At 52.9% G+C, this 56,783-nt stretch carries 57 protein-coding genes (2 of these 57 cut by a window edge); 29 read left to right on the forward strand and 28 right to left on the reverse strand.

Annotated elements, in window-relative coordinates:
* The 5 genes from typA to fabY all read left to right on the forward strand — a co-directional run.
* A protein-coding gene (gene typA / locus FA91_RS18895) for a ribosome-dependent GTPase TypA (protein WP_034918304.1) crosses the window boundary here: on the forward strand, positions 1–733 show its end. Its footprint begins 1,091 nt before the window's first position; 733 of the gene's 1,824 nt are visible here — the last part of the coding sequence; its start codon lies off the left edge, out of view; it ends in the stop codon at positions 731–733.
* Positions 734–872: 139 nt separating this feature from the next.
* On the forward strand, positions 873–1,469 hold the full coding sequence (gene yihX, locus FA91_RS18900) for a glucose-1-phosphatase (RefSeq protein WP_034918307.1): 597 nt from the start codon (positions 873–875) through the stop codon (positions 1,467–1,469).
* A 2-nt stretch (positions 1,470–1,471) separates the two neighbouring features.
* Positions 1,472–2,344 (forward strand): virulence factor BrkB family protein, encoded by an 873-nt coding sequence (locus FA91_RS18905; protein WP_034918310.1) that lies wholly within the window; start codon positions 1,472–1,474, stop codon positions 2,342–2,344.
* Complete coding sequence (gene dtd / locus FA91_RS18910) at positions 2,341–2,778, forward strand: D-aminoacyl-tRNA deacylase (RefSeq protein ID WP_034918311.1); 438 nt, start codon at positions 2,341–2,343, stop codon at positions 2,776–2,778. Before FA91_RS18905 ends, dtd begins: the two co-directional genes overlap by 4 nt.
* A 31-nt stretch (positions 2,779–2,809) precedes the next feature.
* Entirely contained in the window at positions 2,810–3,745 is a 936-nt protein-coding gene (gene fabY / locus FA91_RS18915; protein ID WP_034918314.1) for a fatty acid biosynthesis protein FabY, read from the forward strand.
* 19 nt (positions 3,746–3,764) lie between these two features.
* Here the strand turns inward: fabY and rluF are convergent, their stop codons facing one another.
* The 3 genes from rluF to FA91_RS18930 all read right to left on the reverse strand — a co-directional run bounded on the left by rluF (position 3,765) and on the right by FA91_RS18930 (position 7,868).
* Complete coding sequence (rluF, locus tag FA91_RS18920) at positions 3,765–4,619, reverse strand: 23S rRNA pseudouridine(2604) synthase RluF (protein WP_034918316.1); 855 nt, start codon at positions 4,617–4,619, stop codon at positions 3,765–3,767.
* A 57-nt stretch (positions 4,620–4,676) separates the two neighbouring features.
* The gene (locus FA91_RS18925; protein ID WP_034918318.1) at positions 4,677–6,359 is read right to left on the reverse strand and encodes an AsmA family protein; all 1,683 of its coding nucleotides are present in this window, start codon (positions 6,357–6,359) and stop codon (positions 4,677–4,679) included.
* A 129-nt stretch (positions 6,360–6,488) separates the two neighbouring features.
* A complete protein-coding gene (locus FA91_RS18930) occupies positions 6,489–7,868 on the reverse strand; it encodes a uracil-xanthine permease family protein (protein WP_034918320.1) in 1,380 nt (459 codons plus the stop codon).
* Between the two features lie 148 nt (positions 7,869–8,016).
* On the opposite strand from FA91_RS18930, the gene FA91_RS18935 reads away from it, so the two are divergent.
* Complete coding sequence (locus FA91_RS18935; protein WP_034918323.1) at positions 8,017–8,250, forward strand: DUF2526 family protein; 234 nt, start codon at positions 8,017–8,019, stop codon at positions 8,248–8,250.
* Between the two features lie 2 nt (positions 8,251–8,252).
* Here FA91_RS18935 and recG read toward each other — a convergent pair whose 3' ends face one another.
* The 6 genes from recG to FA91_RS21255 all read right to left on the reverse strand — a co-directional run bounded on the left by recG (position 8,253) and on the right by FA91_RS21255 (position 14,391).
* Complete coding sequence (recG, locus tag FA91_RS18940) at positions 8,253–10,331, reverse strand: ATP-dependent DNA helicase RecG (protein ID WP_034919578.1); 2,079 nt, start codon at positions 10,329–10,331, stop codon at positions 8,253–8,255.
* Positions 10,328–11,026 (reverse strand): tRNA (guanosine(18)-2'-O)-methyltransferase TrmH, encoded by a 699-nt coding sequence (gene trmH / locus FA91_RS18945; RefSeq protein WP_034918325.1) that lies wholly within the window; start codon positions 11,024–11,026, stop codon positions 10,328–10,330. Before trmH ends, recG begins: the two co-directional genes overlap by 4 nt.
* Positions 11,027–11,029: 3 nt before the next feature.
* Positions 11,030–13,141, reverse strand: a complete 2,112-nt coding sequence (spoT, locus tag FA91_RS18950; RefSeq protein WP_034918328.1) for a bifunctional GTP diphosphokinase/guanosine-3',5'-bis pyrophosphate 3'-pyrophosphohydrolase — start codon at positions 13,139–13,141, stop codon at positions 11,030–11,032.
* Between the two features lie 22 nt (positions 13,142–13,163).
* Positions 13,164–13,439, reverse strand: a complete 276-nt coding sequence (rpoZ, locus tag FA91_RS18955) for a DNA-directed RNA polymerase subunit omega (protein WP_034918331.1) — start codon at positions 13,437–13,439, stop codon at positions 13,164–13,166.
* A 53-nt stretch (positions 13,440–13,492) separates the two neighbouring features.
* Entirely contained in the window at positions 13,493–14,116 is a 624-nt protein-coding gene (gene gmk, locus FA91_RS18960) for a guanylate kinase (RefSeq protein ID WP_034918334.1), read from the reverse strand.
* A gap of 95 nt (positions 14,117–14,211) precedes the next feature.
* Positions 14,212–14,391, reverse strand: coding sequence for a hypothetical protein (locus tag FA91_RS21255; RefSeq protein ID WP_034918336.1), 180 nt, complete (start codon positions 14,389–14,391; stop codon positions 14,212–14,214).
* Between FA91_RS21255 and ligB the strand changes: the two genes are divergently transcribed.
* Positions 14,378–16,036 carry an NAD-dependent DNA ligase LigB gene (gene ligB, locus FA91_RS18970; protein WP_343205759.1) on the forward strand — a complete coding sequence of 553 codons (1,659 nt, stop codon included), beginning with the start codon at positions 14,378–14,380 and terminating at the stop codon, positions 16,034–16,036. The genes FA91_RS21255 and ligB overlap by 14 nt on opposite strands.
* Here ligB and FA91_RS18975 read toward each other — a convergent pair.
* Complete coding sequence (locus FA91_RS18975) at positions 16,033–16,650, reverse strand: trimeric intracellular cation channel family protein (RefSeq protein ID WP_034918340.1); 618 nt, start codon at positions 16,648–16,650, stop codon at positions 16,033–16,035. The genes ligB and FA91_RS18975 overlap by 4 nt on opposite strands.
* A gap of 96 nt (positions 16,651–16,746) precedes the next feature.
* The gene (locus FA91_RS18980) at positions 16,747–17,085 is read right to left on the reverse strand and encodes a zinc ribbon domain-containing protein YjdM (protein ID WP_034918342.1); all 339 of its coding nucleotides are present in this window, start codon (positions 17,083–17,085) and stop codon (positions 16,747–16,749) included.
* Positions 17,086–17,262: 177 nt separating this feature from the next.
* On the opposite strand from FA91_RS18980, the gene FA91_RS18985 reads away from it, so the two are divergent.
* Positions 17,263–18,036 carry a GntR family transcriptional regulator gene (locus tag FA91_RS18985; protein ID WP_034918345.1) on the forward strand — a complete coding sequence of 258 codons (774 nt, stop codon included), beginning with the start codon at positions 17,263–17,265 and terminating at the stop codon, positions 18,034–18,036.
* A 4-nt stretch (positions 18,037–18,040) separates the two neighbouring features.
* Here the strand turns inward: FA91_RS18985 and FA91_RS18990 are convergent, their stop codons facing one another.
* On the reverse strand, positions 18,041–18,910 hold the full coding sequence (locus FA91_RS18990; RefSeq protein WP_034918347.1) for an ROK family protein: 870 nt from the start codon (positions 18,908–18,910) through the stop codon (positions 18,041–18,043).
* 5 nt (positions 18,911–18,915) lie between these two features.
* Positions 18,916–19,632, reverse strand: a complete 717-nt coding sequence (locus tag FA91_RS18995; protein WP_051937334.1) for an N-acetylmannosamine-6-phosphate 2-epimerase — start codon at positions 19,630–19,632, stop codon at positions 18,916–18,918.
* A gap of 314 nt (positions 19,633–19,946) precedes the next feature.
* On the opposite strand from FA91_RS18995, the gene FA91_RS19000 reads away from it, so the two are divergent.
* From FA91_RS19000 to FA91_RS19025, 6 genes are all read left to right on the forward strand, one after another.
* Positions 19,947–20,960, forward strand: a complete 1,014-nt coding sequence (locus FA91_RS19000) for a Gfo/Idh/MocA family oxidoreductase (RefSeq protein WP_034918352.1) — start codon at positions 19,947–19,949, stop codon at positions 20,958–20,960.
* A 28-nt stretch (positions 20,961–20,988) separates the two neighbouring features.
* Entirely contained in the window at positions 20,989–22,254 is a 1,266-nt protein-coding gene (locus FA91_RS19005) for a sugar ABC transporter substrate-binding protein (protein WP_034918355.1), read from the forward strand.
* Positions 22,255–22,306: 52 nt separating this feature from the next.
* The gene (locus FA91_RS19010) at positions 22,307–23,167 is read left to right on the forward strand and encodes a sugar ABC transporter permease (RefSeq protein ID WP_034918357.1); all 861 of its coding nucleotides are present in this window, start codon (positions 22,307–22,309) and stop codon (positions 23,165–23,167) included.
* Between the two features lies 1 nt (position 23,168).
* Complete coding sequence (locus FA91_RS19015) at positions 23,169–23,975, forward strand: carbohydrate ABC transporter permease (protein ID WP_034918359.1); 807 nt, start codon at positions 23,169–23,171, stop codon at positions 23,973–23,975.
* A 19-nt stretch (positions 23,976–23,994) separates the two neighbouring features.
* Positions 23,995–25,137 (forward strand): sn-glycerol-3-phosphate ABC transporter ATP-binding protein UgpC, encoded by a 1,143-nt coding sequence (gene ugpC / locus FA91_RS19020; RefSeq protein ID WP_034918361.1) that lies wholly within the window; start codon positions 23,995–23,997, stop codon positions 25,135–25,137.
* A gap of 536 nt (positions 25,138–25,673) precedes the next feature.
* Entirely contained in the window at positions 25,674–27,974 is a 2,301-nt protein-coding gene (locus FA91_RS19025) for an SIR2 family protein (RefSeq protein ID WP_034918364.1), read from the forward strand.
* 239 nt (positions 27,975–28,213) lie between these two features.
* Here the strand turns inward: FA91_RS19025 and FA91_RS21130 are convergent, their stop codons facing one another.
* Entirely contained in the window at positions 28,214–28,390 is a 177-nt protein-coding gene (locus FA91_RS21130; protein ID WP_156103106.1) for a hypothetical protein, read from the reverse strand.
* Positions 28,391–29,830: 1,440 nt separating this feature from the next.
* On the opposite strand from FA91_RS21130, the gene FA91_RS19040 reads away from it, so the two are divergent.
* The gene (locus FA91_RS19040; protein ID WP_034918371.1) at positions 29,831–30,706 is read left to right on the forward strand and encodes an integrase domain-containing protein; all 876 of its coding nucleotides are present in this window, start codon (positions 29,831–29,833) and stop codon (positions 30,704–30,706) included.
* A 285-nt stretch (positions 30,707–30,991) separates the two neighbouring features.
* Here FA91_RS19040 and FA91_RS19045 read toward each other — a convergent pair whose 3' ends face one another.
* Entirely contained in the window at positions 30,992–31,255 is a 264-nt protein-coding gene (locus tag FA91_RS19045; RefSeq protein WP_034918373.1) for a helix-turn-helix transcriptional regulator, read from the reverse strand.
* Positions 31,256–31,376: 121 nt separating this feature from the next.
* Here FA91_RS19045 and FA91_RS19050 point away from each other — a divergent pair, with 121 nt between their 5' ends.
* Both FA91_RS19050 and FA91_RS19055 read left to right on the forward strand, forming a co-directional pair.
* The gene (locus tag FA91_RS19050; RefSeq protein WP_034918376.1) at positions 31,377–31,640 is read left to right on the forward strand and encodes a helix-turn-helix transcriptional regulator; all 264 of its coding nucleotides are present in this window, start codon (positions 31,377–31,379) and stop codon (positions 31,638–31,640) included.
* Positions 31,641–31,769: 129 nt separating this feature from the next.
* On the forward strand, positions 31,770–32,021 hold the full coding sequence (locus tag FA91_RS19055) for a helix-turn-helix transcriptional regulator (RefSeq protein WP_034918379.1): 252 nt from the start codon (positions 31,770–31,772) through the stop codon (positions 32,019–32,021).
* On the opposite strand, the gene FA91_RS19060 is transcribed toward FA91_RS19055, so the two are convergent.
* A complete protein-coding gene (locus tag FA91_RS19060; RefSeq protein WP_051937336.1) occupies positions 32,003–33,286 on the reverse strand; it encodes a site-specific integrase in 1,284 nt (427 codons plus the stop codon). The genes FA91_RS19055 and FA91_RS19060 overlap by 19 nt on opposite strands.
* Positions 33,287–33,522: 236 nt before the next feature.
* Complete coding sequence (locus FA91_RS19065; protein ID WP_034918382.1) at positions 33,523–34,386, reverse strand: YicC/YloC family endoribonuclease; 864 nt, start codon at positions 34,384–34,386, stop codon at positions 33,523–33,525.
* 491 nt (positions 34,387–34,877) lie between these two features.
* Between FA91_RS19065 and FA91_RS19070 the strand changes: the two genes are divergently transcribed.
* From FA91_RS19070 to pyrE, 6 genes are all read left to right on the forward strand, one after another.
* Positions 34,878–36,584: a lysophospholipid acyltransferase family protein gene (locus tag FA91_RS19070; RefSeq protein WP_034918384.1), complete on the forward strand. Its 1,707-nt coding sequence runs from the start codon at positions 34,878–34,880 to the stop codon at positions 36,582–36,584.
* Between the two features lie 91 nt (positions 36,585–36,675).
* The gene (locus FA91_RS19075; RefSeq protein ID WP_156103107.1) at positions 36,676–37,641 is read left to right on the forward strand and encodes an HlyD family efflux transporter periplasmic adaptor subunit; all 966 of its coding nucleotides are present in this window, start codon (positions 36,676–36,678) and stop codon (positions 37,639–37,641) included.
* Positions 37,634–38,545 carry an ABC transporter ATP-binding protein gene (locus FA91_RS19080; protein ID WP_034918387.1) on the forward strand — a complete coding sequence of 304 codons (912 nt, stop codon included), beginning with the start codon at positions 37,634–37,636 and terminating at the stop codon, positions 38,543–38,545. Before FA91_RS19075 ends, FA91_RS19080 begins: the two co-directional genes overlap by 8 nt.
* A gap of 4 nt (positions 38,546–38,549) precedes the next feature.
* Positions 38,550–39,677 (forward strand): ABC transporter permease, encoded by a 1,128-nt coding sequence (locus FA91_RS19085; protein ID WP_034919584.1) that lies wholly within the window; start codon positions 38,550–38,552, stop codon positions 39,675–39,677.
* Between the two features lie 118 nt (positions 39,678–39,795).
* Complete coding sequence (rph, locus tag FA91_RS19090) at positions 39,796–40,512, forward strand: ribonuclease PH (RefSeq protein ID WP_034918388.1); 717 nt, start codon at positions 39,796–39,798, stop codon at positions 40,510–40,512.
* Positions 40,513–40,564: 52 nt separating this feature from the next.
* Positions 40,565–41,206, forward strand: a complete 642-nt coding sequence (gene pyrE, locus FA91_RS19095; RefSeq protein WP_034918390.1) for an orotate phosphoribosyltransferase — start codon at positions 40,565–40,567, stop codon at positions 41,204–41,206.
* Positions 41,207–41,243: 37 nt separating this feature from the next.
* On the opposite strand, the gene slmA is transcribed toward pyrE, so the two are convergent.
* The 3 genes from slmA to coaBC all read right to left on the reverse strand — a co-directional run bounded on the left by slmA (position 41,244) and on the right by coaBC (position 43,607).
* Positions 41,244–41,840, reverse strand: a complete 597-nt coding sequence (gene slmA / locus FA91_RS19100; protein WP_034918392.1) for a nucleoid occlusion factor SlmA — start codon at positions 41,838–41,840, stop codon at positions 41,244–41,246.
* Positions 41,841–41,959: 119 nt separating this feature from the next.
* Entirely contained in the window at positions 41,960–42,418 is a 459-nt protein-coding gene (gene dut / locus FA91_RS19105; protein ID WP_034918394.1) for a dUTP diphosphatase, read from the reverse strand.
* A complete protein-coding gene (gene coaBC, locus FA91_RS19110; protein WP_156103127.1) occupies positions 42,396–43,607 on the reverse strand; it encodes a bifunctional phosphopantothenoylcysteine decarboxylase/phosphopantothenate--cysteine ligase CoaBC in 1,212 nt (403 codons plus the stop codon). Before coaBC ends, dut begins: the two co-directional genes overlap by 23 nt.
* A 194-nt stretch (positions 43,608–43,801) precedes the next feature.
* Here coaBC and radC point away from each other — a divergent pair, with 194 nt between their 5' ends.
* The 4 genes from radC (at position 43,802) to mutM (ending at position 46,040) form a co-directional block, all read left to right on the forward strand.
* Entirely contained in the window at positions 43,802–44,476 is a 675-nt protein-coding gene (gene radC / locus FA91_RS19115; protein ID WP_034919586.1) for a DNA repair protein RadC, read from the forward strand.
* A 255-nt stretch (positions 44,477–44,731) separates the two neighbouring features.
* Positions 44,732–44,968 (forward strand): 50S ribosomal protein L28, encoded by a 237-nt coding sequence (gene rpmB / locus FA91_RS19120; RefSeq protein ID WP_034918399.1) that lies wholly within the window; start codon positions 44,732–44,734, stop codon positions 44,966–44,968.
* Between the two features lie 16 nt (positions 44,969–44,984).
* Positions 44,985–45,152, forward strand: coding sequence for a 50S ribosomal protein L33 (rpmG, locus tag FA91_RS19125; RefSeq protein ID WP_001051798.1), 168 nt, complete (start codon positions 44,985–44,987; stop codon positions 45,150–45,152).
* 78 nt (positions 45,153–45,230) lie between these two features.
* On the forward strand, positions 45,231–46,040 hold the full coding sequence (gene mutM, locus FA91_RS19130; RefSeq protein ID WP_034918403.1) for a bifunctional DNA-formamidopyrimidine glycosylase/DNA-(apurinic or apyrimidinic site) lyase: 810 nt from the start codon (positions 45,231–45,233) through the stop codon (positions 46,038–46,040).
* 9 nt (positions 46,041–46,049) lie between these two features.
* Here mutM and coaD read toward each other — a convergent pair whose 3' ends face one another.
* From coaD to FA91_RS19170, 8 genes are all read right to left on the reverse strand, one after another.
* Complete coding sequence (gene coaD, locus FA91_RS19135) at positions 46,050–46,526, reverse strand: pantetheine-phosphate adenylyltransferase (protein WP_034918406.1); 477 nt, start codon at positions 46,524–46,526, stop codon at positions 46,050–46,052.
* On the reverse strand, positions 46,523–47,296 hold the full coding sequence (locus FA91_RS19140; RefSeq protein ID WP_034918407.1) for a glycosyltransferase family 2 protein: 774 nt from the start codon (positions 47,294–47,296) through the stop codon (positions 46,523–46,525). The genes coaD and FA91_RS19140 overlap by 4 nt, the downstream gene beginning before the upstream one ends.
* The gene (waaA, locus tag FA91_RS19145) at positions 47,297–48,571 is read right to left on the reverse strand and encodes a lipid IV(A) 3-deoxy-D-manno-octulosonic acid transferase (RefSeq protein ID WP_034918409.1); all 1,275 of its coding nucleotides are present in this window, start codon (positions 48,569–48,571) and stop codon (positions 47,297–47,299) included.
* An 89-nt stretch (positions 48,572–48,660) separates the two neighbouring features.
* Positions 48,661–49,794 (reverse strand): glycosyltransferase family 4 protein, encoded by a 1,134-nt coding sequence (locus FA91_RS19150; RefSeq protein WP_034918411.1) that lies wholly within the window; start codon positions 49,792–49,794, stop codon positions 48,661–48,663.
* Positions 49,787–50,872: a putative lipopolysaccharide heptosyltransferase III gene (rfaQ, locus tag FA91_RS19155; protein WP_034918414.1), complete on the reverse strand. Its 1,086-nt coding sequence runs from the start codon at positions 50,870–50,872 to the stop codon at positions 49,787–49,789. The genes FA91_RS19150 and rfaQ overlap by 8 nt, the downstream gene beginning before the upstream one ends.
* Positions 50,873–50,942: 70 nt before the next feature.
* Positions 50,943–51,944: a glycosyltransferase gene (locus FA91_RS19160; RefSeq protein ID WP_034918416.1), complete on the reverse strand. Its 1,002-nt coding sequence runs from the start codon at positions 51,942–51,944 to the stop codon at positions 50,943–50,945.
* Between the two features lie 2 nt (positions 51,945–51,946).
* A complete protein-coding gene (locus FA91_RS19165; RefSeq protein WP_034918418.1) occupies positions 51,947–53,050 on the reverse strand; it encodes a glycosyltransferase family 9 protein in 1,104 nt (367 codons plus the stop codon).
* Between the two features lie 239 nt (positions 53,051–53,289).
* Positions 53,290–54,396: a glycosyltransferase gene (locus tag FA91_RS19170; protein ID WP_197060505.1), complete on the reverse strand. Its 1,107-nt coding sequence runs from the start codon at positions 54,394–54,396 to the stop codon at positions 53,290–53,292.
* 275 nt (positions 54,397–54,671) lie between these two features.
* Between FA91_RS19170 and FA91_RS19175 the strand changes: the two genes are divergently transcribed.
* Together FA91_RS19175 and FA91_RS19180 are read left to right on the forward strand one after the other, a co-directional pair.
* Positions 54,672–55,637: a deacetylase gene (locus FA91_RS19175; RefSeq protein ID WP_034919588.1), complete on the forward strand. Its 966-nt coding sequence runs from the start codon at positions 54,672–54,674 to the stop codon at positions 55,635–55,637.
* 29 nt (positions 55,638–55,666) lie between these two features.
* On the forward strand, positions 55,667–56,783 hold the 5' portion of the coding sequence (locus FA91_RS19180) for an O-antigen ligase family protein (RefSeq protein WP_034918420.1). It continues 131 nt past the right edge of the window; only the first 1,117 of its 1,248 coding nucleotides appear in the window; the start codon lies at positions 55,667–55,669; its stop codon lies beyond the right edge, outside the window.

The following is a 56,783-nucleotide window of genomic DNA, read 5'->3' on the forward strand; positions in this document are numbered from 1 at the left end:
GCACCTGTCGGTACTGATCGAAAACATGCGCCGTGAAGGTTTCGAACTGGCCGTATCGCGTCCGAAAGTTATCTTCCGTGAATTCGAAGGCCGCAAGCAGGAGCCATTCGAAAACGTTACGCTGGATATCGAAGAGCAGCATCAGGGTTCCGTGATGCAGGCGATGGGCGAGCGTAAAGCCGACATGAAAAACATGGATCCGGATGGTAAAGGTCGCGTACGTCTCGACTACGTTATCCCGAGCCGTGGTCTGATTGGCTTCCGTAACGAGTTCATGACCATGACCTCCGGTACGGGCCTGCTGTACTCTACCTTCAGCCATTATGACGACGTTCGTCAGGGCGAAGTGGGCCAGCGTCAGAACGGCGTGCTGATCTCCAACGGCCAGGGTAAAGCAGTCGCCTTCGCCCTGTACAGCCTTCAGGATCGCGGCAAACTGTTCCTGGGACACGGCGCGGAAGTGTATGAAGGCCAGATCATCGGTATTCACTCACGCTCCAACGATCTGACCGTGAACTGTCTGACCGGTAAGAAACTGACCAACATGCGTGCTTCCGGTACAGACGAAGCCACCACGCTGGTTCCGGCCATCAAAATGACGCTTGAGCAGGCTATCGAGTTCATCGATGATGACGAACTGGTCGAAGTAACGCCGCAGTCCGTGCGTATTCGTAAACGTCACCTGACGGAAAACGATCGTAAACGCGCAAGCCGCGGGCCAAAAGAGAGCTAATCCTCTTTTTGCTCAGCTCTTTTCCAGGCCGGTGTTCATCCGGCCTGGAAGCTTCCTCGCAGTTTTCAAATCCCTCACCTGTTCAGTCTCCTCTTTTAACGCTAGAGTGAATAGCTCACCGGCACAAAAGGAGATGACCATGCTGTATATCTTTGATTTAGGTAACGTCATTGTTGATATTGATTTCAACCGGGTTCTCGGCGTCTGGAGCGATCTGGGTCGTGTGCCGCTCGCCACGCTTACCGCGCGTTTTACCATGGATGAAAACTTTCATCGCCATGAGCGCGGCGAAATCAGCGACGAAGCGTTTGCAGCCAATATGTGTGAATCGCTCGATCTGGCGCTGAGCTTTGAACAGTTTTCCGCAGGCTGGCAGGCGGTTTTTGTCGGCGTGCGTCCCGATGTGATTACGCTGATGAACGATCTGCGCAACCGCGGCGAGCGTGTGGTGATCCTCTCTAATACTAACCGTTTACACTGCGGTTTCTGGCCTTCACAATATCCGGAAGTGCAGCGCGCGGCGGATAAAGTGTATCTTTCACAGGAGATGGGCATGCGCAAGCCGGAAACGCGTATTTACCAGCAGGTTTTAAATGAAGAGGGCGTGGCGGCGAATCAGGCCATTTTCTTTGATGACAACCTTGAGAATATTGAAGGCGCTCGCGCGGTCGGTATTCACAGCGTCCATGTAACCAGTGCCGACACGGTTCCCGCGTTTTTTGCCGCTCGTTCCTGATTATGCGGGCCATCAACCATTATCGGCATCGCTGCCGCGCCATTTGGGGGTGGATAAAACTCCTCTGGCAACGCATTGACGAAGACGGCATGACCATGCTCGCAGGTAATCTCGCCTATGTCTCTCTGCTGTCGCTGGTGCCGCTGGTAGCGGTAGTCTTTGCGCTGTTTGCGGCTTTCCCGGTGTTTTCAGACGTCAGCGTTCAGCTTAAGCGTTTCGTCTTCAACAACTTTGTGCCGTCGTCCGGGACGATTATTCAGAGCTACCTGGAGCAGTTCGTCGCGAACGTTAACAAAATGACGGCGGTGGGCGCCTGTGGGCTGGTGATCACCGCGCTGCTGCTGATGTACGCCATTGACTCTGCGCTGAACACCATCCTGCGCAGCCAGCGTAAACGCCCGCTGGTCTACTCCTTTGCCGTTTACTGGATGATCCTCACGCTGGGGCCGCTGCTGGCAGGGGCCAGCCTGGCGATAAGCTCTTATCTGCTTTCGTTACGCTGGGCGTCGGTAACCGGCGTCAGCTGGCTGATTGAATACGGGTTGCGCGTCTTTCCGCTATTGCTCTCGTGGCTCTCTTTCTGGCTGCTTTACAGCATCGTGCCGACAAGGCAGGTGCCAATGAAAGATGCGCTGATCGGTGCACTGGTGGCCGGGTTGCTGTTTGAGTTAGGAAAAAAGGGGTTTGCACTCTATGTTACGATGTTTCCGTCGTATCAGTTAATTTACGGTGTGCTGGCGGTGATCCCGATTCTGTTTCTCTGGGTCTACTGGACCTGGTGTATCGTGCTGTTGGGCGCAGAAATTGCGGCGACGCTGGGTGATTATCGCCTGTTAAAGCAACAAGAGCAGGAAAAGGAAGACGCGGAACGATGATTGCCTTAATTCAACGCGCGCTGAACGCAAGCGTAACGATTGCCGGAGAAACAACAGGGGAAATCGGCCCCGGTTTGCTCATTTTGTTAGGCGTGGAAAAAGGCGACGATGCGCAAAAAGCACAGCGTTTGTGCGATCGGGTACTGGGCTACCGTATTTTCAGCGACGAAAATGGCAAAATGAATCTTAACGTTCAACAGATCGGAGGCAGCGTGCTGGTGGTATCGCAGTTCACCCTTGCCGCCGACACACAAAAAGGGATGCGGCCTGGCTTTTCCGGCGGCGCCGAGCCCGGCGAAGCGGCGCGTTTATATGACTATTTTGTTGGCTGCTGTCGTGAAAAAGGGATAACCACAGAAACCGGACGCTTCGCTGCCGATATGCAGGTTGCGCTGGTTAACGACGGGCCGGTAACCTTCTGGCTTCAGCTTTAGAGCTGCGGCTTCAGTAAGAGAGAACGCGTTTATGTATCATCTTCGAGTGCCTGAAACAGCGGAAGAGCTGGATACCTACTATCAGTTTCGCTGGGAAATGCTGCGAAAGCCGCTTCATCAGCCGATGGGCTCTGAACGAGACGCCTGGGATGCGCTGGCGCATCACCAAATGGTCGTGGACGAGCGCGGCGATCCTGTCGCGGCCGGGCGTTTATATATCAATGCGGACAATGAAGCGGCCATTCGCTTTCTGGCGGTGCATCCTTCGGTGCAGGGCAAGGGGCTTGGCACGCTGGTAGCGATGACGCTGGAATCCGTCGCGCGGCAGGAAGGCGCCAAGCGCGTGGTGTGCAGCGCGCGCGAGGACGCCGTCAATTTTTTTGGCAAGCTCGGTTACATCAACGAGGGTGAAATTACCGCGCCGCAGACCACGCCGGTGCGGCATTTCCTGATGATTAAACCAGTAATGACGCTGGATGATATCCTGCATCGCGCCGACTGGTGCGGACAGCTTCAGCAGGCGTGGTACAACCATATTCCGCTCAGCGAGAAGATGGGCGTGCGTATCCTGCAATACACCGGGAAAAAGTTCATCACCACCATGCCGGAGACGGGCAATCAGAATCCTAATCACACGCTGTTTGCCGGCAGCCTTTTCTCGCTGGCCACGCTAACCGGCTGGGGGCTGATCTGGCTGCTGCTTCGCGAACAGCACCTTGGCGGCACTATTATTCTTGCGGATGCGCACATTCGCTACAGTCATCCCATTTCAGGCAAGCCGGGCGCGGTTGCTGACCTGGGCTCATTGAGCGGCGATCTGGCTCGGCTGGCGCGTGGGCGCAAAGCACGGGTGCAGCTTGAGGTGGAGCTTTTTGGCAATGAAGTATGCGGCGCGGTGTTTGAGGGCGTCTATATAGTGCTGCCCGCCGACCCGGACGGCCCGCTGGAGCTGGGCGGATCGGGCTGACGAGCCGTGTGGCCAGCGCTTAGCGCCCTTTTTTACGGCGTCCGGGCTGGTTAAAGCGCTGGCGGGCGCCGCCTGATTTATCCGCTGCTTTAGGCGCAGGCGCGCCCGGTTTCTTCGCTGTTGCAGGCTTTGCTTTGGGCTTTTTCACCGTTTTCTCATCGGAGGAGGAGTTCTCGGTAAGCCTGAATAATTCAATCAACTCGTCGTCGGTTAAATCACGCCATTCACCCGGTGGCAAACCTTTCAGGTTCACGTTCATGATGCGGGTGCGTTCAAGTTTGGTGACTTCATAATCGAAGTGCTTACACATGCGGCGGATCTGACGGTTGAGCCCCTGCACCAGCGTAATGCGGAAAGCGAACGGCGCTTCTTTTCTCACTTTGCATTTTTTTGTCACCGTACCCAGCATTGGCACGCCCGCGCTCAGTCCGTGGATAAATTCATCGGTTACCGGTTTATTCACCGTTACCACGTACTCTTTCTCGTGGTTATTACCGGCGCGCAGGATTTTGTTGACCAAATCGCCGTGGTTGGTCAGGAAGATCAGCCCCTGCGACTCTTTATCCAGACGACCAATGGGGAAAACGCGCTTGCTGTGATTAACAAAATCAACGATGTTGTTCTGTTCGTTTTCTTCGGTGGTACAGATCACGCCAACCGGTTTATTCAGCGCAATGAGCACCAGGTCTTCTTCGTTACGCGGCTCAATCAACTGACCATTAACCTTTACCACGTCGCCGGCAAATACCTGATCGCCCACCGAGGCGCGTTTGCCGTTAATAAAAACATTTCCCTGTTCGACATAGCGATCGGCATCGCGCCGTGAGCAGATACCGCTTTCGCTTATGTATTTATTTAAACGCGTGGACAGCATGAGACCTCCGTAAAAAAACGGACTATACCTCACCGCCACGATGCTTAAAACAGGAGATTACCGCGCGCCGACAACCTGGCCCGCCTGCATGGTTTGCTGGAGCGATTTCTCACCGGCGGTCACTGAAAGCGTGCCGTTTACCGTTGGCCTCAGCGCCGTTCCGGCGGCCAGGCTGGCGTTGATTTTTAGTTGCATATCGCCATTTCCCTCCAGCGGTAACGCCGGCCAGCCCCAGTTTTGCAACAGGTTAACCGGCACCTGGCGGCCGTTGAGCGAGAGGTTCAGCGCCCGCTGCGGCTGCTGAGACAGCGTTGCCACGCCCTCAATCATGCCCTGGCGGGTAAACGCGCTCATTTCCGTGACGTTGATGGCGTTCGCCTCTGCATTGAGCGTAATGGAAGGATGACGGACATCAACGCCATTCCACGTCGCCTGTGCGGCGTTCAGGCTGAGCCTGCCCGCTCCCATTCCCCACTGGTGATTATGTGCCAGCAGCAGGTTGCTGCCGCTGCCTTCCAGCGAGGTCATCTGGAACGGAAAGTCCGGATTAATATCAATAATTAAATTACGGTTCGCTTCGAACCTGGTCACTTCCACGCCGGAAAGCCAGTCCGGCAGTCGCGCCATCCAGCGTTCTCGCCACTGGCGGGGCAGCGTATACTCCAGCCCGGCTATCGCCATTTCGTCCAGCGTCAGCTTTTTATCATTGCGCGTCCACTTTCCGGTGGTGCGCACCAGACCATCCGCGAAGCGTGAACTGAACTGCGTCAGCGCCACGCCGTCGCGCGAAAAGGTCATATTGGCGATGGGATCGTTGAGCTGGAAGTCGCCGTTCACAAAGCCGTTGGCATTCATTGACAGCGAACCGTCGTCGCTCTCCCAGTCGCCATCGCGCAGGGTGATATTTTTGAGCACCATATCAAAATCGGTAATCGCCCAGTCTGCGCCCTCAAGGCGAGCATCGGTGACGTCCACGCGATCGAAATGCACGGCGGGCAGGGTGAAAATCGGCGTCAGAAATGCGGAAAGCGATTTCTCGCTTTGCAGACGAATGCTGTTCAGACGCAGAGTCGAAACCTGCCACTGACCCTGCGCGTCACGGATTGCGCTGCCGGTGACAGAGCCCAGCGCCAGGTCCGCACCCAGATTGCTGATGACTAACTGCTGCTGAGTTTTGCTGCCCTGAATCAGCACGTTCGCGGCCGGAATGCCGCTGATGTCCAGCGAGCCTGCGCTCATCTGAAAACGCGCGCTGTTACCGATAAAATCGCCCCGGGCTGGTTTCCAGTCGAGGATGCCGCCGTCAACGCGCTGCGCGGTGAAGGGCAGTTCGCCGTGCGTATTATTTACCGCCATCTGGTTAAGCTGAAGCCGGTCGGCCTCCAGTGGCAGGCCCGCGCTGTTGTTATCGATATTCAGCGTGCCTTTTTCCAGCAGGATGCTGCCGAAACGCTGCGGCGCGGTAAACTGAGCGGCGCGCACGCCTAAATCAACGCGCCGGGCGGTAACCGTTGCGGCCTGGCCCTCACGGCCAAATGAGACGTTATTGAAGATCAGATGCGCAGGATCGGAAAAGTTATGCTCCAGCTTACTAAAGGTAAGCTGATAGGGCGTGTGCTTGCTGACGGCACGGCTTATCCAGCCCGCGCCCCACTGCGTTTGCAGCAGGAAATAGAAAATCACGATCGCCAGCAGGATTAACAGCAGCAGCGAGAGCAGAATTTTTCCGAGTAATTTCATTGCACCTTTCCCTATGAGCGTTCGTCAGTGTGTTGTTATGCCTGATTTAATGACGAAGCTCAACCGCCAGTCAGTGCGGACGCTTCGAAAAACGCCCGACGCAGACTGACAGGATGACACAGGAAGCGTTTATTTTTCCTGCGGAAAGAGCAGATTCAGAATGATGGCGGTGATGCCGCCAGCCGCAATGCCGGAGGAGAGCAGCGTTTTCAGCCAGTCAGGGGCAAACTGCAAAATCAGCGGCTGTTGAGACACGCCAAGCCCTACCGCCAGCGAAAGGGCGATAATCATAATAGCCCGACGATTGAGCGGCTCGCGCGACACAATACGTACGCCGGAAGCGGCGATGGTGCCGAACATCACAATTGTCGCGCCGCCCAGCACGGGTTCAGGAATATGCTGAACGAATCCGCTGACCGCCGGAAACAGACCCAGCACGATCAGCATCAGCGCCACTACGAAACCAACGTAGCGGCTGGCAACGCCGGTGAGCTGGATCACGCCATTGTTCTGTCCGAAACAGGAGTTGGGGAAGGTGTTAAACAGCGCAGAGACACATGAGTTCAGGCCATTAGCCAGCACGCCGCCCTTCAGCCGCGCCATATAAAGCGGGCCGCTGACCGGTTGTTCAGACACATCGGAGGTGGCGGTAATGTCGCCAATGGTTTCCAGTGAGGTCACCATAAATACCAGCATCAGCGGGATCAGCAGATTCCAGTCAATGCCGAGCCCATAATAGAAGGGTGTCGGAATCGTTATCAGTGACTGATTCATGGCTGTGGTATTTTCCGGCAGCATATCTAGCGCCCAGGCCAGCAGATAGCCTACCGCCATCGCGATCACCAGCGAGGCCACGCGCAGGTAAGGGTTGCGCTGACGGTTAAGCAGAATAATGACCAGCAGCACCGCGCCCGCCAGCAGCAGATTTTTCGGCGCGCCGAAGGTGTGATCGTTCATTGCGGCAAAACCGCCGCCGATGGAGGTCAGCCCGACCTGAATCAGCGACAGGCCAATGATCATCACCACGATGCCTGACACCAGCGGCGTAATGACGCGCCGCGCCAGATGAAGCACGCGTGAGAGCAGCATTTCGGTACAGGAGGCCAGCATCAGCGTGCCGAACAGTGCCGCCATCATGGTCGGTACATCTGCGCCGCCGTTTTTCAACGCCATCCCACCCATGATCAGTGGCGTAACAAAGTTAAAGCTGGTGCCCTGAATCGACAGGAGTCCGGAGCCTATTGGTCCCCACGTCTTGATCTGCAAAATGGACGCCACGCCGGAAGCAAACAGCGACATACTGATAATGTGCTGCGTATCCTGCGCGGGCAGGCCGAGCGCCTGGCAAATCAGCAGCGCTGGCGTAATGACCGCAACAAACATCGCCAGCAGGTGCTGGCAGGCGGCGAAAAGGGTTTGCGGCAGCGGCGGGCGGTCTTCCAGACGATAGATCAATTCGCTTTGAGTGGCGCGGCGTTGCAGCCCGGCGTCGGGGTTATTCACGGACATTTTCACGGTTCCCTGGTGAACAAAGTGGGGATTCTAATCGCGCAGGCGCAAAAAGCAATCGTTTGCTCACCTGAATATTTCTCAGGCTTCGCGCGGCATGTTTAGCGGGCTATAGTATTTAACTGACCAGTACAAAAGGAGTAACAATATGGATCACCTTGCAGAGGTTGTCGCTCGCGTTGATGAATCAATCGTGAAGAACGTTATTCCGCAGATGAACACGCTACTGTGTGAGTTGAGCGAGGACAAAGCGCTGTCGCGCGAAGATCGCTACGCGCAGCAACAGCGCCTGCGCGTTGCCGTATTTAAGCACAGCACGGAAAAGGAAGAGTTGGCCGAGCAGCGCAGGCGGTGGCTGACGCAGGGCGGAATCATCACCTGAGATCAGGCATTGGTATAGCGTTCGGTTTCCGGTAGCCAGCGCTCAATCAGCGCCTGCGCCTGCTCAGGGTAGCGCTGGTGAATATGACGCGCCACGCGCTGCACTTCAGGGATCATCGCCGCATCGCGCAGCAGATCGGCGACGCGAAAAGCGGCGCTACCGGTCTGACGCGTGCCCAACAGCTCGCCGGGGCCGCGGATTTCCAAATCGCATTGCGCGATAACAAATCCGTCGTTACTGTCGCGGAGCACCTGAAGACGTTTTTGCGCGGTTTTGCTCAACGGCGCTTTATACAACAATACGCAATGCGATGCGACGGAACCGCGCCCCACGCGGCCACGTAGCTGATGGAGCTGCGCCAGTCCAAGGCGCTCCGGGTTCTCGATAATCATCAGGCTGGCGTTCGGGACATCCACACCCACTTCAATCACCGTGGTTGCCACCAGCAGATGCGTCTCACCTGCCTTAAAGGCCTGCATAACCGCCTGCTTCTCGGCAGGTTTCATGCGGCCGTGCACTAATCCAACCTGAAGTTCAGGGAGCGCGAGCTTAAGCTCTTCCCGGGTGGCTTCCGCGGCCTGCGCCTCAAGCTGTTCAGACTCTTCAATCAGCGTGCAAACCCAATAGGCCTGACGACCTGCGCCACAGGCGCTTTTCACCCGATCGATAATTTCTCCCCGCCGCGTATCGGGAATGGCCACGGTGGTCACCGGCGTGCGACCCGGCGGCAGTTCGTCAATGGTTGACGTATCCAGATCGGCATAGGCGGTCATTGCCAGCGTGCGGGGGATAGGCGTGGCGGTCATGATCAACTGGTGCGGATGAAAACCCTGCTCTTCACCCTTCTCCCACAGCGCCAGACGTTGATGCACGCCAAAGCGGTGCTGCTCATCAATAATCACCAGCGCCAGGCCGTTAAACTGCACCTGTTCCTGAAAAATGGCATGGGTGCCAACAATCATCGACACCCGGCCTGATGCGATCGCCTCCTGCTGGGCCTGTCGCGCTTTACCTTTCTGCTTACCGGCAAGCCAGCCCACCTCAAGCCCTAACGGCGCAAACCACTGGCGGAAGTTACTGGCGTGCTGTTCCGCCAGGAGTTCGGTGGGCGCCATCAGCGCCACCTGCTTACCCCAGGCAATGACTTTCAGGGCGGCCAGAGCCGCCACCAGCGTTTTACCTGAGCCTACATCGCCCTGAACCAGACGCATCATGGGATAGTCATGGGCTAAATCCTCTTCGATCTCACGGACCACACGGGTCTGCGCGCCGGTGGGCCGGAAGGGAAGGGAAGCCAACAGTTTGTCGCTCAGATCGTTGCGCGCACTCATCGGCAGCGCGTGATAACGCTGCGCGCCAGCGCGAACGGCAAGCATACTGAGGTTATGCGCCAGTAGCTCTTCCATAATCAGACGTCGCTGTGCGGGATGTTTTCCGCCTTCGAGATCGGCCAGCGCGATATCCGGCGGCGGACGATGAAGCGTACGCAGCGCCTCCGGCAGGCTTATCATACCGTGACTCATCTCTGGCGGCAGCAGTTCGGCAATGGCGCAGGTTTCTAACAATACAAGCGCCTGATCGGTAAGATTACGCAGCGTCGCCTGACGAATGCCTTCCGTGGTGGGATAAACGGGCGTCAGCGTCTCCTGTAGTTCAGGCGTGCTGTTGTCATCCTGCACGCGATATTCAGGATGGATAATTTCAGCACCGCGCTGGCCGCGCTTGATTTCACCCCAGGCGATGACGCGGCGGCCCGGAGAGAGGCTGTTTTTCATTCCCGCATTGAAATTGAAAAAGCGTAACGTCAGAATGCCGCTGCCGTCACTTATCTGACAGGTCAGCATGCGGCGGCGACCAAAAGAGATATCGCTGTGCAGCACTTCACCTTCGACGGTGGCGTAAACGTCAGGCAGCAGATCGTTGATGGTGTACAGGCGGGTGCGGTCTTCATAGCGCAGCGGCAGGTGTAATAACAGATCCTGAACGGTGGCCAGCCCCAGCTTCGCCAGCTTTCCTGCCTGGCTTGCGCCAACGCCGGAAAGCGACGTCAGCGGCACGGCATCCAGCAGGCGGCCGTTCATTTTTTTCGCACCGATGACTGCATTGTTGCCCACCAGTCCGCGTCGGCGATGACCTCGCCTGTATCGCTGATTTCTGGTCGTGGCAACCCTTTGTGTTTCGCCACGCGCGCCAGAACCGGATAGCCTCCTTCAAACAGCAGGCGCTGCTGCTCATCGCGCGGCAGCGTGCTGGTCTGGCGTTGATACATGCCCGCATTTTGCCGTTGGCGCTGGGCTTCGTACAAAATCAGCGCGCAGGCCACGGAGACGTTAAGGGACTGCACCATACCCACCATGGGGATCACAATTTCACGATCGGCCAGTTCAAGCGCCCGAGGAGTAATACCAAATTTTTCCTGACCAAGGAGAATGCAGGTAGGGCGGGTATAATCAATTTCGCGGAAATCAACGGCCTTATCAGAGAGATGCGTTGCCAGAATCTGCATGTTTTGGTTTTTAAAAAAACCGGCGGCATCTTCAATGCAGCGGTGCGTTTTGACCTCTACCCAGCTGTTGCTGCCCGCCGCCGAGGAAGCCCGCGTGCGCATTCGGCTGCCGGGCCAGACCGCATGTACCTGATGAACGCCAACGGCATCCGCCGTACGAATAACGGCGGAAACATTGTGAGGCTTGTGCACCTGCTCCATGCAGACGGTGAGGTCATGCTGGCGGGCGGCCAGCATTTCAAGGATGCGCGCAAAGCGTTGGGCGTTCATGCGCTAATTACGATTACGATGAACTTTTATCACATCCGGCATTACGCGAATTTTGCGCATAATATTCGCCAGATGGACGCGATCGCGGGCGGTCAGACGGATGAAGGCGCTGTAAACGCGGCCGTCTTTCTCTTCCGTATTCAGGCTCTGAATATTAGAGCCCGCAGTATTAATTGCCGCCGTCAGGTTAGCCAGCGCGCCCTGATGGTTAAACATGTCCACCTTGATCTCCGCCACGAACTCCTGCTCGGTCACCTTATCCCATTCGACGGCCATAAACTTCTCTGGCTCTTTTTGATAGCCACGAATGTTACGGCAGGATTCGTGATGCACCACCAGCCCCTTACCGGGACTGACATGAGCGACAATCGGGTCGCCGGGAATGGGACGACAGCATTTGGCAAAGGTGATCAGCACGCCGTCGGCGCCTTTTATCGGCAGCTTGCTGCGGGAGGACGACGGTGAAAGCTGCGCCTCAACGTCGCTCTGTTGCAGATTTTTCGCAATAACGACACTCATCGCGTTGCCGAGGCCGATCTCTGCCAGCAGATCGTCCAGCGTCGCCAGCTTCATGCGGGCCAGCTCGTGCTGAATATTTTCCGGTGGAATTTCTGCCAGCTTGCGGCTGCCGCCAAGCGCATGGTTGAGCAGACGGCGCCCCAGACTGACCGAGTCGTCGCGCTTAAGGTTTTTCAACAGCTGGCGAATTTTGGCGCGCGCTTTCGAACTGACCACAAAGTTGAGCCATGCCGCGTTGGGGCGGGCGCCCGGCGCGGTGATCACTTCAATGGTTTGCCCGCTGGTTAACGGCTGCGATAGCGGGTAAGGTTGCCGATCGACGCGTGCGCCGACGCAGGCATGCCCGATATCGGTGTGCACCGCGTAGGCAAAGTCCACCGGCGTGGCGCCGGCAGGCAGCTCGACGATGCGGCCTTCGGGGGTAAAAACGTAAATCTCATCCGGAAACAGATCGGATTTAACGCTCTCAATAAATTCAAAGGAGCTTCCGGCGCTTTGCTGAAGTTCCAGCAGGCTTTGCAGCCAGCGCTGAGCCCGGATCTGCGCGGTAGTGCCGCTCTCGCCCTGCTCTTTGTAAGCCCAGTGCGCCGCCACGCCCATTTCCGCCATCTGATCCATATCTTCCGTGCGGATCTGAACTTCAACCGGTACGCCGTGCGGGCCAATCATTGATGTATGGAGCGACTGATAGCCGTTGGCTTTGGGAATGGCAATATAGTCTTTAACGCGGCCCGGACGCGGCTTGTAAAGGCTGTGCATCTGACCCAGCACGCGATAGCAGGTATCCACATCGCTTACGATGACCCGAAAAGCATAAATATCCATAATCGAATGGAAGCGCTGCTCTTTCAGGTGCATTTTGCAGTAGATAGAGTAGAGATGTTTCTCCCTACCGCTAACGCGACAGGGGATCCCCGCCTCCTGCAAACGACCGTCGATTTCAGAGAGGATTTTTTGGATCATCTCTTTACGGTTGCCGCGCGCGGCTTTCACCACTTCTTTAATAACGCGGTAACGATTGGGATAAAGGGCTTCAAAACCCAGCTCTTCCAGCTCTGTCTTGAGGTGATGAATACCCAGTCGATGGGCCAGCGGGCTGTAAATTTCCAGCGTTTCTAACGCGATACGACGGCGCTTGTCCGGTCGCAACGCGCCAAGCGTACGCATATTGTGCGTCCGGTCTGCCAGCTTGATAAGGATGACGCGGATATCCTGCACCATCGCCATAATCATCTTGCGGAAGTTTTCCGCCTGCGCTTCTTTTTTGTCGCGAAACTTCAGCTTATCGAGCTTGGAAACGCCTTCGACCAGTTCGGCAACGCTTCTGCCAAAAAGCTGTTCCATGTCCTGGTAGGTTGCAGGGGTATCTTCAATCACATCATGCAGAAGCGCGGCCATGAGCGTTTCATAGTCGAGCTTCATTTCCGCAAGGATACTGGCGACGGCAACCGGATGGGTGATATAAGGCTCACCGCTGGAGCGCGTCTGTCCCTCGTGGGCATCACGTGCGACAAGGTAGGCCTGCTTGAGGCGCTTTATCTGCTCCTCAGGCAAGTACTTTTCAATCAGCTGATTAAGGCTTTCAAACAGATACAAGGGCGCGCCTTCGTGCTAATGATTAACGGCGGCCTTCAGCGATAGCGGTAACGGCCTGAATTTCGGCGGCTTCCTGCTCTTGCTGTTCCTGACGATCGCGTACGTCCAGAATCTGGTTAGTGATCAAACCTTCTTCGATTTCGCGCAGCGCGATAACGGTTGATTTGTCGTTTTCTTCGGGAACCAGCGCATCTTTCCCACCCACCTGCATCTGACGCGCACGGCGAGCAGCTACCAGAACGAGGTCAAAACGGTTACCAATTTTTTCTACTGCGTCCTGTACGGTTACGCGTGCCATAATTGTGATACTCCACGGGTGAAGAAATGACTGGGCATCATACTGAGTTGTTTTCAGTCTGCCAATAGTTTGCCGATCAGCGCATCATGCCGGGATTTTTGACGTCCCATACGCAGGCGCTCGGCGCGAATGATGGTTTTTAAATCCGACAGCGCCAGATCAAAATCATCATTCACAATAAGGTAATCATATTCTGCAAAGTGGCTCATCTCCGCCACGGCCTGCGCCATGCGGCGGCGAATAACCTCTTCGCTGTCCTGACCGCGGCCACGCAGGCGACGGTCTAATTCATCCTTTGACGGCGGCAAAACAAAAATACTGCGTGCCTGCGGCATTTTTGAACGGATCTGCTGAGCGCCCTGCCAGTCGATATCAAGAAACACATCCACGCCGGTGGACAGAACCTGCTCAATGGCGCGACGTGAGGTGCCGTAATAGTTGCCAAACACTTCGGCATGTTCAAGAAAGGCTTCTTCCTGAATCATATCGCGGAATTCATCATGAGTGACGAAGTAGTAGTGTTCGCTATGCCGTTCACCGGGCCGCATTTCCCGTGTGGTGTGGGAAATAGAAACCTGTGTGTCATACAGCGGCTGCGTTTTCAGCAGCGCCTGAATCAGGCTGGATTTACCTGCACCGCTCGGTGCAGAAACGATAAAAAGCGTGCCTTGAGCCATTTTTTCTTGATATGCCAATCGAAGTCTGTTTCCTGCACAGTATACACGGCTGGCGCGGCGGGTGCAGCGTTTCAAGCATGCTGATGCTTTTTTTATCAGATGTTGCGAAGTGGCTCGCGGCAGCCATGTTGCTTTTCATGGTATACGCACATTCCTTGCGTAACGCCTTCCGGTTTTTCATTTTTGCTTTCGCCTTCCAGTACGTACTCCGTTTTAATCATCGCAAGTGAATAAAAAGAGGCCGCAGGGATGCGAAGTTTAATGCTGTTTTTCATACTGTTTTGCCCTTATCTGAAAGCACAATGCCCGGTGTGGACGCCCGCGCGTGCAGAAGAGGAGATGGCTGCCTTAGAACAACAGTTACACGCGTGGGATGAGGCTTATTACCAGAGGGGCGAAAGCGAGACTGAAGATGAAAAGTATGACGCGCTTCAGCAGACCTTTCAGGGGTGGCAGCGCTGTTTCCATCCTGAAAATCCTTTGCGCCAGCCTGCACTGCCGGGAGAAGGAAAGGTGCTTCACCCGGTAGCGCACGTCGGCGTACGTAAGCTCGCCGATCGGGCGGCAGTGGCACAGTGGATGGATGGAAAACGCGATCTGTGGATTCAGCCTAAAATCGACGGCGTGGCGGTCACGCTCCATTACCACTCCGGGAAACTGGTAAAGCTCATCAGCCGTGGCGACGGCGCGCATGGCGAAAACTGGACTCATAAGGCCGCATACATTTCTGCTATTCCCCGGCAAATCCCTCTGCGCGATCCCACCCTGATACTACAGGGCGAACTCTTTCTCCGGCAGACCGACCACCGTCAGGCCATACAGGGCGGTATCAATGCACGAGGAGTTGTTGCGGGCGCAATGCGGCGTAGTGAACCTGCCAAAGTGCTGAACGATGTGGGGCTATTTGTCTGGGCCTGGCCGGATGGCCCGGCGAATATGCGTGAGCGAATCAATAAATTGAGTGAAGCAGGCTTTACGCTTGCAGCCGACTGGACGAAATCGGTACAGACGATTGAAGCGGTAGCTGACTGGCGTGAGCGTTGGTTTAACGAGCCGCTGCCTTTTGTTACTGATGGTGTGGTAATACACAGCTCGCCGCCCGCAGGGCGTTACTGGCAGCCAGGCGGCGGTGACTGGGCGGTTGCCTGGAAATACACGCCACGAAGCGCCAGCACGATCGTCCGCTCGGTTGAATTTTCTACAGGCCGCACAGGCAAAATCAGCGTGGTGCTCAACCTGGAGCCAATATTGCTGGATGATAAGCTGGTGGGCCGGGTGAGCGTTGGTTCCGTGCAGCGTTGGAAAACCCGAGACATTGCGCCCGGCGACCAGGTTACGCTCAGTTTGGCAGGGCAGGGAATTCCGCGTCTGGATGACGTGATCTGGCGCGTGACGCACCGCGAGGCCGTTGATGCGCCGGATACCACGCGCTTTCATCCATTAAGTTGTCTGAGATATACGCCGGCATGCCGCGAGCAGTTTCTCGCCAGGCTGGTTTGGTTGAGCAGCCAAAACGTTCTTAATTTGCATGGTATCAATCGCAGCTTCTGGATGCGTCTGATTCAGGCGGGTCAGATTGACCATCTTTTCTCATGGTTGCTGCTGACGCCTGATCGATTGCAAACTGAGACAGGAATAACACCTTCTCGTGCGTTGCAGGTCTATCACCAGTTTTCTCTCAGCAGGCAGATGCCTTTCCAACGGTGGGTGAAGGCGCTGGGCGTACCGATCCCGGAAGTAGCACTTAAGGCCATGGGTGACGACAGCTGGTCGACTTTGCTGAGCCGCAGCGAACAAGCGTGGCAGACCTTTCCGGGCGTCGGGCGTAAAAGATCGCAGCAGATCCGCAGCTTTACAGATAACCCGGAAATACGGCTGCTGATCGAATTTTTGCAGGAGAATCTGATTAACCCTCACTAGTGATCCGCATGAGGATAATTGAAAACTGGCAGACCAAGCCTGAACCGCAGCGCTATAAGTCGCGCGAAAAGGCCAAACAGAAGGGTAATAGTGACGATGACTTCATGAGAAAAAGGCGTTTTCAGCAGCAGAATATAGAGCCACCCGGAGGCAAACGCGATGCCAGCGTAAAGCTCTTTTTGGAATACAAGCGGAATACGATTACAGAACATATCACGCAGCACGCCGCCAAAAACGCCCGTGATGACCGCACTGATGGCGGCAATAAGTGGGGCGTGCCCCATTTCCAGGGCAACATTGGCGCCGATAACAGAAAACACCACCAGCCCGAGCGCGTCCAACACCAGAAATACTTTGCGTAAATGGGGCATCAGTGGCGCAAGCCAGGTCGTAACAACTGCCGCAGCGGCAACGATCATGATGTATTCGGGGTTCTTCACCCAGCCGAGAGGGTAGTGACCAAGGAGAATATCTCTGACTGAACCGCCGCCAATAGCGGTAACGGAAGCGATGATAATCACGCCGAACATATCCATTTTACGACGGCCGGCGGCCAGCGCGCCGGTCATGGCCTCTGCTGTTATACCGATAATATAAAGTACAGTCAGTAACATAGGCCCTTCCTGCTGAAAGTTGTTAGCAAGCCTGATGAGATAAGAAATAAAACGCCGCCTTGCGGCGGCGTTCACTAGCGGCTGACATGCCAGAAATCAGTTTTTCTTCACAAACTCTGATTTAAGCTTCATTGGGCCAAAGCCGTCGATTTTACAGTCAATATTGTGATCGCCTTCAACCAGACGAATGCTTTTAACTTTAGTGCCGATCTTAAGTGGGGTGGAGCTACCCTTAACCTTAAGGTCTTTGATCACCGTAACGCTGTCGCCATCCGCGAGCAGGTTGCCGTTGGCGTCTTTAACGATTAGCGCCTCTTCCGACGCGGCATCAGTCTCTTCTGACCAGACGTGTCCGCACTCCGGGCAGTTAAACATGGCACCATCCTGCCAGGTATATTCAGACTGACATTTCGGGCAGGGAGGAAGGGTTTGCATAGTAAGCCTCAACGTAATCCATAATAAAATAGCGGGCATTTTAGCCTGGCAGCTGCGGCAAACCTATAAAAAATTCCCCGTGCCAGAAGCAAAGTTCACGGTTGCGACAACCGGCAGAGATCGGGCGAAGCAGGTAAAAATCAGGTAATCTTGCCTGACGGGTGGATCACCGATGTGATGGGCATGGATAAAAAAATCATTAATACACTGAAACAGCACTGCGGTAAGGCAAATCGCGGCGCAGGGCCGCTTTACCAGCGCCTGGAAAATGGTTTTCGGGAAATGGTGAAAAGCGGTGAGTTAAAAGCAGGTTATGCCATTCCCAGCGAACGCGAACTGTCAGAACAGTTGGGCCTGTCGCGCGTTACCGTTCGGCGCGCGCTGAGTGAACTGGCGCAGGCGCAGATTATTGTGCAGCGGCGCGGCGCGCGAAGCACGGTGGCCGGAAGAGTTGAAAAACCGCTCTCATCGTTGACCAGCTTCAGTGAAGATATGATGTCGCGTGGCTATCAGCCTGGTGCAACCTGGCTGGAAAAAGAGTTAGTTCAGGCTTCGCCGTCGGAAATCATTGCGCTCAGTTTATCGCCCGGCGCGCTGGTATGGCGGTTAAAAAGGCTGCGCACGGTTGACGAGCGGCCAATGGCCGTTGAAATTGCCGTGATCCCCCAGCAGTTTATCCCTTCGCCGGCGGCCATTACTCACTCATTGTATGCCGTGTTTCAGCAGCAGGGCACCCTGCCGGTGCGTGCACTGCAACGTATTCGTGCCGAGCCTCTTTCGCGTGAGCACAGCCAGCTTCTGGAGTTGCCGTTGCAAAGTCCTGCATTACACGTCGAGCGTCACTGCTATCTGGAAGATGGTCGGCCAATTGAATACACACATACCTGGTATCGCGGAGACAGCTACGACTTTTTGGTAGAACTCCAGCGCGATGTCATACCGTCGGAGTAGGCGCTTACCGCCGCGCCGCCCAGTCAGCCACGCCGGTTAACCCCGTATCGGCCCCACCTGCGGCAGACGTTACCGGCAGGTTAAACAGCGGCGGAAAGGTATTCAGCGCCTGCTGAATACGCAACAGCATACCGTCCGCCATGCCCACGCTGCCGCCAATGACCACCTCTTCAATATCCACCAGCATCAGCGTATCGGCGATAGCCTGCGCCACTGCCCGCGCTGCATTCGATAAAATAGCCTCTGCCTGTGGATTGCTGGCCGCCAGCGCGAAAAGCTGACGGCTGTCAAGCGGTTGCTGTAACAGCGCCGTTGCCTGGCGCGCCAGAGCCGTACCGGAAGCCACATGCTCAAGGCAGCCCTGCCGCCCGCAGCCGCAGCGGCTCTCTGTTTCATCCAGCGGTGAGACGTTGACGGTTGCATGGCCTATGTGCCCCGCCAGGCCGTGCGGGCCGGAACGCAGTTCTCCGTCGCAAATCAGGCCGCCACCCACACCGGTGGAGAGCGTAATGAACAGCAGATTGCGGATGCGCGAACGGCGGGGAAGGTATTCTCCCCACGCCGCCGCCTGCGCATCGTTAAGCATAATTACCGGACAGTTGAACCGCTGTGTCAGTACGTCAGCAAGCGGGAAGCCTTTCCAGAAAGGGATAGTATTCAAATTCACCGACCATACGCGTCCGTCGCGCAGATAGCCGGTAGTGGCTACCGCCACCTTTTCGACCGGGTAGTCGGAACGCGTCAGTTTATGTAGCGCCGTCAAAAACGCCGCTTCGTTGTACTGCATAGCTATCTGACGGCGCGCCACGCAGTGGCCATCTTCAATCCATGCCGCAGAAAGCTTGGTGCCGCCAATATCCAGGGCCAGGATCATCGGTGTTATCCTCTTTTCGCCGCGTCATCCAGCGCGCTTCGATACCACCCGGTAATATGCTCTATGCGGGTAATGGCCGAGCCGACGGTGACAGCGAACGCGCCAGCCTGCAATGCCGCCGCCGCCTGAGCCGGTTCGCGAATACGTCCTTCAGCCATGACGCGACAGCCGCGTTTTGCCAGCGCGCCGATCAGTTCCAGATCCGGACGATGCATCGGCTGATCGGCGGTCTCCGCAGTGTAACCAGAAAGCGTTGAGCCGATAAAATCGCAGCCGAGCGCCGCCGCGTTGATGCCGTCGTCTAACGTGGCGCAGTCCGCCATAACCCGCAACCCTAACCGGCGAGCGTGCTGATAAAGTTCTTCCACCGCCACCGGACGGGCACGGCGGGTGGCATCGAAAGCCACAATGTCAGCGCCCGCCCCGGCCAGCGCGGTAATATCAGCAATAAATGGCGTAATACGCACAGGGAAATCATCCAGATCGCGTTTCACAATGCCAATGATGGGAATATGCAAATTGTTTGCCACCTGTCGAACGTTCTCAACGCCTTCAATGCGTACCGCGCTGGCGCCTGCCGCCTCAGCGCTTTTTGCCATCGCCACCACGATATCAACATGATCCATCGGCCCGTCTGTCACGGGCTGACAGGAGACGACAAGCCGGTTTTTCAGCTGGTTTATGTCAATCACTGTTCTGATCTTCCTTAGGTTAACCGCCATGACAGACACATAACCACAATAATACCAGATTTGTAAATTGGTATTTTAAAATTATATGTATGCACAGTGATGGTGCTCGTATTTTCTTCAGTTGCACTAAAATTATACTGGACAAGCGTTCCTGACGAGACGTATAACAGGTTGAAATTAGACGGATATGCGCCTGTTAAGGGTAAGTTACTTAAATTTAAGCGGTTTCTTTTCTGGTATCTATCTGGATTTATTCTGGCATGGTAATTGAATAGCTGTCTGCTATCAGACGCTGAGTCAACGTCACGATGCGATTTAATCAATCAGGCACAGAGGAAGATGAGATGAAAGAGGGCGTTATCAAGGTCGGCGTCGCAGGCGCAGGCTTTATGGGGGCGATGCACGCCCGGGTCTGGCAGCAGATGTACGGCGTCGAGGTTGTTGGTGTTGCCGATCCTGACAGGGCGCGTGGTGAAGCGCTTAAGGCCTGGATACCCGATCTGCACTGCTATGAAGATTTTAACGACATGCTGGCGCGGGAAGATCTTGATATCGTCAGCATCTGCACAAAAGATGACCTGCATCTTGCGCCTGCGCTGGCTGCGGCGAAGGCAGGGAAGCACATTTTCCTTGAAAAGCCTATCGCGGCAACGCTGGATGACGGCAAGGCAATTGTTCAGGCAGCCAGGGATGCCGGTATAAAACTGGGTATCGGCTTTTTACTGCGGTTCGATCCGCGCTACTCCCGTGCCAGAGAAATCATCGCTTCCGGTGAGGCTGGCGAGATCAGCCACATTGCCGCGCGTCGTAACAGTCCCGCGATTGAAGGCCCGGCACGCTATGGCGGCAGTTTACCGCTGCCTTTGCACGTCACGGTGCATGATGTCGATATGGTGCTATGGCTGTTGGAGAACACCAAACCGGTCAGCGTCTACGCGCAAACCACCAATAAGCGGCTGGGCCATCTGGGCACGGAAGACGCGGTATTCGCCATTATCCGCTTCGCCGACGGCAGCGTGGTGAATCTTGAAAGTGCCTGGGCGCTTCCGGCCGGTTCACGCACGCTGCTTGATGCCAAAATGTCGATCCTCACCACGCAGGGTTTACTGGAAGTAGAGTGCGGCGAATCCGGCCTTTACCACGCCAGTGAAAGTATGAACCGCTATATCGACACACAGCACTGGCCGCTCAGCCAGGGCGAAATTAAAGGCGATCTGCGCGAAGAGCTGATGGCGTTTGCCAGCGACGTGCGTAACGGCACCACGACTGTTGCAACCGGCGAAGAGGCGAACGAAGCGCTGCGCATTACGCTGGCGATCATGGAATCTGCCCGCACCGGCGAGATCGTTCGGGTCTGACCTTTTGCTGTTATAACCAGGGGATGTGATGAACATGAAAACGATTCGAATCGCCGCCGCGCTTGGCGCATTGTTACTGACAGGCCCGGTCACCGCGCAGGAAACGCTTCGCGTGCTGCTGGAAGGGCACAGCACCAGTGATTCTCTTAAGGCGCTGCTGCCAGAGTTTGAAAAACAAACCGGCATCCACGTGCAGGCGGAAATTGTGCCCTACAGCGATCTCACCTCAAAAGCGCTGCTGGCGTTCTCTTCCCGCAGCGGTCGATACGACGTGGTCATGGATGACTGGGTTCACGCGGTGGGTTACGCCTCGGCAGGCTATATCACGCCGGTGGATAAGTGGATGAAAGCCGACACGGCGTTTTTCGACGCTGGCGATTTCGTTAAAAGCTATGCCGATACGCTGCGCTTTAAAGAGCACTATTACGGGCTGCCGGTTTACGGTGAAAGCACCTTCCTGATGTATCGCAAAGATCTCTTCCAGCAGTATGGCATTGCCGTACCGAAAACCTTCGACGAGTTGGCGGCCGCCGCGAAAACCATCAAGGAGAAAAGCGGCGGCAACGTGGCCGGTATCACGCTGCGCGGTGCGCAAGGCATTCAGAACACCTTTGCCTGGGCGGCGTTCCTTTGGGGATATGGCGGCCAGTGGATAAAAGACGGGAAGTCGGCGGTGGCTTCACCGCAGGCGACAGAAGCGACCAATGCCTTTGTTAATATTCTGAAAAATTATGGCCCAATCGGCGCGGCCAACTTTGGCTGGCAGGAAAACCGCCTGGTTTTTCAGCAGGGCAAAGCGGCGATGACCATCGACTCCACGGTAAATGGCGGCTTTAACGAAGATCCGAAGGAGTCTTCGGTGGTCGGTAAAGTGGGCTATGCGCCGGTTCCGGCCCAGCCTGGAAACCATGCGGGCAACAGCGGCGCGCTCCAGGTTCATGGGCTTTATATTGCCAGCGCCAGTAAGCATCAGGATGCGGCGTGGAAATTTGTCAGCTGGGCGACCAGCCAGCAGACGCAGATGAAGTCCGTTGAGTTGAATCCCAATGCGGGCGTCAGTTCGCTTGGCGCGATAAACAGCGAAGCCTTTACCCAACGCTATGGCGCCTTCAAAGATGGCATGCTGGACGCGTTGAAAAACGGCAATGCGGCCTATCTGCCAACCGTGCCGCAGGCCACGCAGATTATCAACAATACCGGCATTGCGCTGTCGCAGGCGCTGGCGGGAACGAAGTCGGTTGAGAGCGCTCTTCAGGAAGCCAACAGCCGCAACGACAAGGCGCTGTCCCGTTAACCTGATTCGCCGGGGGCGTTTCCCCGGCGCCCACTATCTCGCTGGGAAAGTTATGAAAGTAAAACTGACGCAGCAGGCTTTTACGCTTCCGCTGTTGATACTATTGCTGGCGGTGTCGCTCTATACGCTGGGTTATGCCATTTACCTGGCTATTTTCGATATCGATCTGATGTCGCCGCCGCCCTTCGATTTTGTCGGGCTGGCCAATTTTATTGACGTTATTCAACAGCCCAGGTTGTGGTATTCCCTCTGGCACACGCTGGTTTACGTCGCGGGTTCGACTGCGGTAGAGCTGGTGCTGGGCTGCGCCATTGCGCTATTTATCAGCCGCGATTTTTTTGGCCGCAGGCTGGTGAGAGCATTGCTGCTGTTGCCGATGATCGTCACGCCGATCGTGGGTGGCCTGATATGGCGTATTTTTTACGATCCTAATGCCGGCTTGTTTAACTGGCTGATTGGCCTGGTGGGCCTGGCGCCCGTTGACTGGCTGGGCAGCCCGCAAACCGCCATGGCATCGCTGATCCTGGCCGATGTCTGGCAGTGGACGCCTTTTATCATTCTGCTGGTGTCCGCCGGGCTGGACGCGCTACCGACTGAGCCGCTGGAGGCGGCGGAGCTGGATGGCGCGCGCGGCTGGCGGCTGCTGGCGTTTATCAAGCTGCCAATGATGAAATCCATCATCATGATCGCGCTCTTTCTGCGCATGATCGACGCCTTTAAATCCTTTGACCTGATTTACGTTATGACCCGCGGTGGGCCGGCGCTGGCCACGGAAACCACCAATATGTTTGCGTATCTGACTGGTTTTCAGGATTTCCGCATCAGCGAAGCGGTGGTCATCGCTATTTTGAATACGCTGATGGTGATTGTGGTGCTTTCGTTTGCCAGCAAACGCATCATGAAGGAGGCGTAAAATGATTAAACGGATCGGTTTTTATCTGCTGCTGGCGGTGATCCTCGCGTTCTTTCTGCTGCCCATTTACTGGCTGGTGACGCTTTCATTAAAAACCTATATTGACGCGTTCGCCATGCCGCCAAAGCTGTGGTTTACGCCCATTCTTGACAACTATCGGCAGGTATTGAGCAACGGCGATTTCCTTCGCGCCTTTGGCAACAGCCTGTTTATCTCGTTTGTTTCAACGCTGCTCTGCCTGTTGTTCGGCGCGCTGTTTGCCTATGGGTTGGTGTTTTTTATCGAGCGGAAAGGACGCGCGAAGCGTTTCATCATGAGCCTGCGTTTTGCGCCGGTCATCATGCTGGTGCTGCCGGCCTATTACCTCATCACCACGCTGGGCATGACGGACAGCTATCTGGTGCTGATTGTGGTCTATACCGTGGCAAACGTGCCCTTTACCATTCTGATGGTGACGACCTTTTTTGAGGATATTCCTCCCGAACTGCGCGAAGCGGCGCTGGTGGATGGCGCCAGCGAGTGGCGGATCTTTCGCAGCGTGATGCTGCCGCTTGCCCGTACGGGCCTGGCGGCCTCTGGCGTACTGACGCTGTTCTTTATCTGGAACGAATTCCAGATTGTCCTGACGCTTTCCGGCGACGCAACGCAGACGCTGCCGGTTGCCATCACGTCGTTCCTGACCTTCCAGGGAACGGAGTGGGGCCCGCTGACGGCGGCGGGAACGCTGGTGATGTTACCAATGCTGATTCTGGGGCTGCTGGTGCAAAAGCATCTGGTACGCGGCCTGACCATGGGCGGCGTGAAATAGCGCACGCGAGGAAAAAAAGATGTCCACCATTCGTCTGAAAAATGTCTTTAAGCGCTTTCACGATACGCAGGTCATTAATAACGTCGATCTTGAAATTCAACACGGCGAATTTTGCGTGTTTATCGGGCCGTCAGGCTGCGGAAAATCAACGCTGATGCGAATGATTGCCGGTCTTGAAACCATCAGCGCCGGGGAGATTTCAATCGGCGGAACCGTTGTTAATACGCTGCCGCCCGCCGGGCGCGGGGTGGCAATGGTTTTTCAGAGCTACGCGCTCTATCCGCACATGACGATTTACGAAAACATGGCGTTCAACCTGAAACTGGCGAAAAAAGAGAAAGCAGAGATTGAACGGCGCGTGATGAATGCTGCAAAAATCCTGCAACTGGAGCCACTGTTGCAGCGCCTGCCGAAGGCGCTCTCCGGCGGTCAGCGCCAGCGCGTGGCGATAGGGCGCGCTATTGTCCGCGATCCTGAAGTGTTTTTGTTCGACGAGCCGCTCTCCAACCTGGATGCTTCACTGCGCGTCGCCACACGCGTGGAGATAGCCCGGCTGCATCACAGGCTGGGAAACACAATGATCTACGTGACGCACGATCAGGTGGAAGCCATGACTCTGGCGGACAAAATTGTCCTGCTGAACAGCGGCCCGGCGATGTTAACAAAAGGTTCTGTGGCGCAGGTTGGTCATCCGCTCGATCTTTATCATCATCCGGTGAATGAATTTGTGGCGGGCTTTATTGGCTCACCCAAAATGAATTTTCTGCCCGGTGAACTGATAACGGGTGATACGCAGGCCGCCAGCGTGCGGTTGATTAACGGTAAGGCGATCGGCGTGCAGGTGAATGCCGCTGCGGCAAACGTGGGCGACGCGGTCAATGTTGGTATTCGCCCTGAGCACGTGCAGCTTTGTGCGCCTGAGCAGGCGCATTTATCCGGCAGTGTGCAACACATTGAACACCTGGGCGAAGCGGCCTATTTTTATGTCGACGTGGCGGGCGCTGAGCCGCTGGTCATTCGTTACTCAGGCGATCGGCTGCCGTTGCTGGGCGACGAAGTCGGGCTGACGATTCCTGCGCACCATGCGCATTTGTTTGACAGTAACGGCGAGGCGTTTCAGCGCACCTCGGAAAAGGTTCGAAAAACGGCGGTTTCAGCCTGATTTACGGCGTATAGCGAAGAAAAGACGCCCACCGGAAGGTGGGCGGAAAGGGTGTTACTCGATATTCTGAATCTGTTTATTGAATATGAAATAAAATTATTAAAAATTAGTTTGTTAGTAGAATTTTATCTGTGATTAGGGCGGTTTACTACCCGATGTACTACCCGTTTGGGTTAGGATATTTATAGGCTTGTAGAGTCGTTATCTGGCTTCATAGGTTAAGGAATGTAACTGGCTGTTTGGCTCCAGTTAGATCTCACAGTTGGCTCAGTGCCAATAGGTAGAAGTTTCTTTTGACAATTCCTAATGTGAATGCATACGGATGTTGCGAGGAAATATCTCGTTTGTTAACCTAATAATTCTTATATTTGTCGCAACATCAAAATATCTCGCTACAACAATTCATTGTATATTAAAGATAAATTTATTTTTATGCATCTTGCATCACCTTTACAAAGGTGAGTGAGCTATATTTAAACAGGTATGATTAGTTGAATAAACGTTAATATCAAGTAACTATAGAAAGAGAAAATGTTATGGAAATAGAAAGCATAAATACATTTGAAAGAAGTTTGCGCGAAGGTATTAATATATTTACTGGTGCGGGCTTTTCCGTTCTGTCCTCTGACCGAAGCGGGAGACCACTTCCTATTGGTGACGGTCTTAGAATTGAAATACTAAAGGAGTTTCCAGGGTCTCCGACTACCTTACAGCTACCCCAGCTTTGCACGCTGATTTCTCGTTCTAAAAGAGATATTCTTAATAATTATATCCGATCCCGATTTGAAGTTGGAGATTTTAGCAAGAAATATGAAAATCTGGCCAATATAAATATAAAAAATATTTTCACAACCAATGTAGACAATCTAGTTGAATGCATATTCAAGGGTAATCCTAAAAAGTATGTGAACAATACAATGTTCAATGGAGTTAGCTTTCGAGAAAAATATGCTATTGATTATTTTTACCTTCATGGCGCAGTCTGTGACACTGAATCATCTTTGATTTTTGGAGATCTGGATATTGCTAATGCGTTCTCGAACGATCCTGCAAAATGGAACTATTTGAAATCTATAATGAACAAGTTTCCAACTCTTTTTTGGGGATATGCACTTAGAGATGCTGGAACCCTACAGGTTTTCGCTGATTCATTAGATGATCAAAACAGGAAAAACTCATGGGTAATTGTTCATCCCGACCATGTTGACGAAGGAGAAATTGAATATTATCAATCACTAGATCTTAAAATAATTCGCTCAGATACAGAAACGTTCTTAGATTACTTGGCCTCATTTGAGGAATTGGTGGTTAAAGAACTGACTACTAGTCAGCATAAAAATCCATTCCCAGAATACTCAATTCCATCTCATTCTGATATTGAAAGGAGGTCAATAAATGATTTTTACCAAGGGGCAAATCCTTCTTGGAGCGATATATATTCTTCGCGTGTAATTAGATTGCATTATTACTCACTTGTAGAGGAATATATTAATAGTGGTAAAAATGTTCTGATTACTGGAGGTCCAGCTACAGGAAAATCTACGCTTCTTATGCAGATAGCAGCCTTTCACAATTTTAATGGAGTTAAACTATTTCTTTCTGATATATCACCTTCAAAAGCAGAAACTCTTTCTTCTCGTATAAATAATACACCCACACTTCTATTTGTGGATAATATGCAAACATCGATGGATGCACTTAATAACCTTTCTGTGAAGTCTAACATTAAGATGGTTATTGCTGAACGCGATTACGCGTATTTGTCAGCATCGAGGGCTAATTTTCTTAGAAGAAATATCGAGATTGTCGATATTACGCAACTAACTGAAGCTGATGCTCAAGGGATAATAGACAATATTCCCGCTGACTTGAAGTCCAGAAAAAATTTCAGGCTTCGAGAAGGTGATTCATTATTTGAATTGATTGAGCAGAACTGCCGTACGCCAAGTATTAAAGAAAGATTCAAAAATGTCTTAAATGAGCTTCAGAAAAAAGATGAAAAACTGGTACAGATTTTCTTGCTAGTCTGTTATCTACATAATAGTCGAAGTGTCACTTCTATGGATATCCTTTGCAGCTATTTCCAAGAGGGTGCTATCAATCCTCAGGAAATATATTCTTTAATTGGTATATTGAGTAGTTGTTTGTCAGAATATGCTGGTGAATATTCTGACAGCGAACAAGACTATTTTTCAATCAGATCAAACTTGTTAGCTGAACACATAGCAACAATTGCACCAGAAAAAGACCTCGCGCGTATGCTGACTAACTTTCACATGAATGTGTCACGCTATTGCATACCTAATTACGATTCATTCAAAAGACGAGCCTATGATGCTCGCTTATTTGAAAAGGCCTTTCCTCAAACAAAACATGGTGAAGAAATTTATGATGTAATATATAGAAAGCACAATTCCCCGTTTAATTTACAGCAAAAGGCTCTCTATCTGAGTCGGAGAGGTAACCACGAGAGAGCATTTATAGTCATCGATGAGGCTATTGCTAAAAGTGGAAGTGGGAATTGGTCTGTAAGAAATTCCTATGCAATTATAAAGTTTAAAGCCAACATAAATCGAACAGACTCCTATGACGTTAGAAAAGCTCTAGATGAGAGCATGGGGTCGTTAGAACAATGCTACACAGCCGATATGAGGAAGGCATTCCATGCAATGTCATATGCTGACCAATCTCTAAAATACTGGAGGAAGTACAGAAATCAAACAGCAAGAGGATATCTCGAGAAATCAAAAGAATGGTTGGGAGAAGAAGCTAATAAGGACAATAGTATTAGAAATGTCAGACGTCTTTTACAACAAATAGATAATTCCCTTAGATAAGCTTTGTGTTAACAATGCCAGTTAGAAAGTCGCAGTATAGTTGTGCTTCTGCTGGCAGCGTTAATGACCGCTACTCGCTTTTAGTCGACTGTTCGATTTGGTCGCACTTTGCTACAATACGCTGTCGGATTAAGCGATAGCTAATCCATATCGTATTGAATGATAATGAAAAAATTGTCTATAGTGATCATCTTCTCCACGCTTGATTTTATATCATAGATGTAACAATTTTAAATAATTTATTTCATATGGCTAATTAACAAACTCTCAATATTACTTATCATAATCGATACATCATCTTTATTAAATTCATCCGTTTTCCCATGAGCCGCACTATTTACTATTCCAGCTATTACCGTTATTTGCTTTTGTTGTATAGTATTGTATACTCCTTTTTTAGCTAAATCAGCATTCATTTTATCTAGTTTTCCATATGGAAGTGACTCTCTGTCGCAGAGCTCTCTTAGACTTGTTTCTAATACAGTTCCTGCAATAACTACGGCGGCGGATATATATCCAGACTTTAAAAGTTCTTTCGCCTGTTCTAACTCATTATCGAAAACCTCAGATTGAATTAGTGATTTATAAGATGTCAGATAACCATTTTCATAGTCCTCCTTGATTGAAACAAAAATAGCTAGTAATCTATTAAATATTTTTAAATTAGTTTCATAGGATTTTATATTTTTTGCATCATGAAACGCACTGTAGTATGTAGAGTTTTTACCGCATAAATTTTCAATTATACTTTCTGCTTTTGTTAACCAGCTTAGTAATTTTTTTCATCAATATGTGCATTAGTTCCAAACATATATGTATGGGTGCTGTATTCGCTTTTAATTACATCTTCTGATTGTAACTTTATCTCATTAAATCTTTTTTTGTATTTTGTTCACCGTGATGAGCTTTCCTTGAGCTATTTTTAGTATTTTAGTTATTATTGTGTTTTTGGGATAGATACTATTAGATAATGGGTTATTAATTAAATAATATAATGTGTTTTTGTCCTGTTTTTTTAAAATTAATTTCGATCCTAGTATATCCATCTTACGATGATGGATCATTATTCGGTAATTTACAAAATTTTTCATCATACTGTTTGTGGACTCCCGCGCTCCTAAACGGATTTCTATGGAATGGAAATCCGTTTAGGAGCCAACAAGCGCAGCGCGTTAGCCGCTTGATGTACAGATCTTAGCGCAGTACATTATCGTTGTCACATCGCTGCTGCAAGTAGCATCCCATGTTGCCATGACCTTGAAGGCGACGCGCAGGCCCAACCTGTGTGATCGACTCCCAACCCGCCTCGCTATCAATTTGCGGGTGATCGCTGCGGCGATGGTAGCTGACTTATCCCAACGCCCTAGGGCCGCATCCCGTTTGTTCTTCGTGAAGCAACTGCTTTTTGCATACGCACTGATGCGTACAACACCCTTTATAGCTGGCGCAATCGTCCGCGGCCTTTTGCTGCCTCAGCGAATGCATCCATGAGGCAGCGGCGTCACTTCATACGGCGCAAAGCCGTTGCAAGTGACGCCGCTAACGAACTCTGCGCCAGCCCTTGTGCTACAGCGCTTTCCGGCACGACCTGTCATCTGACGCACATATTCTGCGCCAATTCTCATCAACCCACTTATCAGAGGAGAACTGAACCAATACCTGAGACAGGCTTTCAGCCTGAGGGGATCATCCTGCTGATGCAGGCGGCTGCACCGAGTGCATAACCGATATCCCCGCCATACCTCAACCGCTGCTGCTCCGGCGCGCAGGTATTGTTCAGTGCGGCACGGTAAATCCGTGTCGTGAATCGCTGTGCGCCGGAGAACAGAGGTTATTGAGGATGGGGGGGATTGCATATGTCACGATTAAGCCGGGAAATGCAGGCGCTGGCCCGACAGGCCGGCGGCAGCCATAAGACGGTACATGACCGGCTAAAAATTGCAGAGCGGCTTGCCAGTCATCTGCTGTCTTTGAATATTCAGATCCGCAAGGTGCAGCATCTGAAGGCAAAACATATCGAATGTTATATCGCCGGGCGGTTAGAACAGGGAATTACTCTGCGCACGCTGCATAACGAGATGGCGGCGGTGCGGGTGATGCTGCGTACTGCCGGGCGGGCTAAGCTGGCGGATGCGGAACGGCTGAGCAACAAGGAGTTAGGTCTGGGCGGCGCCAGTAGGGACGGCACGCGGCAGGCGATTACGCCGGAGCGCTATCGGGCGGCGCTGGCAACCCTGCAACAGAAAGACGCCGGACTCGCGTTGACGCTGAAACTGGCACGAATGATGGGCCTGCGCTCACAAGAAGCTGTGCAGTGTTCGCAGTCGCTCCAGACATGGGCCGCCGCGTTGGAGCGAGGCGACGAACAACTGACGGTAGTTTTCGGCACCAAAGGCGGACGGTCCCGGCAAACGCGGGTGCTGGATCGGGAAGCGTTAACGCAGACGGTGAATCAGGCGCTGGCGGTTGCTGCTACTCGCAACGGTCGGCTGATTGATAAACCGGATCTGAAAAGCGCCATGAACCGTTGGCGCTCGCAAACCGCTCTGGCAGGACTCAAAGGGCAATACTCCCCCCACAGCCTGCGTTATGCATGGGCACAGGATGCGATGCGTTATTACCGGCAGCAGGGTTTCAGCAACCGGGAAGCAAGCGCGCTGGTGTCGATGGATTTAGGGCATGGAGATGGACGTGGGCGGTATGTGCAGCAGGTCTACGGCAGAACGGCATAGGCCCTTTCCTCTGGCTGGCCCATCGGTTCACGTTCTTCAGGTAACCCCGCCAGCCAGGGAAAAAGATCAGATTGGCGCTGAGATGGGGAATTAAGTGTTACCTATGTGGTACTGATGGGGGAACCCGGCCCCAAAAAACCGGGTTCCCCCACTATCTACGTATATAGCGGAGTCAGGTGGGGGTAATGACCAAAAACCGCATGCTGACGGGGTTGAGCGTCAGATCGTCGTTTTCTGGTGGGGGAAAGCATTATCCGTCTGCAAGTCGGGTGAAAATGGGGGAAGTCAGGCGGATCTTTTTCTGATCTGCTTGTGGCGTTCAATCAGGTTGCCTTCTTCATCGAAGTAGCGGCTCGGCCAGATCTCCGACGGATGAATACCTAATGCCTCCGCGATCAGAAATTCGCCTTTCGGCCACGGGCGGGTAAGCACGTTCGCCAGCGTTGAAGAGCTTAATCCTGCCTGCCGGGATACCGCTGCCATCGTGATCTTTTTCTTGTGTAATGAGGCAACTATGTCTGCCGGATGCATATCAATTTTGTTAGTCATGCTTCCTCCTTACTCGTAGAGACAGAATAATTTTTCAACACTAATGCTAAGTAATACTTAGTACATTTTCAACAGGCAAACATGAAAATCACCGCTGGTTATCAAGTCGGTCGGGATTCTCATGCTGCCATATCGTTTGAAGGAAGCCAGATTAAAAGCCGGTTTATCGCAGCAGCAGCTTGGTGTGCTCGCCGGTATCGATGAGGCGACGGCCAGCGCACGGATGAATCAATATGAGCGCGGCGTGCATACTCCTGATTTTGAACTGGTGTGCAGGTTAGCCGCTGTGTTGAATACCCCTACCAGTTATTTTTACACCGTTGAAGATGATTTAGCGGAAATCATCCTTACTTACGCCCGCCGGAAAAATACCGACGCTTTTTAAATTTCCCCCTTTCTGGATTTAAGCAATAAGAACGCATAGTTGAGAAAGTATAACTAAGTAATGCTTAGTATATTTTCAATAGGTTAGCGTGAAAACTACGGCTTACATATCGTGTAAGTCGGGATCCTCATGCTGCCACATCGTTTAAAAGAAGCCAGACTAAGAGCGGGCCTGTCGCAACAGCGGCTTGGGGTTCTGGCGGGTATTGATGAAGCCACGGCCAGCGCGCGGATGAACCAATATGAGCGCGGTGTGCATACGCCTGATTTTGATCTTGCCTGCCGATTGGCGGCGGTGCTTGATGTTCCTGCCTGCTATTTTTATACCGTCGAAGACGATCTTGCCGAAATCATTCTGAATTATCACCCTACGAAAAAATAGCGCTTGTCTACGTTATTGCTCTGTTCGTTCGAAACGCTGTGCCGCTCGTTATTCTCAATAATCGGCTTAACGAGGTCTGCCAGTTTACAATGCGCTTCCCGCCGTTCCTCAAAGTAATCATATCGATCGTAAATCCCTTCAACACCTTTCAGCTTGTGGTTAAGGCACCGTTCAGCGACATAGCCCGGAACGCCTAACGCAGCCAGCAGGCTGCGGCAGGTGCGGCGCAGGTCGTGTACGGTGAACGGTTCAAGTTCTCCCATGCGGTTGGGCGGTTGAATTTTCCTTCCCGGTTCGCGGCCGAAAAGTTTGGCGATTGCCCGGTTGAGGGTATCGCTGCCCATATGCGGCGAACCGCTGGCCCGGCGGTTGGGGAATACATATGCTGAACCGCAGGCGCGTATCTTCAACTCCCGCAGCCATTCCAGCGTCAGCGGGGGCAAAGGAATGACAATAGCGACGCCCGATTTGCTCCTTGCCGCAGGCAATTCCCACGTCGCGTCTTCAAGGGAAAATTCAATCCAAAGCGCTTCGGTCATTTCGCTTTTGCGCACGCCAAGCACGATCAGTAATGCGCAAGCCAGATAGTTATCGCGAGTGAAGCTGTCGCTCTGGTTGCGGAATACCTGAAAAACCTGCGTCAACTCTTCCAGACTCAACGCCCGGTCGCGGCTTTTTTCAATGCCGCCCGCATCGTCCACCTTGAACGCCGCCGCCGGGTTATGGACGAGAAGCCCAAGTTTAATGCCGTGATTAAACAGTTGTTTCAGGTACATCAGCGCATCGTTGGCGGTGCAGGGCCTGCCGCTGGCGGTGATTTGCTGAATGATGGCGCGCACATCCAGCGGCGTGACCTTGCCTAACGTCAGCTCGCCGATGTGTGGCGCGATCTCTCTGGCGAAGATCCGCTGAGGGATATGCGGGTGCTTAAGGCGTCGCACCAAGTCCTGATTCCAGTCGTTAAACAGATCGTTGACGGTATGGATTCTTGCGGGCCGGTTGCGTTTACGTTCGGCGATGGGATCGTCGCCTTTCCTGACCTTTCTGCGGGCGTCTTCGGCCTGAGAGCGGGCCTCAGCCAGCGACAGGTCGGACGGCTTGCCCAGCGAGAGTGAACGGCGTTTGGCGTGCAGGGTATAGCGCAGCATCCAGTAAGGTTCGCCGCGCTGCGGCAGCATCAGGTACAACCCCTGACCGTCGCTGTAACGTCCGGGACGGTTTGCTTTCAGGATGGATTGTATGGTTTTAACGGTCAGCGTTCCCATGCTCTGCCTCCCTAAGGTATCCCGCCAGCGCCCGTCAATTGAGGCCTGCGGGAAAAAGTGGGTAGTACATAGGTTATAAAACGAACATTTTGGCTTGTAAAGCGTGGGTACTACCCAATGTACTACCCACTCGGCAGTGGATTTCGGTGGATTTGGGTAGTACGCGGTAGACGTTTATAGCAACAAAAATGCCCTTAAAACAGGGCGTTGTGGCAGTCGGTGGAAAAGGGGGGAAATTATTCAATATTCTGAATCTGCTCGCGCATCTGCTCAATTAACACCTTCAGCTCAATAGCGGAGGTGGTTACCTCGGCGTTGATCGATTTAGAGGCCAGCGTGTTCGACTCGCGGTTAAATTCCTGCATCATAAAGTCGAGGCGGCGTCCGACTGCCTCTTTCTTTTTCAAAATGTTATAGGTTTCTTTAACATGCGCCTCAAGTCGATCCAACTCTTCAGCCACGTCTACGCGCTGCGCCAGCATAATCAGCTCCTGCTCAACACGGTTGTTATCCAACTGTACCTGCGCTTCCTCAAGCTTGCTGACCAGACGATCCCGCTGCCACTTCAGCACTTCAGGCATTTGCGCGCGCACTTTTGTCACCTCTGTGCTGACGCCTTCCAGTCGCTGTTCAATAAGTGATTTTAGTGCCGCGCCTTCGCTCTCGCGAGCAATGATGAACTCGTCCAGCGCCGTATCCAGCGCAACCAGCAGTTCGGCGGAGATGGCGTCAAGATCCTGCTCGCCAGCCGACATTACGCCGGGCCAACGCAAAATATCGACAGGGTTAATTTCACCCTCATCGCTTTGCATTTTGACCCAGTTAGCCGCCTGAACAAGCTGGATAGCCAGTTTTTCATTCAGGACTAACGATGTTTGTGCGCCAGGGTCGGCATCGTAACGCAGGTTGCATTCAATTTTTCCGCGCGTCAGTCGATTGCGTATACGCTCACGGATGACCGGTTCCAGACCCCGAAACTGCTCGGGTAAACGGATGTAAGTTTCCAAATAGCGTTGATTAACGGAGCGAAGCTCCCAGGCGGCACTGCCCCAGCTTCCTTTAGTTTCGCGTCGGGCGTAAGCGGTCATGCTGCGGATCATTTTGCATACCTGTAGTCAGAAAAAGATAAGGGGATTATAGCGATGGAGGCGACACCTTGACAGACGTTCTGTCAACCTTTGGAAAATGAGTTTAGAAATGTGTTACTTAACGCAGAGGCGTGCAAAATAATATTATTATTATGAAAGTCATTGATGTGATGAAATGGTCTTCAGGAAGAGAAGTTATACAATTTAATCTTGTGGTCAGTTTTTATTCCCCCTGCTTTCTGAGTGGTCGGGTTTAAAAGCATATTCCGTGATAAAACGAATTTCTGGAGTGAAACAGCTATATTTTTCTAAAACGTACGGCATATATTTGGCGTAAATTAATGATGAAAATTCCAGATTTAAGTCATAATGCTGTATTTTCATCATAAACTTCTTGCTTTATATTATACTCAAGGGATAGAGTTTACCATAAAGTAAATGCATAATTTATATTCATCGCACATGGACGTTCAGGCTTTAATAATTGGATTTTAAAGGTTACTATGGACAGTATTGAACGAATTATCATGGAGTTTTTTCCAAATAAATCCATTCCATCTTTGTTAAAGAAGTTTATCAAGTGGATAGTGGGAGAGGATAAGTTAGCCTCTGCACTAGAAAGCATCGCTGATAAAAGAGGCATTGAATGGACGGAGGACGTTGCGGATCAGCTGGGTTTACGTGCAGAAACGCACTTTAGTGATTATGATAATATTCCTGCTCAGGGACCAACAATCGTTTTTTCCAATCATCCTACCGTTCTTGATGGCTTGATGGTAATTAATACCGTTTCTCAGGTAAGGAAAGATATAAAGATTGTCGCGAATCATGTTCTGACGTTGTTATTTCCACAGGTGAAAGACATCGCCATCGGCATAAGAAATATGCAGGGAAAGATGAGTCATAAACAGCTTAAGGAGATGAACGATCACCTTGCGCAGAATGGCGTGTTAATTATATTCCCTGCGGGTAAACTTGCCGGTCTTACGTTATTTGGCCTGCGTGAGGCGCCGTGGCAGGAGGGATTTCTTCGCCTTGCAGTAAAATATAATGCGGCTCTGGTTCCGGTTCATATTCAGGGGAGGAACAGTTTTTTTTATTATCTGGCTGCGGCCATCTGGCGTCCCCTCTCTAATCTCATGCTTTGCCGTGAATGCCTGAAGCATAAGGGAAAAACGCGAAGAATAAAAATATCCAGGCAGATAAACATTTCCGGAATGGATAAAAACACATATAGAGCAGTCGTTGATGACTGCAAAAAACATCTGATTAACGTCGGCCCAGGTAAGCCAGGTGTTCTTCCTCAATCTCCACCCATCGCCAGGCCTGAAGAGAGGTCTTTGTTGCATAACGCGCTAAACAAGTGCGAGATTTTACGAACAAATAGCGATGGGAAAGTGCTCTTTCTTTATCACTATCGAGGCGAAATTTATTCACCGATACTTAATGAGCTGGGGCGATTAAGAGAAATATGTTTTCGGGCTATTGGGGCGGGAACCGGTAAAAAGCGTGATAATGATATCTATGACAGAGAATATTATCATGTCATTTTGTGGGATCCTTATCATCTGGAAATTGCGGGCGCTTACCGTTTGATCCCTGCCGGAAAGCAGATTGACAGGCGTGGTGTGGAAGGACTTTACAGTCATCATCTATTTCATTACAACGAGATGTGTTTGCCACAAATTCGTCAAAGCGTTGAGATTGGCCGGGGATTTATCCAGCGACAGTATCAACGAACTAACGCGCTGGATATATTGTGGAAAGGGATTTTTTACTTCATAAATACCCAGACTGATTGTAAGCATCTGCTGGGCGTATTAACTATTCCGGGTAACTACCCCCGAAAAGCGCAACAGCTTATCGTGGGATTTTATCAGCTTTATTTCTCTGTAGACGAAGACGCGTGCTGTTTAACTCAGCCTTATCTCGTATCGGACATTACTATTAGCGATTATTTTACAGGCGAAGATTTTGAAAAAGACTGGAAGAAACTGCTCAGCCACTTAAGAGAACTGAATTGTGAGCTGCCGTGGCCTTATAAACAAGCGGCGAAGTGGTATAAACCAGGCGGATCAAAACTATTTTGCTTTGTTGAAGACAAAAGCTTTAATTCCATTGCCGGACTGAATTGTTGTGAAGTAGAGAAGCTTAAAAATATGTATCACATGCATTATTTAAGCAGGCCGCCGACCGATGTTGCGAAGTGATAATTCAAAACTGAGGTTAACCTGCTTTCTGAAACAGCAGGCCGATGCCTGACGGACATGTCTTCCGGGTTTGGTTCATTTGGATCTTTTAATGAAATTTATCGGTAAAAAAATTTTCCTCTTTGTTGGTGCTCTTCATCTGATGAGCTGTAACGATCCTGAGTCGCAATATCTTTCAGGGTATTCCCACGCCGATTTTATCTATCTGTCCCATGCTGCTTCCGAAAAGGTGGAAGCGCTACTGGTCAGTAAGGGCGAACGGGTAGAAAAGGGCCAGCCGTTGGTAAAGATGGAAGGTTACACTTCACAAAATGCGTTGCGCATTGCGGAAAAGAATTATCAGGCTGAAAAGGCGCTGTTAACTAATCTGGAATCGGGAGAACGTCCCGATGAGTTAAGTATTATTTATGCTCAACTCGAACGTGCGCGTTCTGCTGCAAGGCTGGCAAAAAACCACCTTGAGCGCTATCAAAAGCTTTACGCCACTAAGGTGATTTCAGCCGCTGAACTGGAAAACGCACAAGAAGATCTGACGCAGAAAAAATCGCACGTTGATGAGCTGTCCAGGCAGTTAAAGGTTAAGCAGCTTCCCTCCCGACAGTCACAAATCGATAATCAGTCAGCGCGTGTTGAGTCCGCCAGATTGCAATGGGACAAAGCCGTTTGGGATAGTGAGCAAAGCATGATTGTTGCGCCCGTTGGCGCGCGCGTGCATGACATTATCTATCGCCAGGGTGAACGTGCCGCCGCCGGACAGCCTGTTATCAGTTTGCTGCCGCCTGAAAATATTAAAATACGCATTTATATTCCTGAAAAGAGGCTGGCCACTGTTCAGGTGGGAATGAAGGTGAGAATCTGGCTTGACGGCAGAGAAGAACCGGTGTCAGGACACATTAATTATATTAACCCTCAGGCCGAGTACTCTCCGCCGGTTATTTACAGCACGCATCGACGCGAAAAATTGATATTTATGGCTGAAGCCGTTCCTGACAAAGCGCAGGCGCAATACATAAATATTGGTCAGCCGGCGAGGGTGGAGATCGTTCCCAATGAGTGAGTTATGTATTGACGTAAACAATCTCAATAAATATTTCGGAAAAAATCACGTCGTAAAAGATTTTTCGCTGCAAGTGGCTAAAGGCGAAATATATGGTTTCCTTGGCCCCAACGGCAGCGGTAAAACCACCTCAATACGCATGATGTGCGGCCTGATTACGCCTGACTCGGGTGAAGGGCGATGCCTGGGCATGGACATTTTTACGCAGCGAGAGAGAATTAAAAGACGTATTGGTTATATGACCCAGCACTTTTCAATGTGGGGCAATCTTACCATACGCGAAAATCTGATGTTTATGGCCCGTCTGCATGGCCTGGAAGCGCGTAAGCAACGTGTGGAGCAGACGCTTGACGAGATGGGGCTGGCTTCCCGTCAGCATCAGCAGGCCAACATGCTCTCTGGTGGCTGGAAACAGAGGATGGCGCTGGCTGCCTGTATGCTGCATAAGCCTTCGCTGCTGTTTCTGGATGAGCCAACCGCGGGCGTCGATCCAAAGGCGCGAAGAGAGTTCTGGCAAACGTTGCATCACCTTTCTGCTGAGGGAATGTCCATTCTGGTTAGTACGCACTATATGGATGAAGCCGAGCGATGTCATAAAGTGGCTTATCTCTCTTACGGCAATTTGTTAGCCAGCGGTACGATTTCGTCGATTATTAAGGCGCAAAACCTTACCACCATACAAATACGCGGACGTTTCCTGACGGCCATCGAAAACAGATTGCAGAAAATTCCGGGCGTTGAGCAGACCGTTATATTTGGCAACTCGCTTTATGCAACGTCTGGTGAAAGAGAGAAATTAAAGGAAATCATCGCGCAGATTGTCTCTGCTGAATACGAGGTAAGTGAAGTAGATACCAACCTGGAAGATGCCTTTACCTGGCTAATGAAAAATAATGGTGATTAAAGGGATGTTTAATTTTTCGTTTATGCGCTGGCTGGGCGTGGTGATTAAGGAAATGCACGAACTACGCCGCGACAAAGTCAGTGTGGCAATGGTTTTCCTGACACCGCTTTTTCAGCTGGTCATTCTGGGTTACGCGGTAAATATGGATGCACGAAATATCCCCACCGCTTTGCTGAATTATGACTCCGGCCATCTGAGCCAGGTTTTTGTCGCCGCGGCGCAAAATACAGACTATTTTTCTATGCGTCCGGTCGCCAGTGAAGCGGAAGCACGAGAACTTTTTGTTAAGGGCGACGTGATATTCACCGTGACGATACCGGCAGGCTTTACCCGAAAAATCCTGCGGGGAGAGAAGCCTCAGCTGCTGGTTGAGGGGGATGCCATCGATCCGATGACCATTGGAAACGCGCTGAGCGCCATTGCTCAATCTTCGAAAACTATGCTTAACGGCGATCTCCCTCCCGCTTTAAAAGGTGCGGCGGGGAAAGATGTTTTCGATCTGATTATTCACCGTAAATTCAATCCGGAAGGGATTACGCAATACAATACTATCCCGGGTATTATCGGTTCGATACTGAGCACCACCCTGATTTTGATGACGGCACTGGCTATTACGCGTGAACGTGAAAATGGCGCGATGGAAAACTTACTGATTTCACCGGTAACGGGCTTTGAAGTCATAGTGGGTAAAATTACGCCGTTTGTGCTTATCGGGCTTTTTCAATCCCTGCTGATCCTTTTCTGTTCCGTGGTCATGTTTGGCATTCCCTTAGCGGGCAGCGTTTTCTTGCTGTTGACCATCCTGATTATTTACATCTTTCTTTGTCTGTCCATTGGCATCAGTATTTCAAGCGTGGCGCAAAATCAGCTTCAGGCGTTGCAGATGTCCTCGTTCTACTTTATTCCTTCTGTCATGCTCTCCGGTTTTATCAGCCCCTTTATCAGCATGCCCGCCTGGGCACAAATAATAGGGTCGTGCCTGCCGCTCACCTATTTTATCCGACTGATTAAAGGCGTTATGTTGAAAGGCTATACGCTGGCGGAACTTCTTCCCGACCTTTTGCCGATGTGTGCTATCGCGGTGGTAGTGATATTTATTGGTTTAAAAACCTATCGCAAGACGCTTGACTGAGTTACTGCCTGCAACGCAATCCTGTGCCAGACTTCAATCACCAGGGCTGGCATAGGCATTCGACGACGAAATCCGTATAATGCGCAGCCAATCATGATTTGCTAGCCGGAGAGAAACCATGCGTCCAGCAGGCCGAAGCGCGCAACAGGTGCGTCCCGTTAAACTGACTCGTCACTACACTAAACACGCCGAAGGCGCCGTTCTGGTTGAATTTGGCGATACCAAAGTGCTGTGTACCGCCACCATCGAAGAGGGCGTTCCGCGTTTTCTGAAAGGGCAGGGCCAGGGATGGGTGACCGCAGAATACGGCATGCTGCCGCGCGCCACACACAGCCGCAACGCGCGTGAAGCTGCTAAAGGCAAGCAGGGCGGCAGAACGCTGGAAATTCAGCGTCTGATTGCCCGTTCCCTGCGTGCGGCCCTCGATCTCAAGGCGTTGGGCGAATTTACGATTACGCTCGATTGCGACGTGCTTCAGGCCGACGGCGGCACCCGTACCGCGTCTATCACCGGTGCCTGCGTTGCGCTGGCAGATGCGCTTAATCACCTGGTTTCTGTCGGTAAACTTAAAGCCAGTCCGATGAAAGGCATGGTGGCGGCGGTTTCCGTTGGCATCGTCAACGGTGAAGCGCTCTGCGATCTTGAGTACGTTGAGGATTCCGCCGCCGAAACAGATATGAACGTCGTGATGACCGAAGACGGGCGAATGATTGAAGTGCAGGGAACGGCCGAGGGCGAGCCGTTCAGCCATGATGAGTTGCTTAACCTGCTGTCCCTCGCGCGAGGCGGTATTGATACGCTGATCGCGGCGCAGAAGGCCGCATTGCAAAACTGATGTTACCAGGCGACTTATGAGTCGCCTTTTTTATGAATGTGAGGAGCGAGAGATGAAAGCCTGGCAGCGCCAATTTATTGAATTCGCCATTAACAAGCAGGTGCTGAAGTTTGGTGAGTTCACGTTGAAATCAGGGCGTAAAAGCCCCTATTTTTTCAATGCAGGCCTGTTTAACACCGGCCGCGATCTGGCTTTGCTGGGGCGTTTTTACGCGCAGGCGCTGGTTGATTCCGGCATTGACTTCGATTTGATCTTTGGGCCTGCTTATAAAGGCATTCCTATTGCCACCACCACGGCCGTGGCGTTGGCCGATCATCACGACCGCGATGTCCCTTACTGTTTTAACCGTAAAGAGGCAAAAACACATGGTGAAGGCGGTACGCTGGTTGGCAGCACGCTCAGGGGACGCATCATGCTGGTTGATGATGTGATTACCGCGGGCACCGCGATCCGCGAGTCAATGGAAATTATTACGGCGAACAATGCCTCGCTGGCCGGCGTGCTGATTTCGTTAGATCGCCAGGAGCGTGGGCGTGGCGAGATGTCCGCTATTCAGGAAGTCGAACGTGATTATCATTGTAAGGTGATCTCGATCATTACCCTCAATGAGCTGATTGCCTATCTGGAGGAGAAGCCTGAACTGGCGGATCATCTGGCTTCGGTGCGCCATTATCGTCAAACGTATGGCATCTGATTATCAGGCGGGCCGGCTACTGCTGGCCCGTAACGCGTTATACCAACTGTGAAGCGAGTAGCGGCCAGCGGGTATCGAAGTCTACCGTTGGCCGGTAGCGAAATCCTGAACGTACAAAGCGGGAAAGCATACCTTCACAGAAAGCCAGTAGCTGGCTCGCCAGCAGCGTTTCGTCAGTGGTAAAGCCTTCGCCTTCGCGCATGACTTTTTCACGAAGTACCTGGCGTAGCTGCACTTCAATACGCTCAAACAGCTGATTGATGCGGCTTTGCAGGCGATCCTGTTCAAACATCAGCGCGTGGCCAGTCAGAATACGGGTCAGGCCTGGATTACGTTCGCCAAATCCAAGAATGAGTTGAATAATTAAACGCAGCCGCGGCAACGTCTCTTTTTCATCCTTTAAGATCAGATTGATGCGGGTAATCAGGCTGTCTTCGATAAATTCGATCAGGCTGTCAAACATCCGCGTTTTGCTGGGAAAGTGTCGATACAGTGCTGCTTCAGAGACGCCCACGCTGGCTGCAAGCTTGGCTGTGGTAATACGCTGGCTTCCATCGCTGGATTCCAGCATCTGCGCCAGCGCTTGCAGTATTTCTTCGCGACGATTCCTTTTCGCACTCTTTTTTTCTGCCATGTCCTGTAAAACCCCTGAAATATCACCTTGAACGGCAAATAGCCATGCAACATCCGCGAGCAGAGCGCTCACGGCGGAAAAAAGACAAGTTAATTGCTACAGGCGCGGAAAATAAACGGCTACTGGCGTCCTGAATGCCCGAAACCGCCTTCACCGCGAATGCTGGTATCAAAGGTCTCAACCACGTTGAAGTCAGCCTGTACAACCGGGACAAACACCATCTGCGCGATGCGCTCGCCCGGTTCGATAGTAAAGGCGTCCTGACTCCGGTTCCAGACCGAAACCATCAGCTGGCCCTGATAGTCAGAGTCAATCAATCCAACCAGATTACCCAGAACCACACCGTGCTTATGACCTAAACCGGAACGCGGTAAAATAACCGCTGCTAACTGCGGATCGCCGATATGTATCGCCAGCCCTGTAGGAATAAGCGTGGTCGCACCCGCCGCCAGAGAAACAGCCTCATCAAGGCATGCACGCAGATCGAGGCCCGCAGAACCGGTGGTGGCATAGGTTGGTAGCGGGAAGTCTTTCCCCACACGCGGATCTAAAATCTTAACGTCGATTTTTGTCGTCATAACGGCTGATTATCTCGTTCAGTAAAGTTTGGCCAAGGAGCGACTTGTCGCTGAGCGGCAAGGCTTTGTCTCCATTCTGCCAAAAAAGATGCAGGGCATTGGTATCACTGTTGAACCCCTGCCCGGCTTTTGAAACATCGTTAGCGCAAATTAAATCCAGATTTTTTCGTAGTCGTTTTTGTTGCGCGTATTCTTCCACATTCTGGGTTTCGGCGGCAAATCCGACCACATAGGGCCGTCCTTCCGTTTTAGTTGCCACACCGGCAACGATATCCGGGTTTTTTACCATCTTAAGGGTGATTTCATCACCCTGTTTTTTAATTTTTTCCGACGCAATCTCTTCCGCGCGGTAATCCGCTACCGCTGCCGTACCAATAAAAATCTGCTGTTGAGCGACGTCCGACATGACTGCTGACTGCATTTCCAGCGCGGTGGTGACGTCAACGCGTTTAACTCCCGGCGGCGTGCTCAAGGTTACCGGCCCACTCACCAGCGTGACGTTGGCGCCCCGCTTTGCGGCGGCGGCGGCAATAGCGAAACCCATCTTGCCTGAGCTGTGATTGCTGATGAAACGCACCGGGTCGAGCGCTTCGCGCGTTGGCCCGGCGGTGATCATAATATTCAGATGTTGCAGATCGGTTACGGGGGAAGACCACTTAACCGCCTCGTCGACAATGGCCAGCGGATCCAGCATACGGCCTGGCCCGACGTCGCCGCAGGCCTGGCTGCCGCTATCGGGCCCCCAGATAAGTACGCCGCGGTCAGCCAGCACCTGTAAATTGTGCTGCGTTGGCCGCGCGCGATACATTTGTTGATTCATGGCCGGGACAACGGCAATGGGCGCGGGCGTTGCCAGGCAGACGGTGGTCAGCAGGTCATTCGCCATGCCGACTGCGACCCGCGCGATCACATCGGCGGTGGCGGGAGCGAGAATGACTAAATCAGCCCATTTGCCCAGTTCAATGTGGCCCATAGCGGCTTCGGCCGCCGGGTCGAGCAGATCGTCAGAAACCGGATAGCCCGAGACCGCCTGAAGGCTGAGCGGCGTAATAAACGCTTTCGCCGCCTCGGTCATCACAACGTGAACGTCCGCGCCGCGATCGCGCAATCGTCTGACCAGTTCAGGTGTTTTATAGGCCGCAATGCCGCCGCTTACACCTAAAACGATGTGTTTACCGGTTAATCCCATCATGCTGTTTCCGCCCGTGAAGTCCGCCTGACGCGGCGACTTTCGCTCTGAAAAAAACTATTTTACCACACTCCTGAGCCTGCCTTTTAGCACGAGGTTGTCTTTGCGAGCCAGCTCGACATGCAGTAATGTATCTCTTGATGACTACTGTATATAATGCCATGATTTTTACCTTCCAGGAAGGAGCGATGAAAATGGATAAACAGTGGTTGGGCACACCGCCTCGTGAGAAGTTATTGCAGGGCGGCGCAGGCGCGTTAACCGATGCGGAATTGCTGGCTATTTTTTTGCGCACGGGCTGCAAAGGCGTGCATGTGATGACGCTGGCAGAGCAGCTTATTGCTGAGTTTGGCTCGCTGTATCAGTTGATGACCGCAGAAAAAAAAGCGTTTTCCCGCATCGACGGCGTGGGGACGGCCAAATATGCTCAGCTCAATGCCGTTGCTGAGTTGGCACGGCGCTTTTTTACCTGTAATGAAGCGTTAGAAAAATCGGTAATTGGCACCCCGACGGACATGCTTAATTACCTTTACAGCGCGCTGGCGCATCGGGAGCGCGAAATATTCATGGTTATCTTCTTCGATAATCAGCATCGGGTTATCGAGGCGAGCGAAATGTTTTCCGGCACGCTGAACAGCGTTGAAGTTCATCCGCGAGAGATTGTCCGGCAGGCGCTGAAGCGCAACGCGGCGGCGCTGGCGCTGGCTCACAACCATCCTTCCGGCATTGCGCAGCCCAGTAGGGCGGATCGTGATGTGACTCAGCAGGTCATTCTCGCCTGTCAGCTACTGAATATTCGGGTGCTGGACCATATTGTCATTGGGCGCGGTGAATATGTTTCTTTCGCTGAAAGAGGCTGGCTATCATGAACGTATAAGCGCCAGCGGGCTGATTTAACTACCAGATGCAGTAATTTTGCACGATCCGCAGGGATCTTTATCTGTTCGGGACTTGAGCACCAGCGCCGCAGGGCGTATACTACGCCACCTTTGAGAATCTCGGGTTTGGCATTGGGCCTGCTCAGCGGGTTCACATTGAACTCGCCTGGATGGGCTCCGAGCCTGACGAGGCGGCCAAGACCTTATTTTTAAAGCTCGAGCTGATTTGATTTTTGGAGAATAGACATGTCACGAGTTTGCCAGGTAACTGGAAAGCGCCCGGTGACCGGTAATAACCGTTCCCACGCAATGAACGCGACGAAACGCCGTTTCCTGCCTAACCTGCACTCTCACCGTTTTTGGGTTGAGAGCGAAAAGCGCTTCGTAACACTGCGCGTATCTGCCAAAGGCATGCGCGTAATTGATAAGAAGGGTATTGATACGGTTTTGGCCGATCTGCGTACCCGCGGTGAGAAGTACTAAGGTAAGGAACTGAAACATGGCTAAAGGTATTCGTGAGAAGATCAAGCTGGTTTCTTCTGCTGGTACAGGTCACTTCTATACCACCACGAAGAACAAACGTACTAAGCCGGAAAAACTGGAACTGAAGAAATTCGATCCTGTTGTCCGCCAGCACGTGATCTACAAAGAAGCTAAAATCAAGTAATTGATGTTAGTGGATTAGAAAAACCTCGCTTCGGCGGGGTTTTTTCATTTATATCACCGCAGCAAGGGAGATGAGGTAATGCCGGAACTACCGGAGGTTGAAACCAGTCGGCGTGGAATTGAGCCGCATCTCGTCGGCGCCACGATCCTTCATGCCATCGTGCGTAACGGGCGCCTGCGCTGGCCGGTTTCTCAGGAAATTCACGCGCTGGCCGACCAGCCCGTTATGAGCGTGCAGCGCAGAGCGAAGTATCTGTTGCTGGAGCTGCCTCACGGCTGGATTATTATCCATCTGGGCATGTCAGGCAGCCTGCGCGTGTTGCCTGAAGCGCTTCCCGCCGCCAAACACGATCACGTTGACCTGGTGATGAGCAATGGCAAAGTGCTGCGCTATACCGATCCGCGTCGATTTGGCGCCTGGCTGTGGAGTAGCGATTTGGCCGCCAGCAACGTGTTGGCGCATCTTGGCCCGGAACCCCTCAGCGACGCGTTTTCTGCGGAGTATCTGTATGAAAAATCGCGCGGCAGGCGCACGCCTGTGAAACCCTGGCTGATGGATAACAAACTGGTGGTAGGCGTCGGTAACATCTATGCCAGCGAGTCACTGTTTGCTGCGGGGATCCATCCCGATCGTCCTGCTATGGCGATCGGTGTCGATGAGGCGGCGCTGCTGGTGAATACCATCAAAGCCGTGCTGCTGCGTTCGATTGAGCAGGGCGGCACCACGCTGCGCGATTTCCTGCAAAGTGATGGCAAACCCGGCTATTTCGCGCAGGAATTGCAGGTTTATGGTAGGGCCGGGGAACCGTGCCGCCTGTGCGGCACGCCGATTGAAAGCGCGAAACACGCGCAGCGCAGCACCTTCTTTTGTCCGCACTGCCAGCAGTAGAGAGCGTACTCAGAGCTTCGCCAACAGCGCCTTCAGCACAGGATCAGGCAAGAAGGCGCTGACGTCACCGCCGTGGCGCGCAACTTCTTTCACCAGAGAAGAAGAGATAAAAGAGTATTTTTCTGACGGCATCAGAAAAACGCTCTCAAGCGTAGGTAAAAGATGGCGATTCATGTTCGCTAACTGCATCTCATATTCAAAATCGGAAACGGCGCGCAGACCGCGGATGAGCACATTTGCCTGCTGGTCGCGGGCAAAATTCGCCATCAGATCGCTAAAACCAATCACTTCTACAGTGGGCAGATGGGCCACCACCTGCTCTGCCAGCGCAACGCGTTCCTCAAGAGAAAACATCGGTTTTTTACCGGGGCTGGCGGCGATAGCCAGCACCAGCCGGTCAAACATCAGCGCTGCGCGCGTCACGATATCCAGATGACCGTTAGTCATCGGGTCGAAGGTTCCAGGGTAAATCGCTTTTATACTCACAGGCCCCCCTTACTGGCGTGAGAAGAATGATTGAGCGCCCACAACGCCGCGTACTTATTGAAGGTGTACTGCGCGTTGACGACGGCCAGCAGCCAGCCCTGCTTCCCGTCCAGAAAACCGGCGCGAAGCACCAGCGTTTTCAGAAAGGCACCCAGCGTATGGGCAAACACCGCCACAATGCCGCAGCGCTTGCCCTGATGATGGCGCTGCTTCGCCCATGCTTCGGCGTAGGCAAACTGTTTCCACTGAAAGGCGGAGAAGTCACGGCAGGTCAGATGCAGCAGGTCGCCTTTAAGCGGCGTCACCGACGCGCCCTGAACATCCAGCGATTCATGCACCTGGTGATCGTTGTAGTGATAGTGGGCGGGATAGAGCCGGATAACGCGATCGGGATACCAGCCGCTGTGCCGCATAAAGCGTCCCAGGAACAGGTTGCGTCTTCCCAGGCTGTAAATGGCGGCAGGCTGCGTTAACGCATGTTGAATAGCGGCGCGTAGCTCAGGCGTCACGCGCTCATCCGTATCAATCATTAATATCATCTGATGGCTGGCGTAGCGTTGCGCCAGCTGGCGCTGTTTACCGTAGCCATGCCAGGCGTGCGAATGAAAAACCTTCGCGCCATGTCTCGCGGCAATGTCAGGCGTACCGTCGCTGCTGCCGGAATCCAGCACAATGATTTCATCCGCCCAGCTCACGGACTCCAGACACTCTGGCAGCAGGTCGGCAGCGTCTTTGGCAATCATCACCACGGAAAGAGGCTGTGAAGACATTTAATGGTTCCGCTGTGGCAGATAGGGTTCGAGTAACTGTAGCAGACGCTGAAGCGCGCCCTGATTTTGATGCAGCACGTCCACCGCATGACGCCCGTAGTACAAACGATAGTCTTCATCGGTCAGCAGCGTACTGATTTCCTTATCCAGCGACGCGGCGTCGGTGACGGTGATCAGCCCGTCCGCGCGCTGGAGTCTTGCGCAAATGTCTTTGAAATTAAAGGTGTGCGGCCCCATCAGGACGGGCAGGGCATGCGCGGCCGCTTCAAGCGGATTATGGCCGCCGCGCTCCACCAGGCTTCCGCCAACGAAAGCCAGATCGGCAATGCCGTACAGCAGCATCAGTTCGCCCATGGTATCGCCAATCACCACCTGGGTGCTGCCGGAAGGGATCTCCCCGCTGCTGCGAAGGATAAAACTCAGTCCGGCTTTTTGTGTCATTTCGCGCGCGGTGGAGAAGCGTTCAGGGTGACGCGGCACCAGGATCAGCAGCAGTTCAGGAAAGCGTTCCAGCAGCCGGCGGTGCGCATCCAGAACGATATTTTCTTCACCCTCGTGCGTGCTGGTAGCTATCCAGACCGGCCTGCGCGGCGCCCACTGCCGACGCAACGTTATTGCGCGGGCGGCCAGTTCCGGCGTAACGGAGATATCAAACTTCAGGCTGCCGGTAACGGTGAGCTGCGACCGCTTCAGCCCCAGGCTGATGAACCGTTCGCCGTCTTCCTCATTTTGCGCCGCAATCAGGGTGATGCGTTGCAGGAGATCCCGCATAAACCTGCCCAGCTTTTTGTAGCCTTTCGCCGAGCGTTCGGAGAGCCGGGCATTGGCGATAACCAGCGGGATTTTGCGTGCCTGAAGCAGCGCGATCATATTTGGCCACAGCTCGGTTTCCATAATAATGACCAGCCGTGGATTAACGTTATCCAGAAAACGATTCATTGCGCCGGGCAGGTCATAGGGCAGATAAACGTGATGCACGTCTTTACCAAACGCCGAGGCGGCGCGCTCTGAACCGGTTGGCGTCATGGTGGTGACCGTAATGGGCATTGAAGGATAGCGATGACGCAGGGCTCTGACCAGCGGAACGGCGGCCAGCGTTTCACCCACGGAAACGGAGTGCAGCAGAATGCCGTCCGGTTTAACTTTGCCCGCGCAATAGCCGTAGCGCTCCGCCCAGCGTTTACGATAGGCAGGGGCTTTGCGGCCTCGCAGCCAGAGCCGGAGCCAGATGAAGGGCTGAATAAGATACAGCAGGACGGTGTAAAGTGTTGTCATCACAATATTTAGCGCGAGAAGCTCACGAGATCGTGCCGGAAACAATACGGCATGTTATCAGATAACTCTTCTCCGCTCACACAACTTCATCAGGGCTGCTGCAACACCTGTTGATACAGCGCATGAAGTTGCGTCGCCAGCCGCTGTGGCGAGCAGGAGAGCACGCGCTCGCGCGCCGCATCGCCCATTTCGCTGCGTTCATCTCTTCGTGGAATCGCGTTCGCCGCTGCGGTTAACGCAGGCACGTCCAGCGCGTCGCAAACAAAACCCTGCTGGCCGTTAGTGATGAACTCGGCGCCGCCGCAGGTGAAACTGGTGATCACCGGTAATCCGCACGCCATCGCTTCGAGGATCACGTTTGGAAAGGGATCGTAAAGGGTGGGCAGCATCAGCCCGTCGGCCGCGTGATAAAAAGGGATGACGTCATGCTGCACGCCCGCGAAGTGGATACGCTGCTGGCAGCCCAACTTCTTCGCGAGGTTGTTGTAAAGTGACTGCTGCTTGTCCTGTCCGACCACCAGTAAATGCGCATCGGTGGCAGCCAGCGCTTCGATGCACGCCTTCAGCCCTTTGCGCTCGAAGCCGGAACCGACATAGATAAAAACGTTGGCTTTGCCAGGCAATCCGAGTTTTTCACGCGATGCGTTACGCTCTGCCGCGCTGGCGGGAGTGAAGCGCTGCGCGTCGATCGCATTATAAATCACCGCGAACTTCTCTTCCGGCACCTGAAAGCAGCGCATGATGTCGTTTTTTACCATCAGGGAATTGCAGATGATTTTTTTCAATGACGGATCGCGGAACATCGCCTCTTCCGCCGCCATCACGTAGCGATGATAGCCGCTGAGCGAGGTCAATATGCGCTGCACCGGCGACACAACGCGCGCACGCTGCTCGAGCCACACGCGGTGCACGCCGTCGCCGGCGCGGAAAATATCGCAACCGGCAATGCGTTCGTGACTCTGTACGATATCAAATTTTTCACGCTGCCAGCAGGCGCGCGCTGCTTCGGCAAAGCCGCGCTCGCGCGAAATACGTCCCCACTTTTTGGGATTGCAGATGTGCAGATGCCAGTCCGGTTTCGGTTCGCCCTGCCAGCTACGGGTAATGATGTTCAGTTCAAGGCGCTCATCGTCCAGCGCCTCAAGCGCACGCGCGATAAAACGCTCTGCGCCGCCGTCGGGGCGGTACTTTTGACGGACTATCGCCAGCCGGACTTTACTCATGCAGAAAACTCCTTGCGGCGTTCACCACGTCCTCAACCGGGATGGCGGAAAGGTAGCGAAGAGACGTTTTGGTATCGATGCTGTCCGGCGAGGGCAGCGGCGCATAGTCGCCCGCCCAAATCACCCGATTATGCTCGCCCCAGGGACGCCATTGCGTCAGTTTGGTCGGGCCGAACAGCGCGATGCAGGGCGTATTGAGCGCCGCAGCCATGTGCATGGGGGCGGAGTCCACGCCGATAAACAGCCGGGCGTGATCGATAAGCGACGCCAGCTGCGGAAGGGTAAGTTGCCCTGCCAGCGAGACAGCATGGCGGTTATGGCATAGCGAAAGAATGTGCTCAATCATCGCCAGCTCCTTCTTGTCCGGCGCGGCGGTCAGGACAATATCCGTATCGGCTGCCTCAAGCGCGTCAATCAGCTCCGCCATCTTCGCATCTTCCCAACACTTATAGGTCCAGCGTGAGGTGGGCTGGATCACGATATAAGGTCGCGACGTTGTCTGATGCAGTGCCAGCGCCGCCTGCGTTTTCTGCCAGTCGCTTGCGTCGTAGTGCATCGCCACAGACTGGCCTTCAGAGGCAATGCCAAGCGGCGCCAGCGCCACAAGATTCTGTTCAACGGTATGAAGCTGGCTGTGTCGCTCGGTGGAAACGCGGTGGGTATGTGCCTGTTGCCACAGCAGGTTGCGGCGCTTTTTGTAATCAAAGCCAATCCGCACGTTTGCACCGGACAGACCGGTTACGATCGCGCTGCGCCACTGGTCGGCAAGGTTAATCACCAAATCGTAATGGCAGCGACGTAGCGTTTTAACCAGCGCCATCTCATGGCGGAGATGCCTGACGACTCCCTCATTTTTCCATTTGCGATCGATAACGTGCAGATGGCGAATGGCCGGATGCGCCTGAAGCATCGGCATCGTCTCCTTATACAGGAGCACGTCAATAGCCGCCTGCGGATAACGCTGGCGAAGCGCATGAATAACCGGCGTGGTAAGCAGCATGTCGCCATGATGGCGCAGCTTAATCAGCAGGATGTTTTGCGGCGCGAACGCGTCAGGGATCGGTTGAGGCGTAGCCATACTCAATTTTCTCGAAGTGAACCGGGGGCGATTGTAAGGGAAACGCCGGAAAGGGGAAAGCCGGCGGATATCATCGACGTCGCCAGCGGTAGAGACGGCTCAGCCACAGCAGCAGCTGATACCATTGCCGCAGGCCGCGAGCGTTTCGCAGCATACGGGCGGGCGTGCGGGTGGCGAACAGGTCGGCGATGATCGCCTGCCGCGCGTCGGCATCCGGTTCGCGACGGACGGCATGACAAACGGTCAGCGCTTCTCGCGTCACCTGACGGTAAATCTCAGGGTAGATTTTCACCCGATGGCGATAGCGCTGATTGATCTCATCCAGCATCTGCGCAATCTTCAGATAGTGCCGTTGGTACTCGACATTGCGCTGGCCGGTGCGCTTCTGGTTGCTGATGGACTGGTCATGTACGTAGTAGCGGTACATCACCTCGTCGGTGTAGCGCACGCGACGCGCGTTCAGCATCAGCTCGGTGGTCCAGGGAATGTCCTGATGATGCAGGCCCGGCTCAAACAGCAGATTCAATTGCCTGATTAGCGACAGCCGATAAATACCCAGCCAGACCACGTGCAGATAGCGGTTCGTCGCCAGCGCTTTGCTGAGCCACGCAGAGCCGTCCATAACGCCGGTGGACTGAAGTCTGTCGTCGGGGATCAGCACTTTGGCCTTGCCCGAACCCGTGAAAAAGCGCTCGGCATTGCATTGGGCGACATCCAAATCGTCCGCTTCCGCCATTGCGATCAGCGTGCTGTACAGGTTGGGCGAGAGCGTATCGTCGGCATCCGGAAAGGTGACGTACTTACCGCGCGCAATGGCAAGACCCGCATTGCGCGCGCGGGAGACGCCGCCGTTTTGCTGATCGATAACCTGAACGTGCGCATGTTCTGCGGCGTAACGATGCGCCATTTCCGCCGACACATCGGTCGATCCGTCGTTGACAATGATGACTTCAATGCTTTTAAGCGTCTGTTCAAGCAGAGAGGTCATAAACGCCTGAAAGCTGTTCCCGGCATTGTACATGGGAATGATAACGCTCAGCGTCGGAGGTGAAGCTTCTGAATGCAGGATCATACTCAGCGTGACATCTTAGTTTGCTCGGCCAGCACTGGCTGTCTGGCGACGATAAAGTGATAAATATCATCAAGTTTTCGCTGATTAAGCTCGTAAAGCTTTTCAACAGGTTGATGAAACTGGTAAAGCGCATGGAAAACAAAAGAAGAGGCCGAAATATGATCCGGGCCAATCAGCAGTACGTCCCCGAGCGGGCGCTGTTCTTCAACGCAACACGGGCCGTAAATCAGGATCACCGGTACGTTTTGCGCGTCGGCAATGTAGACGTTGCCGGAGTCGGAAGCGACGTAGAAATCCATGTTGCCGATCGCCCACGGCAGCCCTTCCAGCTTTACTTTGCCGATCAGGTTGATGACGTTTTCAGGCTCGCCGACAACCTTCATCAGGTCATGGTATCTCGGCAGTTCCCCCGGTGAACCGAAAACATAAAACAGGCAGGGCAGATCGCTGAGCCGGTCGAACAGCCGTTTCCAGACGACCGGGGGAATGGTTTTTGCCTGGTTGCCCGCAGAGATACTGATGCCAATTTTGATTTTGTCGTTACGGAAAACGTCCCCGGGCGTGTCCTGTGGTTTCAGTAACGGCAGGGTGGCGTGTTTAGGATAGCTCTCTCTGGTCAGGGAGCGATCGGCCAGCTTAAGGTAGTTTTCCAGCGTGAGCGTATTTTTCTCATGATTCACCGTGCCAGAAGCGGTCAGATAAAAGATCGCCTGATACCACTTACGGCGGTAGGTCGTGAGAAACTGCTTGTTACCGGCATTGCAGCAGGCGGCAAAAAACAGGTTGGCATTATTCGGTAGCAGCAGGTAGACATTTTCGTAACGATTCATCAGCCGAAGCGCCAGTTTGAGCCTGGCCAGCGTGTTGGTTTTATGATCTTCGATATAAAACAGCGCGTCCAGCGTGGCGTCATGCTTCGCAAGGGGAGCAACCGAATGGCTGATTAACGCATCGCTATGCTGTAAATGACTGAGCAGCGGCGTAATATTAATGAAATCACCGATTTTTGCCGTCTGAATAACCAGATTGCGGGACGTTGCTTTCCGCCTGAGCTTCATCAAAAGCTTCACCGGTAAAAGAAGAATAAACAGCAGGACATAATTCACGCTCTTTTCTCCCTGAGCGAACGGACAACGCCTCTGTAACCGGGGCGCTGATAAGAAGGCTGAACACCAGCCCCATAACAATAATGAGAGCTCAGATAGCCGTTCCAGAATGTGAGCGTTATCATGGGCTTAGGCCTTGTAGATAAAGTCTTGAACGTGTGTCATCCGTGGAACCTGTCGTCACTGATGCGGCGATGCAGACTAAGGGCGACATTAAAGAGTAAAATTTTACGGCTCACTCATTTTTTATTTATCAAATCAACATACTGATTGCATATCTTTTCAATGCTGTAGGCGTCGAGATCCAGATCGGCGATGTTCGGAGGCGTGAAATATACTTCACGAATCGTCTCTGCCAGAGAAGCCACATTCATTTCAGCCAGGCCGCGGCTTAAATCGCCGGTCATGATACTGATTGGCCCGCCGGGGCAGCGCGTACTCACCACCGCCGTCTGGCAAATCAGCGCCTCCACCAGCACATTGCCAAAACCTTCGCTATCAGAACTGACAATCAACAGCTTTGCATGGCGGATGTAGGGATAGGGATTGGCGATAAACCCTTTAAAAAGGACGCGATCGTTAATACCCAGCTCATCCACCAGCTGCGTGATTTTATCGGTCGATTCACTGCTTCCCTGCCCAATCAGCAGCAGTTTTGCGGTCAGACCGCTGGCGGCATAGGCACGCAACAGGCGATCGTGACGCTTGGTCTGATGAAAGCGTCCGACATGGATAACATAATCCTCGTTCGCCATATCGCAGGGGTCAAGTGAGAGCTGGCGGACGGCGTCAAAATCAAACGGATTAAATATCACACGTTCGCGCCGGGGTTTTACATAAAAAGAGCTTTTCAGATCGTCCAACACGAATTGCGACACGCCAATGAGGTTGCGATCCTGATAAACGCAGCGCGTTTTGAATTTTTTAAGCCATAACGAAAAACCGCTGCGGCGCGCCAGATAAGAGGCAGAAAACACGCCATGCAGGCAAAACCACGTTTTTTCAGGTTCAAGCACTTTCGAGCGGCTGACGATGCGATCGGTTTTGTGCAGATGTGAAACAATCAGATCGTAGCGCCCGCCGGACTGCTCTGCTGCCTTAATCGCCTTATCGAGAAGGGCGGCACGGCGATGCAGTTCCGTCAGCTTGCGCCAGGGCTTTTTGCAGCGGTCTTCTATTACCTGATAATCCACTTGAGCCGGCATCGGGTAATCACAGACGGTGCGCAGGGAAAAAAGCGAGACGCGATGCCCGCGTTCGATCAGCCCTTTTGACAGGCTCAGCACCACCTTTTCTGCTCCGCCGCCCGGCAGACCGTCAATGATCAGCAATATGCGCTTGGACAATTTTTTATCCTTTAAAAGAGAAGACACAGCCGCATTGCAGTGCTGTTGTTTCAGGTGCGCCAGGCATCCTGATGAGTAACATCTGTTTGTTACCTGATTTGACCCGCACCGACTTCAAAGCATTATTGTTTCCATGGCAAAGATAATCTTAGAAAATTAATAAAGATAGTGCTACAGGGAATCTCTTCGTCAGCGTCGGTAGCGGTAAATCTCTTTGCGTCGCGCATAACGGCTGCGTAACATACCCTAAAGGCATTATGGAGCCCGTCAACGGCATGAATAAACCTGCATTTATTATCACCATTGATACCGAAGGGGATAACCTCTGGCGTAATCGCAGTGGCAATGTGACGACCGAAAACGCGCGCTTTCTCGGCCGCTTTCAGCAGTTATGTGAAAAATACGCCTTTAAACCGACCTGGCTGACGAACTATGAAATGGCGATCGATCCGGTTTTTATCGCGTTTGCGAAGGAGGTTATCGCACGCGGCACGGGCGAAATTGGCATGCATCTCCACGCGTGGAACAGCCCGCCAGACTTCAGGCTGACCGACAACGACTGGCAATTCCAGCCCTATCTTGTCGAATATCCACGGGATGAGATGCACAGAAAAGTGGCTTTTATGACCCGTCTGCTGGAAGAGACGTTTCAGACCAAAATGCTCAGCCATCGGGCAGGACGCTGGGCATTTAATGAAGCCTATGCGCAAATTCTGATTGAATTCGGCTATCGCGTTGACTGTTCCGTCACGCCGCGCGTGAACTGGCAGTTTTCGCCCGGCGCGCCGCAGGGGAAGGGCGGCACCGACTATACGCATTTTCCACAGCACGCCTACTACCTTGATCCAGCGGATATTTCACGGCCGGGGCGTTCTTCACTGCTTGAAGTGCCGATGAGCACCCTTTATAAACATTCGGCAATGATGAATGGTATCAGGCAGGGTTACGATCGGCTGCGGGGTAAAAGACGAAGCCCGTCCGTTTACTGGCTGCGCCCGACCGGCGGCAACGTACAGCAAATGATCCACGTGGCGGAAAAAACGCTGGCGGGCGGTGCGGACTACGTCGAATTCATGCTGCACTCGTCTGAATTTATGCCTGATGGCAGCCCAACCTTCAAAACCGAAGCGGATATTGACCGTCTTTATGAAGACCTGGAGCACCTGTTTATCTGGTTGCAAACGCGAACCGTCGGCATGACGCTGGCGGACTATGCCCTGGCGAAATCGGCGCTGACGTAATTAATTGCTCCATTTTTCTGAGAACCATTATGCAAATCAGTGAAAACAATAAAGCGCGCTTTCGGGCAGCCCTTTACTTTCTGGCCCTCGGCGGCGCGTTGCTTTCTGTCATGCTGACATTTATGGATGTGAAATCAGCGAAAGTTTCTTTTTACTGGACGTTTTATTTCTCGCTGGCAGGCGTGCTCTTTCACTATAAACAGTATGATCGCTCGCGGCTTTGGCTGTTGGGGCTTTTGCTCGCGTTCGGGCTGACGAAAGTGATTTGGTTTTACTGGGAATATCTGGGCAAAGTAAACTTCAATCCCTATAACGATTATCTGAACGCAGGAAAACGTCTTCTCCTCGCCGGCGTAATCGGCTACTGGCTGTTCGGCCAGATGCACAGATTCCAACGACGTTCACTGGATTTTATTCGCTACGGACTGCTCATCGGGTTCGCGGCCGCCACGATTTTTGGCTTTTATCAGTATTTCGGCAGCGCCAGCCGCGTCGAATTTGCGCTTAATCGCGCCACCATTTCGGCCTATGGTTATGCGATGCTCTCGATGATGGTGCTGTTTCTGCTGGCGGCAGAGAGGCACACGCTGATAAACATTCTCGCCTGCCTGGGCATCTTTTTGCTCTCCTATTTCGTACTGATGCAGACAGGTACGCGAAATATGATAGTCGCCTATCCGCTCATCATTCTGGCGGTCGGAGTAGTGCAGTTCCGCCACTTTGGATGGAAAACTCTTTTTGCGGTGATTGTTACGCTCGGCGTCCTTCTTTCACTTAGCTATAAACCGGTCATCAAGCCCCGGATCGACAGGACATTGAGCGAATATACGATTTATGAGAACAACGACGGGAATGAAAATGGTTCTCTGACCACCCGCCTGGCGATGTGGAAGGTAGGGGCATACTGCCTGCAACAACATCCGTTTGGCATGAATTCAGAAGCACGCACGGCCTGTTTTGAGCACTACGTGAACACCTATCATAAAGACAAGGTTTCTTTGATCTATGAGAAAGTGCACCTTCATAATGAGGTTCTGGATACCGCCAGCCTTCAGGGCATTCAGGGCGCTGTTGTTTTGCTGCTGTTCTACTTTGCGCCGATCGTTTATGCGCTGCGCAGACGTAATGCCTTATTGCTGGCGGTGA

The sequence above is a fragment of the Erwinia sp. 9145 genome, assembly GCF_000745075.1.
Classification (GTDB): Bacteria; Pseudomonadota; Gammaproteobacteria; order Enterobacterales; family Enterobacteriaceae; genus Erwinia; species Erwinia oleae.

Bases quoted from the DNA above. Each gene is read 5' to 3' on its own strand.
- yihX (WP_034918307.1), top strand. From the start codon at position 873: ATGCTGTATATCTTTGATTTAGGTAACGTCATTGTTGATATTGATTTC.
- FA91_RS18905 (WP_034918310.1), top strand. From the start codon at position 1,472: ATGCGGGCCATCAACCATTATCGGCATCGCTGCCGCGCCATTTGGGGG.
- dtd (WP_034918311.1), top strand. From the start codon at position 2,341: ATGATTGCCTTAATTCAACGCGCGCTGAACGCAAGCGTAACGATTGCC.
- fabY (WP_034918314.1), top strand. From the start codon at position 2,810: ATGTATCATCTTCGAGTGCCTGAAACAGCGGAAGAGCTGGATACCTAC.
- rluF (WP_034918316.1), bottom strand. From the start codon at position 4,619: ATGCTGTCCACGCGTTTAAATAAATACATAAGCGAAAGCGGTATCTGC.
- FA91_RS18925 (WP_034918318.1), bottom strand. From the start codon at position 6,359: ATGAAATTACTCGGAAAAATTCTGCTCTCGCTGCTGCTGTTAATCCTG.
- FA91_RS18930 (WP_034918320.1), bottom strand. From the start codon at position 7,868: ATGTCCGTGAATAACCCCGACGCCGGGCTGCAACGCCGCGCCACTCAA.
- FA91_RS18935 (WP_034918323.1), top strand. From the start codon at position 8,017: ATGGATCACCTTGCAGAGGTTGTCGCTCGCGTTGATGAATCAATCGTG.
- recG (WP_034919578.1), bottom strand. From the start codon at position 10,331: ATGAACGGCCGCCTGCTGGATGCCGTGCCGCTGACGTCGCTTTCCGGC.
- trmH (WP_034918325.1), bottom strand. From the start codon at position 11,026: ATGAACGCCCAACGCTTTGCGCGCATCCTTGAAATGCTGGCCGCCCGC.
- rpoZ (WP_034918331.1), bottom strand. From the start codon at position 13,439: ATGGCACGCGTAACCGTACAGGACGCAGTAGAAAAAATTGGTAACCGT.
- gmk (WP_034918334.1), bottom strand. From the start codon at position 14,116: ATGGCTCAAGGCACGCTTTTTATCGTTTCTGCACCGAGCGGTGCAGGT.
- ligB (WP_343205759.1), top strand. From the start codon at position 14,378: ATGCTGTTTTTCATACTGTTTTGCCCTTATCTGAAAGCACAATGCCCG.
- FA91_RS21255 (WP_034918336.1), bottom strand. From the start codon at position 14,391: ATGAAAAACAGCATTAAACTTCGCATCCCTGCGGCCTCTTTTTATTCA.
- FA91_RS18975 (WP_034918340.1), bottom strand. From the start codon at position 16,650: ATGTTACTGACTGTACTTTATATTATCGGTATAACAGCAGAGGCCATG.
- FA91_RS18980 (WP_034918342.1), bottom strand. From the start codon at position 17,085: ATGCAAACCCTTCCTCCCTGCCCGAAATGTCAGTCTGAATATACCTGG.
- FA91_RS18985 (WP_034918345.1), top strand. From the start codon at position 17,263: ATGGGCATGGATAAAAAAATCATTAATACACTGAAACAGCACTGCGGT.
- FA91_RS18990 (WP_034918347.1), bottom strand. From the start codon at position 18,910: ATGATCCTGGCCCTGGATATTGGCGGCACCAAGCTTTCTGCGGCATGG.
- FA91_RS18995 (WP_051937334.1), bottom strand. From the start codon at position 19,632: ATGGCGGTTAACCTAAGGAAGATCAGAACAGTGATTGACATAAACCAG.
- FA91_RS19000 (WP_034918352.1), top strand. From the start codon at position 19,947: ATGAAAGAGGGCGTTATCAAGGTCGGCGTCGCAGGCGCAGGCTTTATG.
- FA91_RS19005 (WP_034918355.1), top strand. From the start codon at position 20,989: ATGAACATGAAAACGATTCGAATCGCCGCCGCGCTTGGCGCATTGTTA.
- FA91_RS19010 (WP_034918357.1), top strand. From the start codon at position 22,307: ATGAAAGTAAAACTGACGCAGCAGGCTTTTACGCTTCCGCTGTTGATA.
- FA91_RS19015 (WP_034918359.1), top strand. From the start codon at position 23,169: ATGATTAAACGGATCGGTTTTTATCTGCTGCTGGCGGTGATCCTCGCG.
- ugpC (WP_034918361.1), top strand. From the start codon at position 23,995: ATGTCCACCATTCGTCTGAAAAATGTCTTTAAGCGCTTTCACGATACG.
- FA91_RS19025 (WP_034918364.1), top strand. From the start codon at position 25,674: ATGGAAATAGAAAGCATAAATACATTTGAAAGAAGTTTGCGCGAAGGT.
- FA91_RS21130 (WP_156103106.1), bottom strand. From the start codon at position 28,390: ATGAATGCTGATTTAGCTAAAAAAGGAGTATACAATACTATACAACAA.
- FA91_RS19040 (WP_034918371.1), top strand. From the start codon at position 29,831: ATGTCACGATTAAGCCGGGAAATGCAGGCGCTGGCCCGACAGGCCGGC.
- FA91_RS19045 (WP_034918373.1), bottom strand. From the start codon at position 31,255: ATGACTAACAAAATTGATATGCATCCGGCAGACATAGTTGCCTCATTA.
- FA91_RS19050 (WP_034918376.1), top strand. From the start codon at position 31,377: ATGCTGCCATATCGTTTGAAGGAAGCCAGATTAAAAGCCGGTTTATCG.
- FA91_RS19055 (WP_034918379.1), top strand. From the start codon at position 31,770: ATGCTGCCACATCGTTTAAAAGAAGCCAGACTAAGAGCGGGCCTGTCG.
- FA91_RS19060 (WP_051937336.1), bottom strand. From the start codon at position 33,286: ATGGGAACGCTGACCGTTAAAACCATACAATCCATCCTGAAAGCAAAC.
- FA91_RS19065 (WP_034918382.1), bottom strand. From the start codon at position 34,386: ATGATCCGCAGCATGACCGCTTACGCCCGACGCGAAACTAAAGGAAGC.
- FA91_RS19070 (WP_034918384.1), top strand. From the start codon at position 34,878: ATGGACAGTATTGAACGAATTATCATGGAGTTTTTTCCAAATAAATCC.
- FA91_RS19075 (WP_156103107.1), top strand. From the start codon at position 36,676: ATGAAATTTATCGGTAAAAAAATTTTCCTCTTTGTTGGTGCTCTTCAT.
- FA91_RS19080 (WP_034918387.1), top strand. From the start codon at position 37,634: ATGAGTGAGTTATGTATTGACGTAAACAATCTCAATAAATATTTCGGA.
- FA91_RS19085 (WP_034919584.1), top strand. From the start codon at position 38,550: ATGTTTAATTTTTCGTTTATGCGCTGGCTGGGCGTGGTGATTAAGGAA.
- rph (WP_034918388.1), top strand. From the start codon at position 39,796: ATGCGTCCAGCAGGCCGAAGCGCGCAACAGGTGCGTCCCGTTAAACTG.
- pyrE (WP_034918390.1), top strand. From the start codon at position 40,565: ATGAAAGCCTGGCAGCGCCAATTTATTGAATTCGCCATTAACAAGCAG.
- slmA (WP_034918392.1), bottom strand. From the start codon at position 41,840: ATGGCAGAAAAAAAGAGTGCGAAAAGGAATCGTCGCGAAGAAATACTG.
- dut (WP_034918394.1), bottom strand. From the start codon at position 42,418: ATGACGACAAAAATCGACGTTAAGATTTTAGATCCGCGTGTGGGGAAA.
- coaBC (WP_156103127.1), bottom strand. From the start codon at position 43,607: ATGGGATTAACCGGTAAACACATCGTTTTAGGTGTAAGCGGCGGCATT.
- radC (WP_034919586.1), top strand. From the start codon at position 43,802: ATGGATAAACAGTGGTTGGGCACACCGCCTCGTGAGAAGTTATTGCAG.
- rpmB (WP_034918399.1), top strand. From the start codon at position 44,732: ATGTCACGAGTTTGCCAGGTAACTGGAAAGCGCCCGGTGACCGGTAAT.
- rpmG (WP_001051798.1), top strand. From the start codon at position 44,985: ATGGCTAAAGGTATTCGTGAGAAGATCAAGCTGGTTTCTTCTGCTGGT.
- mutM (WP_034918403.1), top strand. From the start codon at position 45,231: ATGCCGGAACTACCGGAGGTTGAAACCAGTCGGCGTGGAATTGAGCCG.
- FA91_RS19140 (WP_034918407.1), bottom strand. From the start codon at position 47,296: ATGTCTTCACAGCCTCTTTCCGTGGTGATGATTGCCAAAGACGCTGCC.
- waaA (WP_034918409.1), bottom strand. From the start codon at position 48,571: ATGACAACACTTTACACCGTCCTGCTGTATCTTATTCAGCCCTTCATC.
- FA91_RS19150 (WP_034918411.1), bottom strand. From the start codon at position 49,794: ATGAGTAAAGTCCGGCTGGCGATAGTCCGTCAAAAGTACCGCCCCGAC.
- rfaQ (WP_034918414.1), bottom strand. From the start codon at position 50,872: ATGGCTACGCCTCAACCGATCCCTGACGCGTTCGCGCCGCAAAACATC.
- FA91_RS19160 (WP_034918416.1), bottom strand. From the start codon at position 51,944: ATGATCCTGCATTCAGAAGCTTCACCTCCGACGCTGAGCGTTATCATT.
- FA91_RS19175 (WP_034919588.1), top strand. From the start codon at position 54,672: ATGAATAAACCTGCATTTATTATCACCATTGATACCGAAGGGGATAAC.